The following is a 57,671-nucleotide window of genomic DNA, read 5'->3' as shown; positions in this document are numbered from 1 at the left end:
AACTTTCGGTTCGTGTGCCCATCAATCCTCCGACGACTCCATCGAACGAGAGGAACAGCGAAAAATCTTTATACCTCAACGTCGTATGAAAGCCCCATAGCCAATCCGGATCTGAATATCCCATAACGGATTGATATTTGCTTTTTTGAAGACGTCCGTTATGATAAATATAATCATTCGTTCCCGGAACTTTCATAAAATCATTGGCAACGTAGGCATCTACACGTTCTCCTTTTTTGATCCATGGTTTTTTAGTCGAATAGACTGAATCGAGTTGAGTATAAACACGCTTATAAGTAGACCAGTTGAATGCCATATCCCACTGCCATTCTTGCGTTTTTATGGGGGTAGCCGTTACGGAAACCTCCCATCCCCGACGTGAGATTCGTTCGTCAAGATTAACAAATATATTCGTCATTCCGGAAGCCGGAGAGATACTTGCATTTTTCAAAAAGTCATACATATTCTTGTCGTAATAGGAAACATCGACCGACAATCTGTTTTTAAGGAAGATACCTTGCATCCCGACTTCATACGTTTGCGACGCATTGGGACGGACAGAGGCCGGATAAATGGTATGAGGTGCCGAAGCTCCGTTCATGTTATTCCAGGTGCCCGTAGTTACGGAAAATCCCTGATTGATGGCGTAAATAGCGGCCGGAGTTTTGGATTGAGTCCAAGAGCTTCTGATTTTTAATAAATCCAACCATGTTCGGGTTGATTCGGGCAATAATTCGGAGACGACGAAACTTCCCGATACTGAAGGATAGAAATAAGACATATCGGACTTCGGTACATGAGGACCGGCCAATGTGGAACTCCAGTCGTTTCGTCCGGTTACTTCGGCATAGATCATCTTATTCCAGGCCAGTGCAAGCCGGCCAAAGAGGGAGTTTACCTGTTGTTCGTGCATGCTTTCTCCTATTTTGGGTGGCTTTACCGATGCTTTGAGTGAGAAGAAGCCCGGAGCGAAAATCCCTCCATCCGTTTGAGCATTGATGTTATCATCTCTTCTGTAGAAGATCGTTCCGCCGGCCAGATAATCGACTTCAAGTCGGTCGAAGACCGTTCGATTTCCTGTAAGCAGAAAATCATTGTTCATACTGAATCCCTGTGTTCGTCCGGTCAGATAAGCTCCCGTTTTCGTTCCGTTCCATGTATAAGGATTTCCGGGAATACCGGTATCGCCTGTCGATACGAACGACCCTCGTGATACTCGAAGTTTTCCGCGGTCGATATAAAAATCCAGTCCCGATCTTACGGTAGCCTTGAGCCATTCCGCGATTTGATAGCTTGCGGACAAATCGGCGTTGAATATATCTCTGGAGACCTCGTTTGTTTTTTCATAACTGTCGAAATACGGATTATTAACCTGACTTCTGTACGTATAATTCTGTATTTCTCCTTCTTTTAGCCAATAATTATTTTTATAATCCAGAATATTAAAATCGGCTGAAGAGTTGATGAGCAGAGAATACATCGGGTCATATCCTTTATACGAATTAAAGCCCATATTAGGCGACTCTCTTTTCGCATACGACATGTTGGAGGATAATTGAAATTTCCCGAGCTGAATATCGCCTCCTAATGTATAAGAATACTTATTCAGCCGGGAATTAGGATACAGTCCTTTATTTTGAGTCCAGTTAACAGAGCTTCGCAAAGCGATTTCTTTTCCTTTAAAAGAGACGTTTACGTTGTTATTAGTTATGTATCCTTTTTCAAGAAAATTCTTGAAGTTATTTTTTCCGACGGGAAGATATTCATAATCGCGATATTCTTTCAGGAACGGGTCCCATTGATTCTTAATCGATCCGTCCATAAACGTGCCCCATGATTCGGTCGAATTTTTATCGTATGCGTTATCTTTTCCACGTCCATATACGCTTTGTTTTTCGGGAACGGCCAAATAACCGGACGAAAATAACGTATTAGTCGTGAAATCGACTGTTACACCGATCTTCCCCGAACTTCCGTTCTTGGTTGTAATCAAAATAGCTCCGTTCGAACCTCTGAAACCATAAAGAGCCGAAGCTGTAGCTCCTTTAAGCACGTTAATGGATTCGATATCTTCGGACGAAATATCGCGTAACGTCTTATTGGCATACGCCACTCCGTCGATGACTAAGAGAGGTTCCTCGCCACGAATCGTGATGGATTGAACAACGTTGAAATCAGTCGGATTTCGTACTAAAAGTCCCGCGATTTTTCCGGTAAGCGAGGTGCTGACATCTACTCCCGATACTTTTTGCAAGCTTTCACCATCGATTTTTTGTACGGCATATCCTAAGGCTTTCTCTTCCCGTTTAATGCCTAAGGCTGTTACAACCACTTCGCCCAATGCCTTTGTATCTTCTTCCAGAACAACCTCGAATGAGGTCTTTCCTGTCGTACGAAGTATTACATCACGATATCCAAGGTACGATATTTTCAAAATAGCTCCCTGATTTACTTCCAAAGTAAACGCACCGTCCGCGTTACTGATCGTTCCGTTGCCGGATGCGCCCTCTTCTATAATATTGGCTCCGACAACAGGTTCGTTTTGCGTGTCAGTAATACGTCCACGTACAACTACTTTACTCTTTTGACTTTTAACTCCTTTTTCAATCAGAGCGATAATCAGATTATTCTTCTCGTAGGTAACATTCGTATCGGCAAGTAATTCACGCATTACGGCATCGATGCTCGCATCCGTAACTCGTAAGGAACATTTGTGATTCAATACGGTTAATGATTCGCTGTAAAAAAAACGATAATCACTGACTTTTTCTATTTCGCCAAGCGCTTGTCGCAAAGGTACATTTTGTATGTTTACAGTAATCTGCGAATAGACCGGCAAAACCAAAAACAACGGTACAAGAAAAACAAAGAGTCTTTTCAAACTCCATGTTTCGTTTTTCTTTTGTAATAGATTCTCATTCATAGACAAAAAGTTAAATTAATATGATACAAACTGCCTCAAACGTATAAACTTTGTGAAAACATGTATATAGAATACAGTTTGCTCAAAATTTTACGCTATCGAATCGTTGTCTTTAATATTCTTTAACTACCCGTCTTTATGATAGAGGATAATAACAGTATCTTTTACGTCATACCGCATCGGCGAGGTTAGCGATAATATATCAAGTGCGTTCTTAATCCCGTTACTTCCGAGTGTTCCAGTAAAACGCATCGGACGGAGTTCTTCCGAAGCTACCCGGATATTTACATTATAAATCCTCGATAACGTCGCAGCTATGTCATAATATGTCTGATTATGAAAATAAAGGCTTCCTTTTTTCCATTCGATAAAATGGGAAGCCTGCACCCGGTCCGTAACAAATCGTTGTGTTTTTTTATCGAAAAGGATACGCTGATTTACTTGCAGCGTTTTTTCCTGTCCTGAAGCCACTACTCTTATTTTTCCTTCGAGCAGAACGGCCGAAGCCTCTTGATCCGCCTCATACGAGCGCACATTAAACGATGTTCCTAAGGCTTGAATATCTATCGATGGCGTTTTTACCGTAAAAGGGCAGTCGGCATCGGGTTTAACCTCAAAATATCCTTCGCCTTCCAAATAAACGACCCGTTCATTGCGGTTGAACCGATCATCGTATCGGAGAGTAGAAGCGGAATTGATCCAAACTTTACTACCATCGGGGAGTATCGCTTCCGCTTTCTCGCCTTCTTGCGTTGTAAAAACGGTAGGAGTCGCGTGCCGACCGTCTTCCGACATGAAATAATAAACTGTTATTCCGGAAATCAAAGGCAGTAAAAGAATAGCCGCCCATTGTAATATTTTTTTGCGGTAGGACAGAAGAAAAGAACGTTTTGTTTTTTGCTCGATATCCTGTATAATCGCGCGAAATACTTTCTGTTGCAAATGAGGATGAATAGCATGTTCGGTTTCGGCAAGCCGGTTTTCAAAATAACGTTGTATATCTTTATTGATATACATAATAGCCTGTAATTCATCAATTTCTTCTTCCGATATCTCGTTACGAAGAAACTTTTCAAAAATATCTATATAATGTTGATCGATCATTTTTCGTTTTCTCTTTTTATATAGTACAGTTTAAGAACCATATTCCGCTAAGAGATTCTCTTCTTCTTATAAAAAAGACAACATCCAGAAAAAGAAGAACAGTTTATCATAATCTTTTTCGCATTGTTTTCGTACGAATTTGGTGGCTAACGTAAGTTGAGTCTCTACCGTACTGACCGAGATCTGCATCATCTCGGCAATCTGTTTGGTCGATAAATCTTTTAACCGGCTTAAAATAAAAATCTTTTTTCGCGCCGGAGGCAATTTATCCGCTACTTGATGTAAATACTCTTCAAACCATTTTCGATCGATTTCTTTTTCTATATCGTTGTCGCAGAAAGATTTTTCACGAGCTAAATTTTCCTGATAAAGAAATTCGATCGTTTGCCGTTGATATCGATTAAAAAGCATATTCTTTGCGATAGAAGACAGATAGAAAAGAATTGATTTTTGCGGATTTACCTGCGGATGTATTTCCCATAGCTTAACAAATGTGGCTTGAAGAATCTCTTCCGCCATATATTGATTACCATGCGAAAGCGTGATAATAAAATGATACAGTTTTCCCGCGTATTGTTTATAAATGGCTTCAAAGGCTTCCTTCGAACCATTTTTCAGAGCCTCAAGGATGTTGGTATCGTTAACCATTAAATTTATAATAGAATATCCCCAATAATAATATGACAACTGTTTTTCACTTGTTGGGTTTTGCGCAATTTTGCCCCCCAACCGATTTCCGGACAGTTTGCCATCGTTTTTTTTCTAAATCTGCATATCTAACAAATAATCAACTGTTTTTAATCCCAAAAATAATACATTACGGTCAAGAAAAATCACCCATGGATAACTTTTAAATATATTTAACCCTTTTGGGATCGTATCCTATCTACAGAAAAAGTGATTGTGCTTTATCCGCAAAAGAGTTTGATCGGTGCATCATGCAAATAATCGAGTCATTGGTATTCTTTTCGATCATCTGCTGTGTAAAGAATATAAAAAAAGCCATTCTCGACTAGTTTTTTCCCCAGTCTGTCAAGAAAAAAAAGCAATGTATCGATATGATCGCTCCCATGATTGGGAGGAACAAAAAAATTGTACCTTTGCGCAGGTAAAGAACATCCGGATGACTCCTTTTCTACAACAGATCGCAACCTTGTTTTACGAGACGTACGGCACCGACGTACAGCAGATGGTTTTCGTGTTTCCCAACCGTCGCGCCGGACTGTTTTTCCGCAAATACCTCTCGCAAGCAGCCGGTCGACCGATTTTTTCACCCACCATACGAACCATCAGCGAACTGTTCGCACAATTGAGCGACAAGCAACCGGCCGACCGGTTGCAAATGCTCTTCCTCCTTTATCATATCTACATCCGCCACAGCGGTGCGAAGGAGACATTCGACGATTTCGTGTTCTGGGGTGAGATGCTACTCAACGATTTCGACGATGTGGACAAATATATGGCCGACGCACGCCAGTTGTTTACGAACGTGACCGACTTGCATGAAGTAGAGAGAGATTGGAGCTACCTGCAAACGCATCAGATCGAGGCTATCCGCGCGTTCTGGTCGTCGTTCCGTCCCGGCGAAGAAGGGGCGAGTCGCCGCTACTTCCTAAGCGTCTGGCAGATGCTCTATGCCGTCTACCGCGAGCTGCGCGACACGCTGGCCGCGCAAGGCAAAGGGTACGAAGGGATGATCAGCCGTGAGGTCGTCGAACGTATCGAGCGTGAAGGCGCTTGCCGGCTGCCTTACTCGAAGGTGATTTTCGTCGGGTTAAGCGCCCTCTCGAAAACGGAACACACCCTGCTGCAACTCCTGAAGCAACAAGAGATTGCCGACTTTTACTGGGATACCGGTACGGGCGACAAGGTTCTGGACTCGGACAACCGGGCGTCGTACTTCGTGCGCGAATACGTGAAGGAGTTTCCTTCGTTGTTGAAACGTCCTCCGGAGCCGCCGCACACGCCCGACATTACGCTGATCGGCATCCCTTCACGCATCGGGCAGGCCAAACAGGTGCATGCCCTGCTCGAAGAAGCACTGGGCGGACGCGACGAGATGAGCGCCGACGAAGCCTTACGCACGGCCGTGGTACTGCCCGACGAACAACTGCTCATCCCCGTGCTTCATTCCGTGCCCGAAGCCATTCGGCACATCAACGTCACGCTGGGCTATCCGCTTTCCGGCACGCCCGTAGCCTCCTTGATGGAAGCCGTGCTCGCATTGCGAAAAAACATGCGCGTTATCGACGGAAAGCCCTGCTTTTATCATCGCGAGGTCTTGCCCGTGCTTAATCACCGGTATATTCAGGCTACGTCGCCCGCCGAGATCGTCGCCATCGTCAGGCAGATTACCGACAACAACCGCATCTACATCGCCGCGGCCGACCTGCAACAGACGCCTCTGCTCACGCTGATCTTCGACCCCGCGCCAACGACCGCCGACGTCTCATCCTACCTCATCGCCGTGCTTCAAGAGCTGAACCGCATACTCTCCGCCCAACGCATCGAGCGAGATGCCGACGACGAAGAGGAACCCACCGGCATGGACGAGCTGGAGCAGGAATTTGTTTACCATTATTTCACGACGGTCAACCGGATGAGAGACCTTATCGGAGCGTCGCGCATCGAAATGTCGGTCGATACGTACACGCGACTGCTCGAACGGCTCACCGAAACGATCACGATCCCTTTCCGCGGCGAACCGTTGTCGGGACTTCAGGTCATGGGAGTGCTCGAAACGCGCGTGCTTGATTTTGGAAGGCTGATCGTGCTCTCCGTGAACGAAGGCTTTTTCCCCGCCCGCAAAGCCGCCGCCTCCTTCATCCCCTATAACCTGAGGCGCGGCTTCGGACTGCCCACCTACGAACATCAGGACAGCATCTGGGCTTATCATTTCTACCGGATGATCGCGCGCGCCAAACATGTCACGCTGCTCTATGACACGCGTACCGACGGATTAAACACGGGTGAAGTAAGCCGCTATGTGCATCAGCTGCGTTACCATTACGAAACGCCGCTGCGTGAAAAGTTAGTCGTTTACAACATCGCCTCCTCAAGGCCCCCGGCCTTGCAAGTGGTCAAAACCGAAGAGACCCTCCGCCACCTCGACGACTTTTTGCAAAGCGGCACGCGGGCGCTCTCGGCCAGCACCATCAACATGTACTTAGACTGCCCGTTGAAATTCTACTTCTCTTCGGTCGAAAAACTCAAGGAGGAAGAAGAAGTAGTGGAGAACGTCGATAATCGTGTGTTCGGAAATATCCTGCATCAAGTTATGGAAGAATCGTACCGTCCCTACTGCGGAGCGCAAGTAACGGCCGATCTGTTGCGACTCGCGGCCGACGAAAAGGGACTCACCGAAAAAATCCGGCGTGCATTCGCCGAACTCTTTTTCCATACTGCCGAGCCGCACCCCCTGAACGGACAGAGTTACCTGACCGGCGAGATGATCCGAAAATATGTACGTAAAATCTTTGAACGCGACCGCCGTCTCACCCCCTTTCGTTACGTAGCCTCGGAGATGGAAATTCGCCATCCGTTCACTCTTACCGACGGACGAACGGTGAACCTCAAAGGCTTTATCGACCGTCTCGACGAAGTGCGCGACACCATCCGCGTAGTAGATTACAAAACCGGCATGAAGAAAGACATGCGCTTCAAAACCGTAGAAAACCTCTTTGATCGCACCGACGAGAAACGTCAATCCGCCATCATGCAGGTCTTCACCTATGCATGGATGTATGGCGATCGAAGCAACGGCATGCCCATACAACCCTCGATCTACTACGTACGCCACCTCTTTGCCCACGAATTCGACCCGTCCGTCTACCGAGGCAAAGAAAAAGAGCCGGTCACCGACTTTGCCGTCCTCCGCGATGAGTTCGAAGACAACCTGCGCCATTGCCTTGACGAGGTGTTCGATCCCTCCGTTCCCTTCGGACAAACAATCCACACCAAAAAATGTTCTTATTGCCCTTTTACCGACATCTGCGGAAGATAAATCGTTCATGATCAACCACTCTTTTTTACCTTGTGTTAATTCCTCTCACAGATGGCTTGTTCCTTGATTTTATTTCTATCTTTGCCCCAACGTATTTATTAATTAACAACATAATTAAAAGAGCTATGAGAAAGCACAATTTTTATGCTGGGCCCTCGATTTTGAGCGAGTACACGATTAAGAACACGGCTGACGCCGTATTGAATTTTGCAGGCACGGGATTGTCACTGTTGGAAGTATCCCATCGCGGGAAAGAATTTGTGGCCGTCAACGATGAAGCACGCGCATTAGTTAAAGAGCTGCTTCATGTGCCGGAGACACACGAAGTCGTCTTCCTCGGCGGTGGCGCGAGCCTCCAATTCTGCATGGTACCCTACAACCTGTTGAAGAAAAAAGCCTCCTACCTCGACACCGGTACATGGGCATCGAAAGCCATCAAAGAAGCGAAGTTCTTCGGCGAAGTAGACCTTGTAGCCTCGTCGAAAGACAAAAACTACACGTACATCCCCAAGAACTACACTCTTGCACCGGATACGGAGTATTTCCACATCACGACGAACAACACCATCTACGGAACAGAGATTCATGACATCCCACAGGTGAACGTACCTCTCGTGGCCGACATGTCGTCCGACATTTTCTCCCGTCCGGTCGATGTTTCCAAATATGACGTCATCTATGCCGGAGCACAGAAAAACCTCGCACCCGCCGGCGTGACGATCATCATCGTTCGCAAAGACGCACTCGGAAAAGTGGAACGTCCCATCCCGACCATGCTGAACTACCAGACGCATATCGATAAAGATTCGATGTTCAACACTCCGCCCGTATTGCCGATCTTCGCCGCACTGCAAACGCTGAAATGGTATAAGGAACAAGGAGGCGTCAAGGTGTTACAGAAGAAGAATCAGGAAAAAGCGGCCGTGCTGTACGACGAAATCGACCGCAACAAACTCTTCCGCGGTACGGCAGTGCCCGAAGACCGTTCGTTGATGAATGTCTGCTTCGTCATGAACGACGAATACAAAGAACTTGAAAGCTCGTTCGCCGAATTTGCTGCTGCTGCTGGAATGGTCGGTATCAAGGGACATCGTTCGGTAGGCGGCTTCCGCGCATCGCTCTACAACGCTATGCCCCTCGAGAGCGTAAAAGCATTAGTCGAAACAATGAAGGAATTTGAGAAAAAGAAAGGCTAATGGTCAATTGTTAATGGTCAATTGTCAATGAAGAAAGGCAATGTGCTGGAGAGTAAAAGCTTCGCTTTTTCGATTCGTATCGTGAAATTATACACCTATTTATGTGATGAGAAAAAGGAGTTTTGTATGTCGAAACAATTGTTACGCTCCGGGACATCGATCGGAGCCAACATTGCCGAAAGCACACAGGCCGAGTCTGATTTGGATTTTATCCATAAATTGGCAATTGCACAAAAAGAATGTTCGGAGTCTATGTATTGGCTTCGTTTACTCGAAGCAACCGATTATCTGAATTCGCGTGAATCGGGATCTTTACTGGCAGATTGTACCGAGCTGATTAAACTCTTGACAAGCATTATCAAAACAAAGAAAAAACAGATTGTTGAAAAGAATAACCATTAACAATTAACAACTGACAATTAATTATCATGAAAGTCTTAATTGCAACAGAAAAACCGTTTGCCGCTGTGGCAGTGAAAGGAATCCGTGACGCTGTAGAACAAGCCGGAATGGAATGTGTGCTGTTGGAAAAATATACCGATAAAGCCCAACTGCTCGATGCCGTGAAAGATGCGGACGCACTTATCGTCCGCAGCGATAAGGTCGACAGCGAAGTGCTGGATGCGGCCAAGCAACTGAAAATTGTCGTGCGCGCCGGCGCAGGCTATGACAACGTAGACCTCGAGGCCGCGACAGCGCACAACGTATGCGTGATGAATACGCCGGGGCAAAACTCGAACGCCGTGGCCGAGCTGGCATTAGGCTTGATGGTGTACGGCGTACGCGGCCTGTTCAACGGTTCTTCCGGCACCGAACTGTTAGGTAAGAAACTCGGAATCCATGCGTATGGAAACATCGGACGCCTCGTCGCACGCATCGCCAAAGGGTTCGGGATGGAGGTCTACGCCTACCATCACTCACGCCCCGCCAGCATCATCGAGGCTGACGGTGTGAAAGCCGTTTCATCGGCCGAAGAATTGTACAAAACGTGCCAGTTCATCTCCTTGCATGTTCCGTCCAGACCCGAAACGAAAAACCTGATCGGTTACGATCTGCTTTCCGGCATGCCCAAGGGAGCCATGCTCATCAACACGGCACGCAAGGAAGTGGTTAACGAGGCCGATCTGGTCAAGGTGATGGAAGAACGCCCCGACTTCAAGTACCTCACGGACATCATGCCGGGCAATCATGCCGAACTGACCGAGAAGTTTGCCGGACGCTACTTCAGTACTCCCAAGAAAATGGGTGCACAAACGGCCGAAGCCAACATCAACGCCGGCATCGCCGCAGCCAACCAGATTGTGGACTTCCTGAAGAACGGTAATCGAACATTTCAGGTAAACAAGTAATGAACCGGAAAGACCTCCCGCAGATCATGCACACAATCGTTATTATCGTGTTTGCGATTACGATTTCGGGAGGTCTTTTAATATGAATCCAACATGAAAATTAAACCTTTCAAAGGCATACGTCCGCCGAAGGACGTAGTGGAACAGGTACAGTCTCGCCCTTACGACGTGTTGAACTCCGAAGAAGCGCGTGCCGAAGCGCAGGGTAACGAAAAGTCGCTCTATCACATCATCAAACCCGAAATAGACTTCCCCGTCGGCACCGACGAGCATGACCCGAAAGTCTATGAGAAAGCGGCGGAGAACTTCAAAACGTTTCAAGACAAAGGGTGGCTGGTACAGGACGATAAAGAACAGTACTACATCTACGCCCAGACGATGGATGGAAAGACTCAGTATGGGCTAGTGGTTTGCGCTTATGTCGAAGACTATATGACCGGCAAAATCAAGAAGCACGAACTCACGCGCCGCGACAAGGAAGAGGACCGCATGAAACACGTGCGGGTGAACAACGCCAATATCGAGCCCGTATTCTTCGCTTATCCCGAAAACGGAGAGATCGACGCACTTGTGGCCCAATATACGGCCGGGCAGCCCGAATATGATTTTACGGCCGCGTTAGACGGTTTCCGTCATACGTTCTGGGTGATTAACGATGAGGCCGATATCCGGCGCATCACCGAACTGTTTGCAGCCATGCCGGCCATGTATATCGCCGACGGGCATCACCGTTCGGCCGCGGCCGCGCTCGTCGGCGCCGAGAAAGCGCAGCAAAACCCGAACCATCGCGGCGATGAGGAATATAACTACTTCATGGCTGTTTGTTTTCCGGCCAACCAATTGACGATTATCGATTACAACCGCGTCGTGAAAGACCTGAACGGACTGTCGGACGAAGCTTTTCTGGACAGACTCTCCAAACACTTTACCGTCGAAAAGAAAGGTCCGGAGATTTTCAAACCGACACGTCTGCACGAGTTCTCGCTCTACCTCAGCGGAAACTGGTATTCGCTCACGGCCAAACCGGGAACGTATGATGACAATGACCCGATTGGCGTGCTCGACGTAACGATCTCATCGAACCTGATTCTCGACGAAATTCTTGGAATCAAAGATTTACGTAGTGATAAACGGATCGACTTCGTCGGCGGTATCCGTGGATTAGGCGAGTTGAAAAAACGGGTCGACAGCGGCGAAATGAAAGTGGCGCTTGCGCTCTACCCCGTCTCGATGAAGCAATTGATCGACATCGCCGATACAGGCAATATCATGCCGCCCAAAACGACGTGGTTCGAACCGAAACTGCGTTCGGGACTGGTAATCCATAAACTGACTTAAAAAAAACGACGGAGCGCGGAGGATCAAGAGATACCTCGCGCTTCGTTTTTTTATGACTATGATAAAAAACATTGTATTCGATATGGGAGGCGTGCTGGTAGACCTCTCGCGTGAGCGTTCCGTCCGTCAGTTCAAGGCCTTGGGAGTCAGCGACGCGTCCGACCTCATCAATCCTTACAGCCACAACGGACTGTTCGGTTCGCTTGAAAACGGTGACATCACAACGCTCGAATTCTGCCAACTATTATCCGATCATTGCGGAAAAGAACTTCACCCCGATGCCATCCGTGAAGCATGGAAGAGCATGGTCAATCCTGCGCCCGTCTATAAGCTCGATTATATTCTGGAACTCCGTAAACAATACAAATGCTACGTGCTGAGCAATAACAACGATATGATCGTGGAATGGGCAAAAACGAGCGACTTCTCCGAGGCCCGCCGCCCGATTTCCGACTATTTCGACCGGATGTATTTCTCGTACGAACTGAAATGCATGAAACCCCATCCCGAAATTTTCCGGAAAATGATCGCCGACAGCGGCATCATCCCCTCCGAATCTTTATATATCGACGATGGCATACAGCATCTCGAAACGGCAAGGTCGTTAGGATTCGTAACCTTGCTTGCCGAAAACGGCAAAGACTGGCGAGCCGATGTCGACCGATGCCTGAAACAACTTTGATCTCGGCACTCGTTGTACCTTCTCACCGTATCTGCAGAAAGCAAAAAATCTATGCAAATCATTTGCATATTCAGGATTTTTTCACGAATATTGCATGTTTAAATCGGATGAGGTGAGATGATGAATGAAGATGCATTATGAATCTGAAAGATAGAGAATTAAATAAATGGATAGAACGATACTCCCGGCCACTTCTTGAAAGGGCGCGATATTTACTTTCAGACAAAGAGGATGCGATGGATATGGTTCAGGAAGTTTTCATCACAGCGCATTCGGCATATCATACGTTTCAGGGTAAAAGTGATCCTCTCACGTGGTTGTACAATATCCTCCGTAACAAAACAGCAGATTTTTACAGGAAGAAATACAAAGCTCCATCCACCATAAGTCTGTCTCATTTTTTTGACGAAACAGGCTTTTGGAAAGATGGAAATGTGCTCAACTATTGGAATGATGACACCGATCATCTTACAGACAATACAGAATTTAACGACACTTTGGAAAACTGCATAGATCGCCTTCCGCCCAAATGGAAGCTTCTCGTAAAATTATATTACCTCCAGGAAAAGAAAGCCATCGAGATTTGTCAGGAAATTGGACTTACAACGACTAATTTATGGAAAGTATTGCAACGGAGTCGTTTGCAATTGAGAGAATGTTTGGAACGAAACTGGTTTGAACAATAATGAATGCAACATTAAATAAATGGATACACCTTCTCATTCTGCCATGTAGCAAAGCTACTTTGCTGATTGAGAGAGAGACTGCGGGAGAACTCTCATTTGTAAAAAGAATACGGTTATCGCTTCATCTGTATTTTTGTAAATGGTGTCGTGCCTATTACCGAAAAGTAAAACAGTTAGACCGTATTTTACGAAATAAACGGAAAGAATACACAAAAGAATCTTTTCATACTGATGAAATCCAACTATTTAAGGAGAACATAAAAAAAAAGATGCATTTTTAGTCTTTTCTTTTGTCAGGATTTTAAAGAATCGGCGACTAAAGTAACGAAACAAATTTCCAATAATGGTTATTTGAACTCTTTATAAAAACTGACAAATGAATAAAAGACATATTATCTTTATTACAATTGCTGTAACACGATTTCTCAAATCCATCGCGGACTCGTTGTTCCGAAATGGGAAATTCGTTCTTATTCAAGCAAAATATATCGACTGCATGGCTGTTCGTCCGGTTTACGATACCGTCTTCTCGAAAAAAACGGAATCTATCGAAACAGCAATTTGCATTCCGATGAGGAATGCATGCTCAAGTCATGTTTTTACGGATAACTATATTCAATCATATATTAACCAAAACCCTAATTTTATTTATTAAATTCTTAGTTTATATGAAAAAAAATCAGATGAAAGCCATGATTTTGGCGGGTGGAATTGTATCCTCATGTTTGTTTGTTTCGTGCGATAAGGCTGACGACAAAATGGAAAAAGGTTCGGAAAAAAGGACCATTTCTTTTGAAAATGTCGTCGCAGTGAAAGATTTTGTAGAGAGCGGTTTTTTCAAAGGCGAAGGAGATGAAAAAGTAAAAGAACCGATCATTCTACCAGGGAGCTCCGTAAGTTTCAAATTTCATGCCGGTAAAACACAGGCTTTGATGTTTGCAACAATGTACGGTGCGTCAAAAGATTGGTTCTTTGCATCACAACAGCCAGGTATTAAGCTATATGATGAACAGGGAAAAGCAATGACCGGAGACGTATCCTCGTACGTGAAACTATGGGATAACGGCACGAAGAACGACCAAACAGGGGCCGTCGAGTCCAAGCCGGTTATGGAAGTAAACGGAGTGAATGCAGCCCAATTGATGAAACTCAGTTTGAATTACAATGAATCTTCATCCGAATTCACATTGACCATATCCAACATCTCGAAAGGTACGAAACATGAAACTCCTTTTTCCCCGGGCATTTGGGCCGTTTCTAACTATAACGGAAAAAAATTATTGGCTGAAATGCCTTTTTTTACCCCCGGAAAAGTTTCCAATCCTGAAATTACGGCTATCGCTCAAATGGGAAAGATTGATAAGATGTTGGCAAAACTGAAGGCAAACACGGGGATTATGACCGGTATATCTCCTGCTTTGGTCGTTGTCTATTCCGGAACGAAGAACCCAATATATGAATTGGGGAAAAAAGATAACGGAATGGGATTGAAAGAGCTGTCTCAATCGGGAAATATGGAAAAAATCATGAATTCACTGAAAAAGACGGCCGGAGTCAAAAGGGTTTATGTTGCAGGTAATACCCCTGTAGCACCCGGACAAAAAATAATGACCGGTTTTGAAGCAATGAAAGGTGACAAGATTGCGTATGCTACCATGTTCGGTTTTTCCAATGACTGGTTTTATGCCAATGAAAAAGAAATATCAGCCTTATATAAAGGAAATGTTACTTTACAAACGGCTTTATTGGACTCGGGCACAGGGGTCGATCAGTATCCCGGAGCAGGAAATAAACAGGCTCTTTTCGGAGGGACTCCGGAACAAGAAAGCATGCCGATATCCATCGTTGGAAAGAAATTTCCCGTACCGGAAGTAAATCAGGTGCTTAAAATTACGATTGAATAGATTTTCTTACATTTATAAAAAGAATATGGACAAGAGGGTAATCGATTGAAGTTCACCCTCTTGTTTATTTTACTTCATACCTTGTCTTTATTCAAAACACCTTATAATACATAAACGTTCCATTTGAAGCAGGGCTAAATCCTTATCGGATATTCTGACCTCAATTTTTATCCGTTCGTATATAAAAAACAGTTTTCCCACCTCTAATTCACACAAAAATTACTACAATTTATTCTAAAACCACTTTAAAAGTGATATAAAGACACGAATCGATTGATAAAAGCCAAAGCCATAACAGACTAAAAAAATACCAACTTAATCAAAAAAGGCATATTTCTTTATTTTTTTTGAAAAAAGTCGAATTTAATGATAAAAATAATAATTTTGCAAGCAGTATCAACAATCAAACAGAAAGGAGTCGATTAATATGGAAAAGAAAACAAAATACCTTTATGGAGCGGCAGTACAAGGTATCCAAGGATTTATCTTTCAGACCAACAAACTGCGTGAAATTGTTGGGGCGAGTGAGTTGGTGGAGGAGATCTGCACCACGGCTTTTGATGAATTTGGAGGGGAAAAAGGTCCTCAAAATGAAAAATCCATCTTGCGTGCTGCCGGAAATATCAAACATATTTTTGACAGTAGGAAAGCGTGTGAAGAAGCCGTGAAAGCGTTTCCTAAAAAAGTGATGGAAATGGCTCCTGGAATCACGGTTAGTCAGGCTGTCGTCACTTATGGAGATGAAGAACCGACAAAAACTTTTGAAAAGGCCGTTGAATTGTTGGAAGAACGTTTGCGCATTCAGCGTAATCGTCCCATGCGCAGTACTACCCTCGGTTTGATGGGGATAAAAAGGTCAAGAAAAACAGGATTGCCTGCTGTTGAGAAAGAGGATGATGATTTTCTTGATCTCCCGACACAAAAAAAACGAACGGTTGTTTCCGTTGCTCATTATGAATTATGTATTAAGTCATTTGGAATTGAAAATTTAAAAGATCGTATAGCTCTCGATATTAATGATATAACTAATAAAAACGATTGGATTGCTATTATCCATGCCGATGGCAATGGGTTGGGACAGATTGTTTCTAAAATTGGGAAAAAAGAAAAGGTATTCAAAGAATTTTCAGAAAAATTGGATCAGGCAACCACGAAAGCTGCGAATAGCGCTTTTGAAGCAGTGAAAAAACATTTTGACGGATTAGAATGTATTCCCATTCGTCCAATTGTCCTTGGCGGTGATGATTTGACTCTCATTTGTCGTGGAGACATTGCCATTCCGTATGTAGAAGTTTTTTTAGAGGAATTTGAAAACCAGACAGAACGGTTGCTCGGGGATATTTTGCAAGACAATCAAGTTTTTGGGAAAGACGGTGCCAGAAAACTCACAGCCTGTGCCGGCATTGCCTACATTAAATCATCTTTCCCGTTTTACTACGGTTATGCGTTGGCGGAAGCATTGTGCTCAAGGGCAAAGAAGGATGCGAAAAAAGATGAACGCAAACAGGATGGTTTGGCTCCTTCTTGTTTAATGTTTCATAAAGTACAGGATTCGTTTGTGGAAGATTTTGATGAAATTGCAAAACGCGAACTTACTCCTCAGAACTATTATTCATGGGAATTTGGGCCCTATTATCTTCATGAAATTGTTGGACGTTGGAAAATTTCCGATTTGAATAAAAAGATACAAAAGTTGGAAGGAAAAGAGGGCAACGCCATTAAAGCACATTTACGACAGTGGATGAGTATTATGCACAGAGATACTCATGCGGCGGAACAGAAAATGAAAAGGATGGTAGCGATGGCTTCGAATTTTAAATCCTATATCGAAAATGATTTACTGAAATCAAACGATAGAACTATAAGGGAAAATGATGAAGACAAGATTGTTCACACTTATCCGGTATATGATATTCTCGCTCTTCATTCCATCGTTTATCAAGACACCAAACAAACTACTAAGGAGGAGCATACAGATGAATGACATTAAATATAAAATTACATTTCTTACCGATTGGCATTGCGGATCGGGTTTAGCGGCTGGAGCAGATGTCGATGCGTTGGTCGTTAAGGACAAGGAGCGGTTACCGTATGTTCCTGGAAAAACCATGAAAGGTTTAGTCCGCGAAGCAGTTGAGTTGTTGGCACAAGTGGATAGTGAAAATAGAATTGAAGAAAAAGAGATTGTAAAAGCTTTTGGATCTTTAGATGATAAGGAAAAGAATGAACAAGGATGTATGTTTTTCGGTAATGCTGAATTGGCAAAACAAGAACGAGAGTCCATAGCTTCCCACCATGCTCAACGTTTTTTGTACCGTACGATTGCCTCGACGGCTATTCAAGAGGATGGTATTGCGCAAGAGCATAGTTTGAGAAAAATGGAAGTAACTATCCCTTGTGAAGTGATTGGAAGTATCAAGGATATTCCGGATACATTACTGACACATATTGAAAACGGTTTGAAAATGATAAAACGTCTTGGACAAAACCGTAATCGTGGGTTGGGACGATGCAATATTTCTATCATTGACAGACAAAAAAAGGAGGAATAATTATGAAGATACTTCAATATAGATGTACTTTATGTACGGATGTTATTCTGAATGTGAAATCGGCAACCGAGGGAAATAATCAGACTCTGGATTTCATACCGGGCAACAATTTCTTGGGAATCGTTGCCGGAGAGTTGTATTCCCTATTAAAACCAGAGGAGTCTCTAATTATTTTCCACAGCGGAAAAGTACGCTTTGGTGATGCACATCCCGAAATAGATGGAAAAAGGGCATTGCGGGTTCCCGCATCGATGTATTATCCCAAATTAAAAAAGCCAAGTGATGTTTGTTATATCCATCATGTTTATGATAGAGAAAAAGATACGGAAGATAGCGGTGAACCACAGCAACTCAAACAGTGTCGGGCAGGATTCTATATTTTCGAAAAGGACTGGGTAAAAGAAGTTGAAGTTAAGAAATCTTTCGCCATTAAATCAGCATATAATCGTGAACTTCGTCGTTCGAAAGATGAAGCTATGTTTGGTTATGAATCTTTAGACAAAGGGATGACGTTCCTCTTTGAAATCGCAGCCGATGAGGATGTGGATACCATATTGATGGATAAAATTCATGAGGCTATTTGTGGTGAAAAACGCATCGGACGCTCTCGTACCGCTCAATTTGGTTTGGTATTCATTGAGCCGAGTAGTTATATTGATAAAGTAAATTATCCTGTGACATCTGATTCGGTTTATATTTATGCCGATAGCCGTCTGATTTTTTTGGATAATAACGGCTTGCCGACTTTTCAGCCGACTATTAAGGATTTCGGCTTGGATGCCGGAACGATTAATTGGAAAAAATCACAAATACGTACCTTCCAGTATGCCCCTTGGAATTTCAAGCGTCGGGCATCTGATGCGGATCGTTGTGGCATAGAGAAAGGCAGTGTCATAGCGATCGAACAAATGCAAGGAGCGTTGAAACCTTATGTCGGGAGTTATCAGAATGAAGGTTTCGGGAAGATTATTGTCAATCCTGATTTCCTTGAAACCGATCCTCAAACTAATGGAGAATCCAAGTTTAAATTTGAAAAAAAAACAACTCCTGTTTTTACTAACGAGGCTGTTGAATTTGAAAATGTTCAAAATAACCCGTTATTTCTTTACCTCAACAGTCAAATCCGAAAAAACAGATTGAATCTTGAAATCTATGAGATGGTAAATACGTTTGTTAAAAACCACAAAGAGAAGTTCATTTCTGATTCTAAAGCTTTTGCTTCGCAATGGGGAACTATTCGAAACATCGCAATGACGCATAAGTCATTAGGAGATTTGAAGTGGGAATTGTTTGATAAAACGATAACCCGTAAGGTGAAGAATAATGAAGAACAAGAGAAGCAAATACCCGCTGCCTATTTGACGCATGGAGTCGCTAAAGATAAATGGGACGAGCGTGGAAGATTCAAGGTGTTTAAGGAATTTTTTGAAAAACTTACAGACGAAAATGCTCAATGGGCATTGATTAATTTATCCGCAGAAATGGCGAAAGTTTGCAGAAAGGAGGAGCGACAATGATTACAACAACCGAATACACTCATCGTTTTTTAGCAAGAATTGTGATTGAAGCCGAAACACCTTTGGCAGTAGGTTCCGGCGAGAGAGATATTTTCACCGATGCTTTGGTAGCAACCGATGTGAACGGACTGCCGTACATTCCGGGGACTGTGATAGCGGGAATTTTCAGACATGAGATGGGACTAAAGAGTTCCGATAGGGGAATCTTCGGTCATCAAGTGCCGGGAAAATCCAAGGAGGGTAAGGGATCTGAGATCATTTTTACCGAGGCCAAGATGATAGGAAAAGAGGGAAAAGTGATCGATGGCCTTCAGGTTATTAATTTTAAAGATGCGTTTTATAACCATTTTGTGACATTACCCATTCGTCAGCATGTCCGTATTTTTAACAAAGGGGTTACCGAAAAAAAAGGTAAATTCGATGAACAGGTAGTGTATCAAGGGAGTAGATTCTGTTTTGAAGTTGAGATGGTTTCTGACGGCAGAAATTTTGAGGCATTTAAACAAGTACTTCAAAAAATGACATCTAATACTTTCCGTATCGGCAGAGGCTCTCGCAGTGGATTTGGAAAAATTAAGGTCGTTTCTTGTAAAACGAAACAGTTGGATTTAACCGTCCCGGAAGATTTGAAATTCTATTTGGAAAAATCATCCTCTCTTGCAAAGGATTGGGAAGGAGATCCGATTGCGGATAACACACCGGGAGATTTGGATTGGGTAAAATACCAACTTCAACTCACTCCTGAGGACTTTTTCTTGTTTGGCTCCGGTTTTGGGGATGAGGAGGCAGATATGACACCGGTCAAGGAAGATATCGTTCAATGGAACGATGGAAAACCTGGTTTTGTTGAAAAATGTGTATTAATTCCTGCCTCTTCAATAAAGGGTGCCATTTCCCATAGAACGGCTTTTCATTATAATAGATTGTTAGAACGGTTTGCCGATAAACCGGAGACATATCCCAAAACAGGAAGAGATAATGAAGCCGTAAAAGTCTTGTTCGGCTCCGAAGGCGAAAACATCGGAGATAAAATGAAAAATCAATTGAGAGGGAATTTGATTTTTTCGGATATCATAGAAAATGTTTTATATGATAAAATTTTGAATCACGTTTCGATCGACCGCTTTACAGGTGGCACTATTGGTGGTGCTTTGTTCAGCGAAAAACCGACCTATGGTAAAGGAGAAGTATTCACAACAGAGATTCTTTTCAATGAAAAGGCTGTAAAATGTTTGGTGGAAAAAGAAAAGTCAGCAAAAGATAATGCAGAAAAGGAAAAGTTGAATTTTGAAAAAGTGCAAAAGGCTTTTGAATGTGCTTTAGAAGATATTTGCAAGAGTATGCTGCCCCTTGGCGGTGGCGTAAACCGAGGCAACGGATGCTTCACCGGCACAATAAAACGAAATAACGAAACGATTTACCCGAAGGAGGAACAATAATGGAACAAATAGAAAAATCAACCTATCAGGGCTATCTATGGTATAGTGATAAAGATCAACCGAAAGTGTTGAATAATGAAGATTTAGAGATAACATTGGATAAAAAAATAAATCCTTTTATTATCGAAGGACATCTGTTTGACGGCAAACAATCAATCAGCATCAAATATTTGGACGGAAAATACATCGTCAAAAAATACATTTTAGACGAACTTTCTGAAAAGGATTTTACCGAACAATCTTTTCTTGCCCATAGAATGGGAGATGTTAAAGCTTTAAAATTCAGGCAATATTGGGGAGAATCAGAAGGCAAATATGGACGAAAACAAAAAGACGAGTTATGTGAAGGGATGTCGGTTCTTCAACCTGCGGAATTGGTATTTGTCGGATTTAATGATAAGGAGAAATAATTATGGCAACGATAAAAGCACCGTTTAATTTTGTACCGTTATCGGATAAAATCTTTTTTCCGGAGTGGGCTGATCAAATATCTCAAGATATTCCGTTCTCTGACGGATTGAGTGGTACCATTGAATTGAAAATCACTGCTGAAACCCCCATCTTCGTTCGCAATGGGCATACTAAAGAAGATGCGGAGGCAAAGAATGATACCTATAAATCGTTCAGCAAGACACCGGATGGCAAATATTTCATTCCGGGGACATCCATTAAAGGAGCTATTCGGAATGTATTGGAGATTATAAGTTTTGGAAAAATTGGAGCGGTTGCTAACCAAAGTTTTGGTATTCGAGATTTGTCTAATGGTGTTGACGGTCAGTTTTATCGAAACAAGATAAAACCGGAAAAAGTGCATTGCGGTTGGCTATCATCTTTAGATGATAAGTTTTTTTTGGACGATTGTGGTATTCCTTGGCGTATTTCGGCTGAGGAAATTGATAGAAAACTTGGAATCAGACTTGATGACTTTGTAAAGAAAGGAGATTTTAAGAATGATTTTAATCGTGCAGCTAAAGCTAAGTATGATTTGATGGGCGATGAATCATTAACAAGTTCCTTTTCTCCTGATGAAGAGTTGAGATCAATATTGAAAGTCGGAAATCGTCTGTTTGTTCGTTTTTCCGATGAAGGAGAAAAGGGAACAATTGTTTTTACGGGACAACCCGGAAACAGGAAAATTGGTAATAAAACGGCAAAAAATGGTAAAGAAATTTGGAAAGGAAAATACTATGAATTTGTGTTTCCCTCAAAAGTTGAAAAAAGGTTTGAGATTCCTTCTGTGACATACAAGGAATTCATTTCAATTCATAAAGATTCGCCTGACTATCTGAATTTATGGAAGAAAAAATTACAAGACGGTGAAAAAATCCCGGTATTTATCGTATTAAGTTCGGATGGAAAATCAGTAGAAGCGATGGGCTTGTCTTACATGTTCAAGTATCCTGCATTTAACACCATTTACAGCGCATTGCGAAAAGAAGATTTGGACAATGATCGCATGGATTTGGCTGAATGTGTCTTTGGAAGAATGGATAAGAGAAATTCTCTTAAAGGCAGAGTACAATTCGGGCATGCAATATGTACAACAGACAATCCAAAAATACTTGATGAACGTTTGTTGGTATTGTCAAATCCTCATCCATCGTATTATCCATTATATTTAGGCAATGGACAAACTTGGAATAGCGAACATGTACGAATTGCGGGAATTAAAAGATATCCGGTTCGCAATAATCTTAGTGATACTACAAAAGGGACATCCGATATGGAGACTCTTCTTGTGCCATTAGATACTAATACTTCTTTCAAGGAAAAGATTCGGTTTCATAATCTACGGAGGGTCGAACTTGGCGCTCTATTATCTTCCATTACTTTTGGCAATGATGATAGTTGCAGGCATAGTTTCGGCTCGGGGAAGCCTTATGGCTATGGTAAGTCAAAGGTTGAAATAACAAATCTAAATTTGGTAGATAAAAATGATACGGTCGAAGAGCTTATCAGTTATTTCGATGGTGAAATGGAGAAGTTTCAAGATAATAAAGCTATTTCCGAATTAAAATCAATGGCTAAAGGAATTTCCCAAGAGCGAGAACAAGAATTTACTTATATGCAAATGAGTACCAAGAGAGAAGATAATGAGTTCATTAAAGGCAAGGAGCAGTATTCCAAGGGGGAACAATTAGGAACTTTTTCACAGATTGTAAAGAGAAATGTTCCCAATGCAAAATTTATCGGGAATGTTGCTGCAGGTAAACAGAGAGAAAACATTGAGGCGATTCTTGAAAGACAAAAAGAGAAAAAAGAGAGATACGATGAATGTATGGTAGAGGCTAATTTACATTGGACGGATAATAACTTGGAAGCAGCAAAGCAGTCTCTTGAGAAAGCACGACAATATACGGTTTCTACCAATGAAATTGACGATCTATATGAAAAAATTAGACAGAAAGAAAGTGAAGTAATGGAACAAGACAAGCAAGAGCAGCAAAAGCGTCAGGCAGAAGAAGCCGCACGGCACCGCCAAGCTCAAATTGAAGGAGGACTCATTTTTCTTGAAGAAAAAAATCTTAAAGGCGAATATAAGGTTGTTGATTTCAAAGGAGCTAAAAATCGAATAGAGCAATGGCTTAAAAAATCCGATAGCAGTTCGATATCTGAAGGACAAGATGATATTCTGGCAGAGACACTACGTCGTGTTTATATGTCTATAAAGAAAGATAGAGAAAGGCAACTTTGGACAACTTGTAATGAAGGCGTTTGGAAATATATTGTCAAATGGACGAGCGAATCTCGTGCCAAGCAAATTTATGATCAAATTATTGAATGATTCCGATATCTATAGTTCCTATGAAAAAGTGTGGGATTTATTGTAAAGTTCATACGAAAAAGTGTAATTTTTTTTGTTATTAAATTAATTTACAGCAAATTGATAAAAACACCGTATAGACCTGATTGGCTTTACTGTTGCAGTCGGAGCATAGATGAATAATAAAGAAGTTAGATCATGGCAAAAATACACATTACATTGGTTGGTGGGCAACCGGCTCCGGTTTATAACGGGATAGTCGCAACAAATCCCGATAAGGTTGTTTATATCTATTCTCAGGGAAGTTCGCGGGCTGTTGAAACCTTAAGAAAGGAAATAGATTTGCCAGAAGACGAACAAAAGCCTTTAGACACTACGAATCCTCAAATAATCATGGAGCGTGTCAACACATTAAAAGCAAAATATGCCAATGATGAGATCACATTAAATATTTCGAGCGGACTAAAGTCATGGTCGCATTTATTTGGCAGAGAGTTTGAGAAGATGCCCAATGCTGCCGTTGTCTACATGGATCAGAACAATGTGCTTTGGAATTACAAAACCATGCAAGGCTGTAGTGATTTCAACTTTGATATGTTTACGCTTTTCAGGCTGTATGGTAATCCGATAGACGACCACTATACTAATTTTTATGATTATACCGAAGCGGATAAAGAATGTTGCCAAAAAATAGAACAAATTCGAAAAGGCGGATTTCACACAGAGTTTACCAACATGCTCTCTCTTTTGAACAAGACCGATCAAAATGTTTTGAAAAACCAACCGTTTGGGACTTTTGAGAGTAAGAGAGGGACAACTTCTTTTGTTTCTTGGGAAAAGCCGACCGAAGGAGAAGATGGGTTTGTCTGCATTTATCTCCAAGGAAAAAAGAGAAATGAGGAAATCGTCCTTAAATCTCCTCATGCCATAGACTTAGCGTTCAATTCCGGATGGTTTGAATACAAAGTTGCTCGATTGTTAAGCCATTGGAAGAAAGCGAAAAACATATACATGAATTGTCGTTTTCCATTTAAATCCAATGTCGACAAAAATGAGGTCGATATTATCGTAAATGCAGGCAACAAGTTGCTCTTTGTAGAATGCAAAACGCAAATTAATAAAACGACGGACATTGACAAGTTTAATTCTGTTGTCAGAGCGTATGGAGGAACGGCCAGCAAGGCGCTGTTTGTTACTGACGCCATAATGACTGATGTTGCGAAGAAAAAATGCGAAGAGTATGGCATCATGACCTTTTCTTTGCAAGAATCGCATTTTTTGGAAACGAAGAAAGCGCTATTTTTAACGATTGATAACGAGCTATTTAATATTAATACCAAATAAAATATGGTACGAAAAGTATTTATATCGTTTTTAGGAACGAACAATTATGTTGAAACTCATTATGAACTCAACGGAAAAGTGTCAAAACCCGTAAGATTTATTCAGGAGGCATTAATCTCTTCAATATGTAAAAAATGGGAAGAGAAAGATAAGATATTTATTTTTTGCACCGAAGGAGCCTGTCAAATGAATTGGGTGGATAATGGTCAAAAAAATACACAAACCGATATTGAAAAAATTGGATTAGATCAGCGATTAAAGGACTTGAATTTGCAAGTAAAACACGAAAAAGTTAATATAAAAGAAGGTTTTTCGCTTGAAGAAATTTGGGATATTTTCGATACAGTGTATAATAAATTAGAAGCAAAAGATGAAATTTATTTTGATGTAACACATGCTTTTCGGTCCATACCCATGTTTTCGACAATATTGTTTAATTATTCCAGAAGCATGCTTGATACGGAAGTTAAGTCGATATATTATGGTGCTTTCGAGAAACTAGGATTTGCTTCTGAAGTTAAAAAAATGCCTTTGGAGAAAAGAATTGCACCCATAATAGATTTAACCGGCTTTACAAACTTACAACAAACTATTCAGGCGGCAAATGACTTTAAGAATTTCGGCAAAGTAAGTTCAATTTCAACTTTAATAAAAACATCTGATAACAATAGAATCAACGATGCTATACAAAAATTAAAAACAGAACTGCAAAATCTTGACGGCTATATTGCCACTTGCAGGATGGCAGATATTAAATCCGGAGCTTTTGCAAAAAAAATCCTTGAAGTGTTTCAAAAAGCTTTAAGAAGCAAATCTATCACATTAAGTGAAAAAGAATTGTTGAACAGGATAAACGACAAAATCTCATCTTTTAAACCTGAGCCTTCAGATGAGAATATAAAAGTTGCCATTTCGTGGGCTTTTGAATATGGAATGATACAGCAGGCCTACACCTTAGGACAAGAATATATTATTTCTTGTGTAGCTAAAAAATTTAATGACAAAAACCCTTTTGAAAAAGAAAAGGATTTTAGAATGTTTATCTCGGGAGTTTTGAATATAGAAGATAAAAATATTGAAGAAGACAATTTTAAATATAGTTTAGCGGAAAACAAAAAACTGACAAAAGAAATTCTATCATTAGACTGGATAAAAGAATTACGTAAAGAATACAAGCATTTTGCGGATAACAGAAATAATGTAAATCATGCAAAGGGGAAGAAAACAGAGAATGAATTTAAAACACAGTTTAAATCTTTCCATAAATGCTTAGATATCCTTGGAAACTCCAATTAATTATCTTCATATCATGCTAATCAACCTCACCAACCATCCTTCAGCTTTGTGGGACAAGGCACAACAGCAAGCCGCTTCACAATATGGTGCGTGTATGGATATGCCGTTCCCCGCCATTGATTCGGAGGGCGATGAAAACTATATCGATCGACTTACGGATGAATACCTGCAGAAAATCCTCACACTGGCCGATGGGCAAAAAAACAAAGTTGCTGTACACATCATGGGTGAGATGACTTTTTCATTCGCATTGGTAGAGAAATTAAAAAATGCCGGAATCCGTTGTGTAGCCTCAACATCTGTACGTGATAGCATAGATTTAGGCAATGGACAAAAAGAGATAACTTTCAAATTCGTAAAGTTTAGAAATTATCTATAACAATGAAAAATTTCTTAAAACCATCGAGTTCGGGTATAAAAAACATTATTTGCCTTAACTACTTATTCGATCCTTAAAAACATCCTATTAATACTTGATATTGAGCAAATTAGTTTGCGAAAACCTTTGATAAATCTGCAAGTTTTCTTATCTTTATAGCAAGAAACTTGCAGATTTTCATGATTAATCACCTTTCCTACTGAAGCCAAGTTGCATAAAAAAATTGTACGCAAGGTCCCGGACATCGTCCATAAGCCGGAGCTACCTCTTCCCCAAAGCTATACCTTTGTTTTGAAACGCATTTATCGCGACCAACGTTTTCGCAATCATCCCAAGAATCACCAAAAGGCACTCAGGGCGGATAAGAAATTGCGGACAATAGCCGGCAGATTAGTTCGAGAACTCAAGCGCAATCTTGGAGAGCATTCTGTTTACACTGAGTTGATTGAGAGATTTGAGGCCATTCTTTCACAAAGACGTCATAGCCGGCAAAAGATTTATTCTATTCACAAACCTGAGGTACAATGTATTAACAAAGGTAAAGAGCATAAGAAGTACGAATTTGGCAATAAGGTATCCATCGTCCGCTCGGCTACGGGTATTATCCTTGGAGCCCGGTCTTTTCGTAATGAGTATGACGGGCACACGATAGAAGCTTCGTTAGCACAAGTTGAGAGTCTCACACAAAGAAAGATCAAAATGCTTGTGGGTGACAGAGGCTATCGAGGTAAGAAAGAGGTTAACGGAACCCGGATTTTAATCCCGGATATTCCCAAGCAATCAGATAGCAGACATCAGAGGTGCAAGAAACACAAATTATTCTGCAAGCGAGCAGGCATAGAACCCACCATCGGACACTTGAAATCAGATCATCGTTTAGGCCGCAACTTTTACAAAGGATTGGCCGGGGATGCTATAAACATACTGTTGGCAGCAGCTGCTTATAACTTCAAATGTCTTAAACAACTTTGATCTCGGCATCCATCGTACCATCTCGCCATATCCGCAAGAAACAAAGAGAAAGACACCGTTCGCCGGTTACGATCTCTGGTTCAACCGTTTCGTCAAAAATTCCTGCAAGATCAGCGCATGATTGCTAGTTGCGTTTTTCGAAGCATAAAGTAATGTGACCGTTTGTTGCCCACGAAGCCGATCGATAAACTCTTCGACTGCAGGATTTTCACTCAACTCCTGCCGATATTTCTGCACAAACTCCGCCCAATGTCCTGTTTCGTCCTGATGAAACCATTGTCGTAAGGGCGGGCTCGGTGTGATATCCTTCGCCCATGCGTCGTAAAGTAACTGCTCTTTTCTGATGCCTCGTGGCCATAATCGGTCTACCAAGACTCTAAACCCGTCCGACGCTTCTTCCGGATCAAAAACCCTTTTTATTCGAACCTGTATCATATCTTCATCCTATATGGTTATGACTTTATTTGATCGTTTTTGACACTAAGATACCATATCCCAAGTAGCAGAATCTTGAACACGAACCGTGCCGGATAGGACAAATGTTCCACGGCATGCTGCGTTTGGGTGTACTTGCAATTCAGGTTACGTGTTGATCGGCCGCACCTCGATGAGCTTCTCGATTGGGAGGAGAAACTTGTTTCCGCTCTTGACGTAGCGGAGATCGGTCGTAAAGTCGCAGTAATTCGGTCTTTGTTCTATCTGTGCCATAATGGAATTTGTTTTACACCCCAAAGATAGCACATATTTCGTTGATATGCAATAAAAAAATAATTTTCACTATGTAAAAAAGTCACTGATGCGCATTTCAAAGATGATAATGACAGATAGCGGACAGGTTGGAGCAAATCCGCTCAAATACCGTTTCTGTTTATCGGTTCATCGAGTATAAGTCCTTTATATTTCGTTCTCTTTTTCCGAAAAACTCTTGAGCATTTTTCCGCGGAAAGCCCTCGTCCAACAGGGTGTCGTGCTGGGCGAGTGCGACGAGATAGGTCTGCGGAAAGATGTGCGCGTGGACATCAATGACGTTCTGTGACATGATGTTTTGAGCTGTAACGGTCATGAGTCAGGAAAGCCGACATAAATGACATCACAGTCCGCAATATTCACTAAAAGCTTTTTGATGGCCGGAGGTGATTTCTTGTCTTTCATCTCAACGCTTGAGCGTGATTGATGGTCAGTCCAGTCAAGGTCCGCAACAGTGTCCGGATATTCCCGATTTGATTTTTATCCGTTCGTGTATAAAAATCTCGGCTTTTTTATCTATGTTTGCAACTTGGTATCGTTTACGGAGTTCATGAACGGGATAGAAAATAAAATAAAATCGTTAAGGGAAGAGCTGGAGCAGCACAACTACAGGTATTACGTGCTTTCCATGCCGACGATTTCCGACAAGCAGTACGATGAAATGATGAAGGAGTTGCAGTTTCTCGAAGAGCAACATCCCGCGTTTTTCGATCCCCATTCGCCCACCCAACGTGTAGGAAGCGATTTATCGAAAGAATTTGAACAGGTCACCCATCGCTATCCGATGCTCTCGTTGGGAAACACATACTCGAGAGAAGAAGTCCGGGATTTTTATGAACGGACAGCCAGAGCGCTCAACGAACCTTTCGAGATCGTCGCCGAACTGAAATACGACGGTACTTCCATCTCACTGATTTACGAAGACGGCCGGTTGATGCAGGCCGTTACCCGTGGCGACGGAATACGTGGTGACGATGTGACGGCCAATGTGAGAACGATCCGGTCGATCCCGCTGAAACTGCATGGAAAAGATTATCCCCAACGGTTCGAGATACGCGGAGAGATTGTTCTTCCGTGGACGGAATTCGAGCGACTGAACAAAGAGCGCGAGGCGCAGGAAGAGCCGTTGTTTGCCAATCCGCGCAATGCGGCGTCCGGCACGTTGAAACAGCAAAACCCTCAGATCGTAGCGGCCCGACGGCTTGATGCGTATCTCTATTATATGCTGGGCGAGGAATTACCCGCCGACGAGCATTATGGGAATTTGCAAAAGGCACGTACGTGGGGATTCAAAGTATCCGAGGAACTTCGTGTCTGCCGTAATCTGCAGGACATAAACGATTATATTGCCTATTGGGACGTGGGACGAAAAAACTTGCCGGTTGCGACGGACGGTATCGTACTAAAAGTCAATTCACTGAAACAGCAGCGTTTCCTCGGGCATACGGCCAAGAGTCCTCGCTGGGCCATCTCGTATAAATTTCAAGCTGAGCGCGCCGAAACACGTCTGACGTCCGTCTCCTATCAGGTGGGACGGACAGGCGTTGTCACCCCAGTTGCCAACTTGGACCCCGTTCAACTGGCCGGAACAGTCGTCAAACGCGCATCGCTGCATAATGCCGATATCATTGCCGGACTCGATTTGCATATCGGCGACCGCGTATATGTCGAGAAGGGCGGAGAAATTATTCCGAAAATCGTTGGGGTAAATACGGAAGCACGTCCGATGCTGATGGGCGATAAGGTCACCTTCATACACCATTGTCCGGAATGCAGGACGGCCTTGATACGCCCCGAAGGAGAGGCGGCGCATTATTGCCCGAACGAGCGAACGTGTCCGCCTCAGGTGAAAGGAAAGATCGAGCATTTCGTGACACGCAAAGCGATGAACATCAATATGGGGCCTGAGACGGTCGAAGATCTGTATCATGCCGGTTACGTGCGTAACGTGGCCGATCTGTACACCCTCCGCACCGTCGATCTGTTACGTCTCGAACGTTGGGCGGAGAAGAGTGCAAAAAACCTGATGGACAGTCTTGAAGCCTCGAAACAGGTACCTTTTGAGCGGGTGCTGTACGGTCTGGGGATTCGGTATGTGGGAGAAACCGTTGCCAAACGATTAGCGTATGCATACGGTAACATGGAACATCTGGAGCAGGCTTCGCTCGAATCGCTCATACAGACGGACGAGATCGGCGAACGGATTGCACAAAGCGTGATCGATTTTTTCGCCGACGAACGCAATCGAAACATGATCGACCGACTGAAGGAATACGGTTTGCAGATGGCTTTGCAGGAAGATGCACCGGCTACACGCTCAGAGAAATTGAATGGACTGGCATTTGTCATCAGTGGTACGTTTACACGCCATTCGCGCGATGAATACAAAGCCATGATCGAGCAAAACGGTGGAAAAAATACGGGTTCTATTTCCGGGAAAACCGACTACCTCCTTGCCGGAGCCAACATGGGGCCGGCCAAATTGGCCAAAGCCGAAAAAATGGGAATTAAAATTATCAATGAAGAGGAATTCTTAAACATATTAGCGGAATGATTCTGACAAGACACTTTTTATACAAGAAAATCAAATCACTGGCGCAAAAAGCTCTGATACGGGCACATTGTTACCGTTCGCTCGACGATGTGCGGTATATCCTTTTAATGTGTGAAGCAAGAGACTGGAAAGCGGTAGAGCCTTGTGTCGAAACGCTCAAGGCCATGAAGAAAACCGTGCACGTCTGCGTTTATACGCGGAAAGACGAGGAGACGCCGATATGGGATTACGCTTACCTGCTCGTAGAAGAAGGGAAAGACATCAATATCTGGAGTTTCCCCGACAAGAATTTATGCAAACAGTTGAACGGTCTGTCGGTGGATATGTTGGTCGACCTGACGAGCCATGAGGCGCCGATCATGCGCTATCTGATGCTGCAACATCCCTCGTCTTTCAAAGTAGGAGCCAAGCGATCTTCCGAAGTCAATATGTACGATATGTCTATCGTCATGAAAGACGGCGTGTACGATATTCCTTTTCTGTTCGGGCAGATACTGATCTATCTACAATCCATTCGTTCGAGATAAACAGGAAGAACCGGATATTACTTATGGCTACAACCGACTTAAGCGGGATGGGCGTTGCCCTGATCACACCTTTCAGACAAGACGGAAGCATCGACTACGAGGCTTTGCTCAGATTAGTCGAGTTTCAGATACAGAACGGTACGGATTATTTGGTCGTGCTGGGAACGACGGCAGAGACTCCGACACTGACGGAAGAAGAAAAAGGGCTAATCGTACGGAAAGTCGTGACACAAGTGCGGCGTCGCATACCGATTGTGTTGGGTGTCGGCGGGAACTGCACGCAAGTGTTAGTCGACACGTTAAAGCACGGCGACTTTCAGGGTATCGACGCTATCTTGTCCGTAGTTCCCTACTACAATAAACCTTCGCAAGAAGGACTTTTTCGGCACTACGAGGCTGTGGCCGAAGCGACCCCGCTGCCGGTAGTGCTGTATAACGTACCCGGACGCACAGGAGCGAATATGACGGCGGAAACGACCCTCCGGCTCGCTTCTACTTTTAAGAATATCATAGCCATCAAGGAGGCTTCGGGAAACATCAAACAAATGGATGATATCATCAAGCATAAACCAGCTGATTTCCAAGTTATCTCAGGAGATGATGGTATCACATTTCCCCTCATCGCTTTAGGAGCAATTGGAGTTATTTCGGTAATCGGAAACGCTTTCCCCAAAGAATTCGGTCGTATGGTACGGCTTGCGCTCGAAGGCGACTATACGAATGCCCGTGTCATCCACTCGCGTTTTATGGAACTGTTCGAGCTGCTCTTCGTCGACGGCAATCCGGCCGGCGTAAAGAGCATGCTGAACATGATGGGCTTTATTGAGAACAAACTGCGTTTACCGCTCGTGCCGACACGCATCACGACGTATGAGAAGATACGTGACGTGCTGCATCGGCTGCATATCCAATGCTGAAACGGCACGCCAGCTGCGGAATAATCACGAAGGTGTGTCAAAACGCAATAACACATCGCGCCGGATGATTCACACGGATCGTAGAAGAAACGCTCATTTGGGCAAATGAAACGCGCGTGTCATCTCAGCCATTTGCTCGTCACTCATTCCCTCCGGTTCATATCCCATGCACTTGCTGTTGATGTAAATCTGTGCCGACTTGCTGAGCGTATCGACCATATCGAAGGCCTCCATAATGTCGGTACTTACCGACACGACACCGTGCTTTTCCCACATCACCACGTCATAGTCGTCTAATTCTTTGAGTGTCGCCTCCGCCAAGTCGATAGACGACGGCATCTCGTAAGGGATGATGCCCAGTCCGCGCGGACAGAAAGCTTTTGTTTCCGGAATCATTGACCACAAAAGGCGACTGAGCACATCTTTCTGAAGGAACTTTTTGCTGTGCGACATCGCAATCAACTCAATCGGATGGGTATGCAACACAGCCTTGTACCCATTTCCCGAAGCAATAAATTTATTGTGCATGGAGAGATGTGACGGCAACTCCGACGTCGGTCTCACCGGACGGTCGGCAATGATCACATACCCCGAACAATCGTCCGTAATCCGAATGACAGAACCGTTCTCCATCGGCCATCGTGCCAGATCACGCATGCGTTTGTTCGTCCCTTTGCAGTAGAAATAACTGCCTTTGAGGTGAGGCAAAGTCAGTCCGATAGGAATCGTCTCGCTCAAAGCCGGCAGTTGACGGATCTCGTCGTCCACCCATTCGGTGATGTTGAGGGTCATATTTCCTCCGTTCCGTTCGGCCCAGCCTTTTTGCCAAAGGTATCCGGCCACTTCGGCCACTTGGCTAACGTCCCGTGCCAGAACAGGCCGATTGTCTAGAATCGATTTCATCTTTATGATGTTTTAATTTGTTTTTATTTCAATAGTTCAGGCAAGAAAGAAGAGAAAACAAGCAGCAGCAGTCCGGCAATCAGCACGGCAATCGTTTGTTTCGAACAACCCTTCCATTCCTTCAGGAGGATGCCCCATACGTTCGAAAAGGTCACGTTGAGCGCCATCAGGATACACCATGAAAAGGTGAGTAATACCGGCGACGCAGACAAAAAGCCTTTGCCAAGACTCAGTCCGAAGAATTGGCTATACCACAGGACACCTGCCAAGGCACAAAAAAAGAGGTTGTTAACGTAAAGACCTGTTTGACCGTAATCGCTCCAGGTACGGTTCTTTGCATGCTGATAAAAGCAATAGGTCGCATTCGTCACGAAGCCGCCTAAGGTAACCATCAGGGCGGCCGGTAAGGTCTTGTAAATATCGGCGGTCTGCGTAAAGCACAACGATTCGCCAAAACCAAGGCCGATACTGAAACAGGCGCTCATAAAACCTGCCGACAACGCCACCATGATACCACGTGTGAAATGAAAATCCTTCACTGATTCCTTCTTCTCTTCTTCGCTGAGGGTCGCCGACTTGAGACTGCCGGCATAACCGATGACCGCTATGCCGGCCAGTGTCACAGCCACACCCGCGATGACCGGCATTGTCAAGTCCCCCGGTCGACCGGTGAAGAGAGGAGTAAGAATGGTACCGAGACCGGCACACGTACCTAAGGCGATCGACTGCCCGAGGGCTATGCCCAGATAACGCATCGACAAGCCGAACGTCAATCCTCCGATGCCCCAGAGTATCCCGAAGAAGATGGTCCACAGTGTGGCTCCCGGATTCGCTGCATAGACCTCAACGAGGCGATGTCCTTCGGGTACGGCCAACAAGGCACCAAGTAACGGAAAGATAAGCCAGGCAAAAAGTCCCTGTACGAGCCAGAACGACTCCCACGACCATGCTTTCACTTTCCTGATCGGGACGTACGAGCTCGATTGCCCAAAACTCCCTGCGGCGATAATCAGTAGTCCGGTAAGTATTTCCATCTTTTTGATTGCTGCCTCCGAAAATTATTTTCGTTTACTCGTTACTGTTTTCTCGTATTGTTCCACTTCGGTGATGTAATCTTCGCCTGCGGGCACTTCCTGTTGGAGGCAAAACATATCCCATACTGCGTTCCACGGCATGCTTTTCAGTTCTTCCTGCAAAGCCAGCCGTTGAAACAGCAGGTCTTTCTCTTCATACTGCCGGAGCTTTTTCTGCGGCTCGAGCAGAGCTAACAGGAACGCTTTCTGTGTGGCGCGCGTCCCGATAACATAAGCACCGATACGATTCATCGTAGCATCGAAATAGTCGAGACCGACATGTACCCGTTTTAAAGCGTCGCAACGGACAATCTCACGGGCAAGGTCTTGCAGATCATCGTTAAGGATAACGACATGATCGCTGTCCCAACGTACCGGGCGACTGACATGCAACATAATTTCCGGCGTAAACAGCAGCATCGACGATATTTTGTCGGCAATGCTTTCGGTAAGATGAAAATGACCGGTATCCAGCGTCACGATCTTTTTGTTTTTTACGCCGTAACCAAGGTAAAAATCATATGAACCTACCGTATAACTCTCTAACCCTATACCGAACAACTTTGCTTCGATACAGTCTTTCATGTGTTTATATTTCACCGCGAAAATCTCATCCAGCGACTGTTCGAGCAGTTTCCTGTATTTGAGCCGGTTAACGGGCACTTCCTTGCTACCGTCGTGTATCCAGAGGTTCATGATGCAGGGGTCGCCCTGATATTTTCCCATCGCTTCGCTGATCTGACGGCATCGTTTCGTATGTTCGATCCAGAAATCGCGAATGCCTTTGTCGGGGTTGGCGAGAGTCAGATTTCCGCTTTTGGGATGCGAAAATGACGTCGAGTTGAAATCGAGTTTCAGATGATTCTCCTGGGCCCATTCCATCCAGCTTTGGAAATGCCTCGGTTCTACCTGATCACGATCTGTAACCTCGCCACCGAAGTCTCCGTAAATCTCGTGCAGGTTCAGCCGGTGTCTTCCGGGAATGAGCGACATCGCTTTGACCAGATCGGCACGCAGTTCGTCAATGTTGCGCGCCCGACCGGGATAATTACCCGTGACCTGAATTCCTCCCGTAAGGCTGCTTCCCAGATTCTCGAATCCATGCACATCGTCGGCTTGCCAGCAGTGCAACGAAATCGACAGTTGTCCTATTTGCGACAAGGCTTTATCCGTATCGACACCGATCGCCGCATAACGTTCTTTTGCGATCTCATACGATTTCTTGATTATCTTTTCTTCCATAATATTATGATATGTTTGTTCGTTGTACAATATAGCATTTTTTATCGTGTTGTTCCTTCGGGATGATACGTTTTTACGGCAAACGCTTGTGCGATGATCCGGCGCATCTCCCAGCGGTCGCTTACGAGTCCGGCCGCTTTGGCTTGCATCATGCAGTTACCGATGGCTGTCGCTTCGGACGGGCCGGCTACGACGGGGATGCCCAGCGTGCGAGCCGTCAACCGGTTCATCAGGTCGTTCTGCGATCCTCCCCCGATGATATGTAGTTTTTCGATCGGGAACGGAGCCATTTCCGAAAGTTTCTCCGTTACTTCGGCATAACGATGCGCGAGACTTTCGAAGATACAACGGATATATTCGGCATCGGTCGAAGGAGACGCCATCCCTTTTTCGCTGCAAAGAGCTGCGATGGCTTGAGGCATGCTCGACGGGTTGGCCAGACGCGGATCGTCGGGAGAAATGATGGCTTGCACCTCTCCGACACGTTCCGCCATATCCACCATTTGCGGATACGTGTAGGTACGCCCCTCCTTCTCCCATTCCTTGCGGCATTGTTCGAGCAGCCACATACCGGTGATGTTCTTCAGAAAACAAGTCGTTCCCTCGACGCCTCCCTCATTCGTGAAGTTCTGTTCGAACGATTCTTTCGTCACGATCGGCGCCAAAGTCTCGATGCCCATCAGGCTCCAGGTACCACTGCTCAGATACGCAAAATGCGGGTTCTCCGCCGGGACGGCAAGAATGGCCGATGCCGTATCATGTCCGGCAACCGTTACGACCGGCACTTTCCCGATCCCTGTCTCCTTAGCGAGTGCCTCGGTGAGCGTGCCGATCGTCGTACCGGGATCGACAAGCGGATGGAGCAACGAAGGCGAAAGGCCCATAGCTGTCAGCAGTGACGGTTCGAAACGCCGTGTCGCAGGATTCAGCAGTTGCGATGTCGATGCTTCGGTATATTCGCAGACTTGTTTTCCGGTCAGCATGTAGATCAACAGATCGGGAATAAACAGAATTTTATCGGCCTGCGCAAGAGGAGAGAATGCTTCGGCTTTGGCACGAAACAGTTGGAAGAGGCTGTTGAAATTCATCACCTGAATTCCTGTCATGCCATACACTTTATCGCGCGGAATACGTTGAAAAAACTCATCCGGCGCCCCGTTGGTATAAGGATCGCGATAGGCGCGCGGCAACCCGAGGATCGTACCGTCACGACCGACATAACCGAAGTCCACGCCCCACGTATCGATACCGATCGACGTGAGCCGGATTCCCTGACGGGCGCACTCGCGCAGTCCGTCCTTCAACGACTCGTACAGGCTGAAAATATTCCAGTAATATCTGCCATGAAGCTCCATGATGGCGTTTGGGAAACGTGTCAGCTCCCGGACCTCAAACTTGTCGCCTTCCAATATGCCGAGCATTGATCGCCCGCTGGTAGCACCCAAATCAAATGCCAGAAAATAATGTTTATTCATGTTCATGATCTCCGAATTTTCCGGACAAAAATAGGTATATTTTTCCAATGATAAACAATTTCGTTCTTTGAGCAGGTATTTTATCTACGCTCTATGCGGCAATGGTCAAATACCGAGCAGCGCGAGCCAGGCGGGGAAATAATCTTTAAGGGCTTGGCGGAGGATCTTAAGAGTTTTCGTGATATGATACTCGATACTTTTGACGGAAAGTCCCAAGTCATCGGCAATTTCACGGTGACTCAGGCGCTCGTATTTGCTGCGGATAAAGATGTGGCGCGACTGTTCCGGAAGGGAGTCGAGTGTTCTTTGTATGATGGTTTGTATCTCCTCGGAGAAGAGCTGCTCCGGGTTACAGGCTTCGAGGGTAGAGATACGCACGTTCAACTCCCAGTCTTTATGCTCCGAGAGCATTCGCTTTACTTCTTGATGCTTTTGTTCTCGTCGCAAGTGATTGATACATCTGTTCTTTACGATGGTCAGCACATAAGCCGGAATATTCATTTGATGTGGCAGAGCGGAGCGGTTTTCCCAATAGTACATCAGACTGTCCATTACGATATCTTCCGCTGTGGCCGTGTCGCGCACATAGGTACGCGCAAAACGGATGTATCGTTGACGGTAGTCGTGATACAATCGGTCGAAGTCATTTATATCCGTTCTATTTTCCACAGTTCAGGTCAAAGATTCAAACATCCGTACGGGAGAAGAAAGAAGTTGTTTTTCACTTATTTCTCCCTTACGAATACCTGTTTGCCGATCTCATTGTACGAAAAGAAATGGGCGTATTACATCGGAGAGGAGCGCTTCCTGCCTCCTCTCTCTCGGCCGTTCAGAACGGCAGATCGTCTGCCGGATCGGAAGGGGGTATTTCCGGTGGCGGAAGCGGTTGATCGATCGGTTGCATTCCTCCCGATTCGTTGTCCGGCTCCACTCGCCACGCGCGTATATCGTTATACCATCGTCCGTTGTATTCACGACAGTCGATATCGAACGAAATTTTCAGATCCTGTCCTTCCTGAATGTTAAACTGGTCGATCCGGTCTCCCCACAGGTTGAACATCATTTTACGCGGATACTGGGCATTCCGGTCGTATTCGATCACATACTCTTGTTTTTTCCATGTTCCGTTCTTTCCTTCGCCCGTCTGAACCGGTTGAACGACGATTATTTTTCCTCTTACTTCCATATCTCTTTCACTTTATGATATTTCTGATTATAACATTTATCGGTATGAGTCTATCAATACGCTCGTGCGAAAAGAACGCGTTGAGCAGACGGTTTGCCGGTTACCATACATTGTCCGGGCGTTGCGTCGTCGAAAGGAATGCAGCGGATAGTCGCTTTCGTTTCGTTTTTGATGCGCTCTTCCGTTTCGGGTGTGCCGTCCCAGTGAGCCAAGATGAAGTTGCCTTCTTCGAGCTTTTCCTTAAACTGGTCGTACGTATCGACTTTGACCGTGTGCTTCTCACGATGCTCCAACGCTTTCCGGAAAATATTCCTCTGAATTTCTTCAAGCAGATTCTTTACGTATGCTTCGATTCCTTCGCAGGTAACCGTTTCTTTTTCGAGCGTATCGCGACGCATGACCTCGATCGTGTTGTTTTCGAGATCGCGTCCTCCCATGGCCAGGCGTACCGGTACTCCTTTCAGTTCGTATTCGGCGAATTTCCAACCGGGTTTCTTCGTGTCACGATCGTCATATATCACGCTGATGCCTGACGCTTTCAGACCGGTGATGATTTTATCGACCTTCTCACTGATTTGCGCCAGTTGCCCGGCAGAGCGGTAAATCGGTACGATCACGACCTGTATCGGCGCCAGATGCGGTGGCAGCACCAGCCCGTTGTTGTCGGAGTGCGACATGATCAGCGCCCCGATGAGCCGTGTGGAAACGCCCCACGAAGTAGCCCACGCATAGTCGGTCTTTCCTTCTTTATCGATGAACGTCACATCGAAAGCCTTCCCGAAATTCTGTCCGAGGAAGTGCGACGTACCGGCTTGTAAAGCCTTCCCGTCTTGCATCATGGCCTCGATGGTGTACGTGTCGACGGCGCCGGCAAACCGTTCGCTTTCGGTCTTCACGCCTTTGATTACGGGCATAGCCATATAGTTTTCGGCAAAATCGGCATAGACATTCTGCATCTTCCGCGCTTCGACTTCGGCCTCTTCGCGTGTGGCATGTGCCGTATGACCTTCCTGCCAAAGGAACTCGGCCGTACGCAGAAACAGGCGTGTACGCATTTCCCAGCGCATTACGTTCGCCCACTGGTTGATGAGCAGCGGCAGATCGCGGTACGACTGAATCCAGTTTTTATACGTGTTCCAGATGATAGTCTCGGAAGTGGGGCGAATGATGAGTTCTTCCTCGAGGCGGGCGGCCGGATCGACGATCACGCCGCTACCTTCCGGATCGTTCTTCAGACGGTAGTGCGTCACAACGGCGCACTCTTTGGCAAACCCTTCGACGTGGTCGGCTTCGCGGCTCAGAAACGATTTCGGGATCAACAGAGGAAAATAAGCGTTGTGATGTCCCGTTTCCTTAAATTTATCGTCGAGAATACGCTGCATCTTTTCCCAGATTGCATATCCGTAGGGCTTGATGACCATACAGCCGCGCACAGCCGAATTTTCGGCCAGATCGGCTTTTACAACCAAGTCCTGATACCATTGCGAATAATTTTCGTCTTGTGAAGTGAGTTCCTTTAGTTCTTTTGCCATTGTCATTTATTTTCGTTTCTTTTTTTTCAATATTGTTCGTTTTCGTTCGGGAAATCGCCTGCTTTAACATCTTCGATGTAGGCGTGAAGCGCTTTCGTCATTTCTTCGTGAAGATTGGCGTAGCGACGCAGGAAGCGAGGCGAAAAGTTTTGATTGATCCCGAGCATGTCGTGCATCACCAGTACCTGCCCGTCTACACCGCCACCGGCACCGATGCCGATCACGGGGATTTTCAGCTCGGAAGCTACCTGTGAAGCCAGTGCTGCCGGAATTTTTTCAAGTACCAGCGCGAAGCATCCCCATTCTTCGAGCAGATGGGCGTCTTCGAGCAGTTTGCGGGCTTCTTCTTCTTCACGGGCACGGACGGCATAAGTGCCAAACTTGTTGATCGACTGCGGAGTCAGTCCCAAATGTCCCATGATCGGGATGCCGGCGCACAAGATGCGCTGTATGGATTCTTTGATTTCCGATCCGCCTTCCATCTTGATGCAGTCGGCATGTGTCTCTTTCATCACGCGGATGGCTGAGGCGAGCGCCTCTTTCGAATTGCCCTGATACGTCCCGAAAGGCAGATCGACCACGACAAGCGCCCGTTTGACGGCTTTCATCACCGATTTGCCGTGATAAATCATCTGATCGAGGGTAATGGGAAGGGTCGTTACATTGCCTGCCATCACATTCGAGGCCGAATCGCCGACGAGGATCACATCCATGCCTGCCTGGTCGATGATTTGCGCCATCGAATAATCGTAGGCGGTAAGCATCGAAATCTTTTCGCCCCGCTGTTTCATTTCAAAAAGGCGGTGTGTCGTTACTTTACGGTTGTCTTCTGATACTGCTACTGACATCTCCTGAACTTAAAACGTGGCAAAGGTAGTTATTTTTTATTGTAGGAAAAAACGCGATGGACTCTGTTGTAACAAGGTTTTATCTGCGTCCGAAAATCTCCTGCAGTTTCTCTTCCAACCCACGTCCGTTGATATCGGCATACGCCACCCGCCCATCGGGATCGATCAGATAGACGGTCGGGATCCATGCTTTAAATACGTTTCACTGATTCTTTAAAATCTTTATGCCTTCCTTTTTAAGCTCTTCTTTATCCTTGGTTTTCTTCACTGTGTGATCAGGTTCAATTCCGTAACCGACAAACTCCTTGCCGTTGGTTAAATAGTCTCTTTTCGAACATATCTGAAGCCAGCCCTTCCCGGGAAGTTCGAAGCCGATAGGATTACCTGTTGTTCCAGCTGTTGTTCTCCCGATTAAAACACCTCTTTTTGCATTCAGAAATAAAGATGCAAAGTCTTCTGCAGCAGAATACGTTTTTTCACTGATCAAAACAACGATTGGTTTTGTAAAACGCAGTGATTCACGTACCGGCTGAATCATACTTCCGCTATTGTCCTGCCATTGTGTATTCCATCCCCACGAGGCATAAGCAGGCATATACATCAGTGTTTTCCATCTCGACGACAAAACAGGTTTTTCAATCAGATGGCTGATAACATAATTGGAATATCCGCTGTTGCCCCCCTCGTTTTCCGATATGTCGATAATCAGTTTCGAGGTCTTTCTTATTTCATGATAAAGACTGTCGAATTCGCTTTTGAAGCGATCACCCCAAAATCGGTTAATTTTCAGGTAACCCATATTATCATCCAATACCTTAAATTCAAATATTTGTACCGGTTTGTCCAGTTTCTTCAATCTTCTGCTCACTGAAAATTCTTTATTGTCTTTTGTGTTGATCTTCAATGGTTTGTCGATATGTCCTTTCAGTAGGTTGTGTTCGTAAACCTGTACTTCCATATCCTGCTTTGTGGAATAAAACACGAATGGCTGAATGTACTTCATCGCATATTCATGTACCTCCGTCCCATCTATTGCTACAATTTCCATTCCGACCGAGAGGCCTTGCTGCTCAAGTGTATCGTTCAAGATGCGGCCAATGATCACTTTGCCATCGACCAGTTCCGTAAGAATGGGGGGAGCGACTTCGAAAACTTCTCTAAGTTCCCACGGGATAACGACCCGTGTATGTCCGTCGTTTAGCAATGAACAAAACTCCTGCAATATGCGATAGTATTCGTACGTCGTTTGGGTTTTCAAGACTTTCGGAATAAATGTTTGATATGTCTTGTTCCAATCCAGATCGGGCACCTGATCGAAGAATACAAAATTTTTGTCGGCCTCTTTCCAGACTGTCGATAGACCGTATATCTTCTCTTCGTCCGATAAGCGATCGGTGTTTTCTTGAATTCCCGTTCCTGCAGATGTTAGCATTGTTCCTGCAATCATCAAGCTAAAAGATAAAATGATTTTTTTCATGATGTCAAGTTTATTTTCTATGATTAATACTGAAATTCAGATTTGAGTTTATCTTTTTTACTCTTACATACTGTCATTATTCCAGCCGACAAATATAGGGTAGAAATGCAAAACATCGAAATTTTACCTGATCGTTTTAAAGCCGCGTGGAAATTCAATCTTCATTCGTTATTCATCGGATATGGTTTGTTACGTAAGGTGAATGGAGGGGCGGAGATAACGAGGCTTTTTCTACCGGAAAAATACGTATCTTTGTCGCATGTTCAATTTTTTATTCAAATAGAGAAATGAGTACAGGATTAATTATTACGATTGTTATCGTCGTTGTTTTGTTGCTTTTTTTCATGTCGGTGTACAACCGGCTGGTACGTTTCCGCAACAATCGCGAGAATGCGTTTGCCGATATCGATGTGCAGTTGAAACAGCGACATGACCTGATACCGCAGCTGGTCGAAGCTGTTAAAGGTTATATGAAGCATGAAAGTGAAACGTTGACGAAGATCACGCAGGCCCGTACCGCTGCCATGTCGGCACAAAGCATTGATCAGAAGATTGCCGCTGAAAATCAGCTGTCTGCCGCGCTGCGGGGGCTGACTGTGTCGGTTGAAGCTTATCCCGACTTGAAAGCCAACTCCAACTTTATGCAGTTGCAGGAAGAGATGGCGGATATCGAAAATAAACTGGCGGCCGTACGCCGTTACTTCAATTCGGCGACGAAGGAATACAACAATGCCGTCGAAACATTCCCCGCCAATCTTGTGGCCGGCATGTTCGGTTTCCGTCGCGAGACGATGTTCGATCTCGGAAGTCAACGGGCGCAATTGGAAGAAGCGCCGAAAATAAACTTCTGATCCGGTGAGGTATCTCGGTATACAGACGCAGCAACGGAGAAACAACATCCGCTCGATGATGATGTTATTGCTTTTCCCTTGCGTCATCCTTTTTTTGACGTGGGTTTTCTTCGTGATTATCCATGTCTTTTTCGTTTCGGATGATGCGGCAGCCGTCTATTCATGGGAAGATTCCTGGCAAATCGCGAACGAATCGTTTATTAACGCCGCACCGTGGGTGGTGGGAGTTTGTTTAGTCTGGTTTCTGATCGCTTACTATTCGAATACATCGATCATCCATGCCGCGACCGGGTCGTATACGCTGGAACGACGGGATAATAAGCGCGTGTATAATTTAGTCGAGAACCTTTGTATGGCTAACGGACTGCCGATGCCGAAAATCAACGTGATCGAAGACTTGTCGATGAATGCCTTTGCCAGCGGATTGAATAAAAAAACGTATACCGTTTCACTTTCGCGCGGAATTATCAACCGCCTGAGCGATGCCGAGCTGGAAGCCGTTATTGCGCACGAGCTGACGCATATTCGCAATCGCGATGTACACGTACTGATCGTTTCCATTGTCTTTGTTGGCATTTTTTCGTTTCTCTCCCGGATGGCTTCGCGTCGCCTGCTGCACGGAAGCCTGCGGAACGGCAAAAACGGAGGAGGACTGGCTATCCTGTTAGTCGTTCTGGTACTGGCTGTCATCGGCTACCTTATTACGATGCTGATGCGTTTTGCCATCTCCCGCAACCGGGAATACATGGCCGACGCCGGAAGCGCCGAGATGACGAAGAATCCGCTGGCGCTGGCCTCGGCCTTACGTAAAATATCGACCGATCCGCTGATCGAAGCCGTCGAACAAAACGATGTGGCGCAACTTTTTATCGAGAACCCGATGAAGAAAGGCGCGTCGTTCGTCAACGAATTATTCGCGACCCATCCGCCCATCGAAAAAAGAATCCGGGTGCTCGAACAGTTCTGATCGTCCCCGAACAATGCACATTAATAGTAATAATATGGAAAAAGAAAGCCCGTTATTAAACGTACATAATAAGACGGAATACCCTCCGATGCACACGGCTGAACATATCCTGAACCGAACCATGGTGAACAGGTTCGGTTGTCCGCGCTCCCGGAATACGCATATCGAACGCAAAAAATCGAAATGCGACTATCAGCTCTCCTCTGCCCCGACAGACGAACAGATCGCAGAGATCGAACATAGCGTGAATGCCGTGATCGACCGGCATCTGCCTGTCACGAGTGAGTATATGTCGCACGAAGAAGCGGCGGCGCTTGTCGACCTGAGCAAGCTGCCCGAAGGCGTCTCCGAAACATTGCGCATTGTCCGCATCGGCGACTACGACGCCTGCGCCTGTATCGGACAACACGTATCGAACACCTCCGAAGTCGGCCATTTTAAAATCATTTCGCACGATTACGAAAACGGACGGCTTCGCATCCGGTTTAAATTGACATGACGCAGCTTGCAACAGCTGTCCGCCGCCCGTATCTCCTCCGTTCGCAGGCGTAAAAATATCGGCTGCCGGTTGTCGGTTGGTAATTATTTTATACCTTTGCACATCGCTTGGAAAAACAGGCGGATAAACATTCGCAACATTTAATATTCGATAAATTCAATCATTATGCAGACGATCGATTCCTTTAATTTTGCCGGAAAAAAGGCATTTGTACGGGTAGATTTCAATGTACCCTTAGACGAACAGTTCAACATTACGGACGATACGCGTATCCGTGCAGCGTTGCCTACCCTGAAGAAAATACTGAACGATGGCGGCAGCGTCATCATCGGATCACACTTGGGACGTCCCAAAGGCGTTACCGATAAATATTCGCTGAAACATATTCTGAAGCACGTATCCGACTTGCTCGGCGTTGATGTACAGTTTGCCAACGACTGCGTCGGTGAAGAAGCTAAAATCAAAGCTTCCGCCCTGCAACCGGGCGAAGCGCTGTTGCTTGAGAATCTGCGTTTCTATGCCGAAGAAGAAGGCAAGCCTCGCGGACTGGCCGATGATGCTTCCGAACAGGAGAAGGCGGCCGCCAAGAAGGCCGTGAAAGAAAGTCAGAAGAAATTTACCGAAACGCTGGCGTCTTATGCCGACGTATATGTGAACGACGCCTTCGGTACGGCCCATCGCGCGCATGCTTCAACGGCTTTGATGGCCGCTTATTTCGATGCCGATCATAAGTTGTTCGGCTATCTGATGGAAAAGGAAGTGGCTGCCGTAGAGAAAGTGCTTAACGACATCAACAGACCTTTTACCGCTATCATGGGAGGATCGAAAGTGTCGTCCAAGATCGAGGTGATCGAGAATTTGCTCAATAAAGTCGACAACCTGATTATCACCGGCGGAATGACCTATACGTTTATGAAAGCGCTGGGTGGGAAAATCGGAAAATCGATCTGCGAAGACGATAAGTTAGACCTCGCCCTCGAGCTGCTGGCCAAAGCCAAAGAGAAAGGCGTCAACCTCGTACTGGCCGAAGACTCGAAAATTGCCGACGATTTCAGCAATGACGCGAAAACAGCGTATGCCGCGAGCAATGAAATCCCCGACGGATGGGAAGGCATGGATATCGGACCTGAGACAGAGAAGAGATATGCGGAGGTGATCCGCGCTTCCAAAACGATCCTTTGGAACGGTCCGACCGGGGTGTTCGAATTTGAAAACTTTACGCACGGATCGCGCTCGGTAGCCGAAGCGATTGTCGAAGCCACGAAAAACGGCGCTTACTCGCTTATCGGAGGAGGCGACTCGGTGGCATGTATCAATAAATTCGGATTGGCCGACGGAGTGTCGTACGTATCGACCGGAGGCGGTGCACTGCTCGAAGCCATCGAAGGAAAAACCCTTCCTGGAATCGAAGCGATCCGCGGGTATTAAAAGGAGATTGACAGCACGGAGGTCGGCCATAACTGTGCACGGCGATGTGTCCTAACGGCCGACTCTCTTCGTTGCTTGCACGGAATCTTCCCTGCTTTTACGACATGAAACGGCAACACGATTTAACGCAGGGAGCGGTCTGGAAAGTTATCTTGACGTTTGCTTTTCCTCTGCTTGTCGGCAATCTTATTCAGCAAGTTTATAACCTTACCGACAGTGTGATCGTCGGGAGTTTTTTGGGCAAAGAGGCGCTGGCAGCCGTTTCGGCTTCGTTTTTCATTTACTATTTCATTATCTCCTTCGTGATCGGTATAGGAAGCGGTATCACAGTCATCGTTTCGCAATATTTCGGGGCGCGTCAGTACGACAAGGTACAGCGTGCTTTTTCATCGTTTTGCGGCTTCACGCTGATTGCCGGTATTTTTCTGTCGGTGTCCGGCATCGTGTTTACCGAAGATTTTTTTCGGCTGACCCGCACGCCTGAAGAGGTCATTCCGCAGGCCGTCCGCTATTTCCGCATCTATGCGGGCGGGACGGTGCTGTTTATTACGTTTCATAGCATGTCGTCCGTTTTGCGGAGTATGGGCGACTCGGCGCGTCCGATGATCTTCGTCCTCATCACCGCTGTGCTGAACATCCTGTTCGATTTGCTTTTTATTATCGGGTTCGGGTGGGAGATTGAAGGAGCTGCTCTTGCGACCGTCGCGGCACAAGGGGTTGGAGTGTGTATTGTATTAGCATACATACACCGGCGTCATCCGTTGCTCTCAATTCGTCGGAAAGATTGGGTCTTCGACGGGAAACTCTTTATGCAGGGGTTGCGTATCGGCATCCCGACGAGCATACAGCAAGTCTCCATCGCCATCGGGTTAGTGGCGCTTCTGGGCATTGTCAACAAGTTCGGTACGGATACGTTGACGGCCTACGGTGCGGCCGGAAAAGTAGATTCGTTCATCACGCAGGCGCTCCTGACCGTTTCCAGCGCTCTGGCTGCGTTTTGCGGACAGAACATCGGTGCGCAGCGATGGGACCGTGTGCGATCAGGTGTGCGCTTTGCCTTAACATTTAATTTGCTGTTTTGCGGTACCGTATTCGTCGCCGTGTATTTCTTCGGAAAAGAGATGATGCGCGCTTTTACACACGATGCCGACGTGATTGCCATCGGTTACGAATATCTCCTGATTCTCGGGAGTTTTCTGGCTGTTCACGGCGCGTTGGGGATCTTCAACGGCGCGATGCGTGGAGCTGGGGATACGCTCTTTGCCATGGTGACGGGTATCGTTACCTTCTGGCTGATCCGTATTCCGTTGGCTTACGGTTTGAGCCATGCGTGGGGACGTGTGGGAATCTGGTGGGCGATTGTATTGAGTATCTCACTCGGATTCGCCGCCACATATATATATTATCATACGGGGCGATGGAAAAAGAGGAGGGTCATTTCCTGACTCCCTCTCTCTCTTCTTATTGAAATGTCATCAGTTTGCTGAGATATTTCCCGATGATGTCGAACTCGAGGTTGACGACCGTTCCCTGCTCGATCTGCCCGAAGTTCGTATAATCGTGCGTATAGGGAATGATGGCTACCTCGAAACGGTTGGTCTGTGAGTTGCAGACGGTCAGACTGACGCCGTTCACGCAGACGGAGCCTTTCTCGACCGTCATGTATCCCTGTTTGGCCATGGCCGGATCAATTTCATATTCAAAGGCGTAGTACCAGCTTCCGTCGGCTTCCGTTACTTGTGTGCAGACTGCCGTCTGATCGACGTGCCCCTGCACGATGTGTCCGTCCAGCCGGCCGTTCATCAGCATGCTGCGCTCCAGATTCACCTTGTCGCCCACCTTGAGCAGCCCGAGGTTCGAACGTTCGAGCGTCTCTTTGATCGCCGTCACGGTGTAGCTTTCCGGCGTTTTCTTCACTACGGTCAGGCACACCCCGTTGTGCGAGATGCTCTGATCGATCTTCAACTCGTCGACAAACGAGCAATGCAGTGTCAGATGCAGGTTGCCCCTGTCCTGCTCCAGCGCAACAACGGTTGCGGCCTCTTCTACGATTCCTGAAAACATAAGGTATGGGATGATTATTTTTGTTGTTCCAACTGCAACGTTTTCGTCGGCTCATCGCATACGCTCGACGGACCGAAGTATTGTATCGGGCCCGGGTAGACATAGTCCGTGCTCAAAGCCCACTCTTCGCGATGTGCGGCATACGCCTTGAACGGAGCGCCTTCGAGTTTGACGAGCGCTTTCTGGATCACCGGTTTCATTTCGCCGTGACGGCGTTCCATGTTCATCATCATCGTCACCGGAATACCGCCGGCAATCCATTTGTCGGCCGGTGCGGTCGTATTGCGTACCGACGACATATAGCCCGTTTTACCCGCATGAATCAGGCAGGCGGCCGCGTATCCGAGCGAGTAGCAATAGTCGGCGTCGTAGTTCGACGGGGCGGCGCAACGCCCTTCGTAACCGAAGAAGTGCATCTGGGTGGCGAACTTGCCGGTATATTTGCCTTCCGCTTTCCATTCGGCCAGACGGTTGCCTACCATCTCAGCCAGCAGCTTCTCGGTTTCGATGAGCGATACCTGTACGTTGCCGTGCGGGTCGCGCTCGAGGGTGAGCTGGCGGGCTACGCCTTCGGGCAGGCTGGCGTACAGCTCGGAGTTCTCTTTCGTCAGCTTCGCGATGATATAGCTGCGCTGCTCGCTCTTCTTGATCATCTTGAACTCCGTTTCATGCTTGGCAAGGAAGTCGTTCAGTTCGGCGATCAGCCGTTTCATGGCCGGAATAAATTCGACCAGTCCTTCGGGGATCAGCACCGTCCCGAAGTTGTTGCCGGCCTCCGAGCGTTTGAGCACAACGGTTGCGATCTGGTTCACGATATCGTCGAGCGTCTGGTTTCTGGCTTCCACTTCTTCCGAGATGATGCAAACGTTCGGGTGCGTTTGCAGGGCGCATTCCAAAGCGATATGCGAAGCCGAGCGTCCCATCAGTTTGATGAAGTGCCAGTATTTGCGCGCCGAATTGCAGTCGCGCTGGATATTTCCGATTACTTCCGAATAGACCTTGCATGCCGTATCGAAGCCGAACGACGTTTCTACCTGCTCGTTTTTCAAATCGCCGTCGATCGTTTTCGGGCAGCCGATCACCTGCACGCCGGCTCCGATCGATTTGTAATATTCCGCCAGTACGCAGGCATTCGTATTCGAGTCGTCGCCGCCGATAATCACGAGCGCCTTAATGTTGAGCTTTTTCAGAATCTCCAGCCCTTTGTCGAACTGTTCTTTCTGTTCCAGCTTCGTACGTCCTGATCCGATCATGTCGAATCCTCCCGTATTACGGTAATCGTCGATGATACCGGCTGTCAGTTCCATATATTTATGCTCGATCAGACCGCCCGGACCCAAGATGAATCCGTACAGGCGGGAATCTTTATTCCCCGATTTCAGTCCGTCAAACAGTCCGGCAATCACGTTGTGACCGCCCGGCGCCTGTCCTCCCGACAATATCACGCCGACGTTGATCGGCGGCATCGCTTTCTTTTCGTTGCTTTTCTCAAAAGTCACAACCGGCATGCCGTACGTATTCGGGAACAGTTTCTTGATCTCTTCCTGATTGGCTACCGATTCGGTGTACTCGCCGTCTACGGCCTTTACGGCTCCTCGCAGGGCGGTGGGCATCTTGGGAACATAGTGTGCCCGCTCAATTTGTAATGCGCTCTTTGTCATGATGTATTGTTTTTTTATAAATCTTTTTGTCTCTTGTTTTTGCGTCCGCAAAGATAATATTTTTCCGCAAACCTCATACCGCAACGCCCGGCCTTTTTCGCACCGTTTATTTGTGTATGTCCTCATTTTTAATGGGGTTAAAACTGCTTTCTTTAGTTATATTTAACTATAAAAATTAGTTTTGAAACTAAATTATCTCGTTATTTGTAGTCGTAATTTGAACAGGAGGATAGACGTATGCATAAGTTAACAGCAAAAGAAGAAGAATTAATGCTCTTTTTTTGGGAAAGAGGAGCGTTGTTTGTCAGGGAGATACTCAATTTTTATCCGGATCCGAAGCCCCATTTTAATACCCTTTCGACCATTGTCCGGGGGTTGGAAGAAAAAGGGTTTCTGGCGCATAAGACGTTCGGGAATACCTATCAGTACTACGCCGTCATCAGTAAGGAGGAGCACCGGCGCGGTACGTTACGGGGTGTCATCCGTAAATATTTCGATAATTCGTATTTGCACGCCGTTTCGTCGCTTGTGCAGAGCGAAAATATCTCTGTCGAAGAATTGAAGGCTTTGATCCGCGAAGTGGAAAAAAACTCACCGCCCGCAGGCGATAAATCTTGATGTGTCATGGGAGCATTCTTTTCTTATTCGTTGCAATCGGCGTTATGTCTGGCGGTATTCTATTTGTTTTACACAGTGGTGCTAAGCCGTGAAACGTTTCATCGGCTCAATCGCTGCATGCTGCTTTTCATCATGGCGCTGTCGTGGATAATACCGTTATTCGCCGGAGCGTTGTCGTTCCGTACAGGCGCGGAGGTCGTGCCGGAAATGCTCGTTGAGCAACCGCTCGCAACTCTTACCGCGGGAGGCGCCGCGGCATCGTTATATCTGTCTGTCTGGCAGTCTGTCTTTGTGCCGGTCTTTACGTTATATCTCGTCGGCATCGCCTTTTGCGTACTTTATCAGGCTTTGTCTTACTTACGGTTATGGCGATTGCTCTCTAAAGGGAAACACGCGGCGTTGGATAATGATATCCGGCTGATTTTGCATACCGACACGAGCATGGCTCCGTTCAGTTGGATGAAGTATATTGTGCTTTCCGAAGATGATTATACCGAAGACGGCGCCGCGATCATCGCGCACGAAACAGCGCATATCCGCCTCCACCACTCGTGGGATCTGATGGCTGCACATGTTTTCGTTATCCTGCAATGGTTCAACCCCTTCGCATGGCTGCTGTACCGCGACTTGCGGAATACGCACGAATATGAGGCCGACAAATCCGTCCTCGACGAAGGGTTCGAAGCGCAACATTATCAATTATTGCTTATAAAAAAAGCCGTCGGCACACGACTCTACTCTATGGCCAACGGCTATAATCACAGTAATAACCTCAAAAAACGTATCACTATGATGTTACAAAAAAAATCGAATGCATGGGCACGGTTGAAGTACGCGCTTGTACTCCCGTTGGCAGCTACGACGGTTGTTGCCTTCGCCCGCCCGGAAATCTCACGTCCGTTCGACGAGATTTCGAGTGTCAAAGTTAGCTATTTTGCTCCGACCGCCCAACCCGTCGAAGCAAAAAGTGTAGAAAAAGTCGTTGTTCCGCCTCGACAGGAAGTGGCCGTACCCGTTGAAACGGTAGCGGAAACACCGCCCGCTCCTCGTGAAACGAAAGCGCCTGCCGCTAAACCTAAGCCTGCGCCGACAACACCCGAAGATACCGTGGTGTTTATGGTAGTGGAACAAATGCCTGAATTTCCGGGTGGACAGGGTGAACTGATGAAATATATTGCTCAGAATATCAAGTATCCGGTCAAAGCCATTGAGAAAAAAATGGAAGGACGGGTTGTCGTCTCGTTTGTTGTAAGCTGCGATGGAAGCCTTCGGGATTTTCAGGTTGTAAGAAGTGTTGATCCGGATTTGGATGCGGAAGCGATCAGGGTGCTTAAATTGATGCCGAATTGGAAACCCGGGAAGCAGAGAGGAAAAAATGTGTCAGTAAAATATACTCTTCCGATTAATTTCAGTCTTTCGGCGAAAAAAGACTCGCTTCAAACGAAATAAGGTTTCGTTTGTTTCAAGAAGTGATAGGAGCCGCCTCGCAACGTTGGGATTGCGGGGCGGCTTTTTCTTTGCGGATACTGCCAATATCATTCGTTTGGTTGATGATCACCTGGATCGGAGTGAACTACCTGCCTGCGGCGCAAGGAAGCATTCACGTGTATTAAATAAGATAGATTATTTTTTAATTTTCAAAAATAAGTAATAAATTTGCCCCCGGATAATAAATAAAATAAAACGAAAGAACGTGTGAGAGTTTCGATGAAATCAAGCATATCGGTCGTGCAATGCTACATGCTTGTACGCCGTTTCGGTGTGCGGATAGGTGAAAGTAATCTTACCGTAACGGAACTCAATTATAAAGATAATACGCGTACGGAAAAACAGCAAGCCGGATATTCCGTATATCTTGTGAATAATACTATTACCGATAGAAATGAACTATAAAATAAAGTCAAACAATTAAATTTTTAGCTTATGAAAAGAAAAGTAACAAGTAGTGTATCAAAACTTATGCTCGCAGCTTTTCTCCTTGCTGCAAGTAGCGGAGGGATAGCGTGGGGGCAGGCGTATATTAGTGGCCCTGCTGGAGTGCAAAATACTTTCGGAGCAGGCGAGAGTGCCAGGCTAAATAACGGTGCAGTCATTTTTCCCGGAGGAGGAACGTGGACTGGAAGCGAAATAGAGATCGCTACCGGTAGTGGTAATATTGTCATAAATTCATATAACGCAGGAGGACGTTATACGGATTATACGAATAAGTGGACTGGAAACTGGAGCGGTAGTGGAAATGGCCGATGTAATTCTCCTTGGCCTGATTGGACAGGAGGTGTTAACTGGAACGGGCCGACAGCTCAGATAACTCCTGATTATACGGACCCGTGTAATTCAAGTCATACACATTCTCATCCGAGTGATGGAACGAGTGATCCATATACTTCCAATCAGAGGGGAGCAACAGATGATGGCGTTGCTTTGGTACAGACAAACGGATCACAGATTATTGACGATGGTACATATAACTCAAGAGGAAATGCCAAAACGTCTGGAGGAGGGCTTACTGACTATCAGAGACCTACCACGATTGCCATTGAGGGAAATACGACGATCGATAAAATCACTATCGGAGACTTGAGGTGGTATTATAAGACGATCGAAGTAACAACGCAACAAGTAGAACCACTTACCGGCTGTAGGCTTAGTCAAAATTGTAGTGATCAATGGCATTCTGGTCATCCTGATCATTATACTTGGGATGCTTCTGCTACCTATCACAAGCATCAACATAAGTCACATTCCTGGAACAGGGTACAAACTCTAATAGGTACCACCTTCCTTGACGCCGGCGTGTTGATATTAAATGGTGCAGAGGTTTGTGTAAACCATAATATCAGCGACAACACAAACAATGGAATTGGTGCACAATCAAGTTTTGCAACGAGTAGTACAGAAGGAGTCTTAATCTGGCCCGAGTCCGGACGTTTTACTTTGCGGGTAGGAGAAAATTTTGGCAAAATATCATTGGCTCATAAAGATAACCCTGGAAACTTGGATCATGGAAACCCCTATTTTACACAGTCACAATTCAACAATTTACCTGTGCAGAACAAAACGAATGGAAATATGTATCTTGACAAAGGTTCCGGTACAGAATACTCTTTCTTAAATACAGCGAATTTACCATTGTCTTATTACACCAATATACATGCTTTGTATGATAAAACCCCTGTCAGCCTGTTAGGGGTAAAAGGGAACTATGATGAAGATAATGCAATCATACATACATCCTCGACCGGAACTGATAATCACAAAGGGGTGATTGAAGTAGGTAGTAGAACTACCGGACAGCAGCGTTTCAAGGTTTATTCCGGCGGTGTTATCAAGAACTATTCCACAACGGCATGCAACGGTGAAGCGTGCGCAGGGGTCTTTTTCAAATCGGGCAATGTCCCCGAGTTTATAATCAAAGGGACGGAGCCTTTGTATATCCTGAACGACGGAAACTGTTGCGAGGCAGCTATTACTTTTTTTAATGGGGGAACTGCAGCTCTCGTTTCGGCTGTGCAGGGAGCAAACGCAACGGGAGACTTGTTGATCCGTGCACATGGAGAAGTAAGGATTCAAGATAATGCAGACTTCGATGCAACGGCCAAGAACAATAACGTTTCTATTCTCTCCGATCAATCACATATCTCGACAAAGGCTTTCGGCTACACAGCCGCAGGCGCAAGCGACTTAGGGCATCTTACATTGTGGGCAAAAGGAGATACATTTATCATCAACACACCGAATAATTGCGGAGGTTATGTGTCCATTGAAGGGAACTTAACTACAACCAGTACTTCCACTGGTAGCACATGGCAGACGCTTACAGATGCCGTACAACGAAACAGTGGAAAGCTTGCACGCCGGACAAACTGCAGTTCTTTCGGAGAAGAAATGGCAGCACGTGCACCAAGTGCCTTGGAGACCGGAGTGCAGACCCGTATCCAGTCTGACCGAGATTATGTAAAGGTTACTGGAGATTTCAAGCATATCGGTCAAAATGGCGGTTTGTTTGTTCAAGGTGCAGGAAAGGTAACTGTAAATGGAAAAACGGAAATTGATTTTAAAACAAAAGATGGAATTGGCGATGCCGTGATCCAGTCTAAGAATTCGTCGGTGTGGTTCAACAATGAATTTTCTTACACAGGCAATGTCACCACCGATCTTTTCATCGATGGCGAGAAGGGCGTAACCTTCAACAGCGTCAGCGGCCCTTCGACAATCGACTATACGCAAGGTACTGATCCATCAGCGCACATTGGTATCCAATCTAATGCCGGAACGATCGCGTTTAAAAACAAAGCGTTCACCTTTAAGAGCAAATCTACCGGAGAAACGCAGCTTTGGGCAGGTGCTAATATCACAAGCACGGACAATGCTCCGTTGCTGTTTGAGTATACGGTGAGAAATGATGGTCAAAACATCGACTGGTATGCCGGACGAGACATCGATTTGTCAGGCACACTCACCTTCAAGCATGATGACGCCAAGGATCACACCGGCTTTATCAAGCTGCGTGCCAATGCGAACGAAGCGGAGCTTTGGAATCACAATTCCACAGATCCTACCGGCCGGCCGGGAGCCGGTATCTGCCCGGAGATATGCGATCATAGTGATAATGGAATACATGGCAACATCTATCTCCGGAACGATGTGAAGGTTAATTATTGGGGTAAAGAAAACGTATGGATGGCCGCTAACCACGATATACATATTCAGCGGAATTACACCCACGTGGCCGGAGGAGCCGGACAGGATCCTCAGGGCTTTACGCGCTTCGTGGCCGGAAATGACATTGTAACGGGTAAAATCGGTGATCCGAACAGCACTTTCAGCTATTTACATGTGGGAGAAAAAGGCGAAAGAATCAGACACTTTGATATGAAGGCAGGTCATGATATTATCACGCATAACCATGTAAAGATCGGTTACAACGCAGCGACAGATGATGCGTTTAATACCACCTTGTTTGCCTGCAATGACATTGATATCCGCAACTCATTCTGGTATGCCGATAGCTCTACTACGAACAAGGGCAAATGGACGCGCTTGTATGCGAATCGAGACATCCTGTCAAACCAAACCTGTTTGAACTATGGCGCTCCGATTAACTTCTACACGCCGGATAACACGAAGACCGAATGGAATGTCGGTCGGAACATTATTACCGGTGATACGGTGAACTTCCGTTATGGAAATACGCAGAAAAAAGTCAGCAACCTGTCACTTGTAGCACAAGGCGGTAATATCGAGATGAGGCGCTGGACAAATATCAATTACGATAGCGACAGCTTGATTTTAATTTCGGCCGAAAGGAATAAGGATTACAGTGTAGCTAAAGCAGCAGGTTTGACTGCTAACGGCCATAAGTCGAATGGCGGATCGCCTGATAATGCTCGCTTCATACACGACGGTCATATCTATTCCAACGATTCACTGAAGATCACGCGAACAAATGACGAAGATGGAAAGACAGGAATCTACGCCGATTACCATATCCGTACGGCGATGGTGAACATTCTGGATAGTTCGGCAATGAATAAGAACAATACGGCTATAGAATCTCACCTCGGCGATATCTGGTTGGGATACAGCGTGTCGCCTTATCCATGCCCTACGCCGGGACAAACAACGCTCGGATACGATATCAACCGGTTTATATATAAGAATTTAGGTAGTACCAATAATCAATCGTTATTAATCCGCGCCGGTTATCAGGATCAGAGCAATACCACTCGTTATGGCGGCGGTAATATCTACGTGGCACAAATGAAGAATGAACTGACGACGGGAGGTACCACAGATACGGAAATATCCATCCCGTTCTCGAACGAATACTTATGTGGTAGCACGTGGAGTCCCGACTTCCTGTATAACCGCAAGGATAGCTCGATGATGATGTATGAACACGCAGGTATTATCTTCGGATTGGGACGCTGCGGTGAAGACAAAAACATCGACAAGTATGCTCCGGCTCAGAATCTGGCTTCAGGAAATAAAGTAACGAAGACCAGCCTGATTTATCGTGGTAACAAGGGCAATCTGAAGGTCGATGCCGGTACGCGCGGGAATATTATCTTGAACAAAGGCGGCTTGATCAATTTCCAGGATCCGCAGAATACGGGTAACGTGACGTTCCGTACGCGCTTCGGCGATATCGATATGCGCGATCCGTTCAATGCGGACTCGATTGCGGGTAGCCTGCTGTTCCTGGCTCAAACCGAAAATCTCAGCGACCTCTCGAAAGTAGGTTACTGCGGATGCGAAGAAGAACGTAATAATGTATACCTGCAAGACTTCCAGTATAAAGCACACGGCGCCAGCGGTAGCATCTTTGTAGGCGCCGACAATAACATCAAGCTGAACTACGGTGGTCTGCAGAATAAAGGCACGCGATACGATCCGTTCCTGAGCACCGACTATCTGGCTTGTCCGGACAGCAGCGTGGCTAAAATCGGCTCCGGATATCAGAGAGGCGGCGGGTGCGGCCCCATGTATCACTGCGATATGCACGACTCGGTGAACCAGGCGCGCAACCTGATCCTGAACTTCTATCAAGACAGTACGAATACGGATATTACGAGCGGCGGTTTTGCAGCTGTGGCATCAGACTATATCGATGTATATAAGAGTTTGATTTACAAGGGTGGTAACGGATCAGGAATGAGTGCGGTGCCCGGTGCGGGTACACTGCATGGCGAAAGTGTGGCAGGCTACGGCCTCTATATGAAGACCCAGGCGAACAAAAACAACTGGAATACGAATATCTTCAAAAACTATCCGAAGTGCCCCATGGGGTGTTCCGGCTTTGAATGTAACGGCGGCTTCCTGCATATGATATCGCGCATGACATTCCATGCCGACGCACGTATCTATGCACATAACCAGAGAGTATATCTCGGTTCTCCGGTAATCGAATCTTTCGGCCCGATGGTGCTCAACACCGATTCGATGTCTGGCGGCCGTACGGAGATCGTTATCCAGACAGACAGCCTGATCCTGCACGACAGCTTGGTCGTGAAAGGAAAGAAATTAAGATACCGTTCGTGGAGCGGGCTGAAGAACGACCGCCCGATCATAAAATTCGGATATATGCGCCGTACACCTCCGTTCACGGAATATACGAAGAACGTTTGTGGGGCAGACCTTGACGTTTGCGAGCCGTGCCACGATTATATTCGCGGCAGCAAAGATCCGGTGCATATGCTTGATACCATTACGATCAAATTTGAAGAGGGTGCCTACCTGGAACGCCTCAATTCGGTAGTCTTCGATCATACCGTGCTGACCTTCCTTACCGACTCGTTCGATCATGTACAGGGTCCTCCGGTGGAACATGCGAGAATTTATGTCGATACGCTCAGAGTACGTAATCAGGTGGATTTGTATGCCGATGCAAAACACGAGCGCGACGCACATTTCGAGCTGATTTCGGAAGAGCAGATGTCGTCGAAGAAGTATGCCGGAGTGTATACCCGCCATTACCATATGGAGCCGGTCGGCGCCTGCGGACGCAATTACAGCGAGCTCTGGCTCTCGGACGACCTGGCGCTCGACGTGATCACGACCTCTACCTTCGGAGGATTCGGATACCAGCATTCCGATGTGCATGTAGAGAACATGGCTCATCTGAATCCGGGCTTTACCTCATTGCGTCTGCGCG

The 57,671-nt window shown here is 45.7% G+C and carries 46 protein-coding genes and 3 pseudogenes (1 of these 49 running past the window's edge); 31 read left to right on the top strand and 18 right to left on the bottom strand.

Translation table 11 applies throughout. The annotated features are described in order from the left end of the window. From Tanf_RS09160 to Tanf_RS09150, 3 genes are all read right to left on the bottom strand, one after another. Positions 1-2,881: the 5' portion of a SusC/RagA family TonB-linked outer membrane protein gene (locus Tanf_RS09160; protein WP_161794958.1), read on the bottom strand. The gene continues 485 nt to the left of window position 1, outside the view; only the first 2,881 of its 3,366 coding nucleotides appear in the window; its start codon is at positions 2,879-2,881; its stop codon lies beyond the left edge, outside the window. Positions 2,882-3,049: 168 nt separating this feature from the next. After that, positions 3,050-4,027, bottom strand: a complete 978-nt coding sequence (locus Tanf_RS09155; protein ID WP_046825654.1) for a FecR family protein — start codon at positions 4,025-4,027, stop codon at positions 3,050-3,052. A 66-nt stretch (positions 4,028-4,093) separates the two neighbouring features. Further along, positions 4,094-4,675: an RNA polymerase sigma-70 factor gene (locus Tanf_RS09150; protein WP_046825653.1), complete on the bottom strand. Its 582-nt coding sequence runs from the start codon at positions 4,673-4,675 to the stop codon at positions 4,094-4,096. A 475-nt stretch (positions 4,676-5,150) separates the two neighbouring features. Here Tanf_RS09150 and Tanf_RS09145 point away from each other — a divergent pair, with 475 nt between their 5' ends. The 18 genes and pseudogenes from Tanf_RS09145 to Tanf_RS09050 all read left to right on the top strand — a co-directional run. Next, positions 5,151-8,030 (top strand): PD-(D/E)XK nuclease family protein, encoded by a 2,880-nt coding sequence (locus Tanf_RS09145; protein WP_046825672.1) that lies wholly within the window; start codon positions 5,151-5,153, stop codon positions 8,028-8,030. A 125-nt stretch (positions 8,031-8,155) separates the two neighbouring features. Continuing rightward, positions 8,156-9,226 carry a 3-phosphoserine/phosphohydroxythreonine transaminase gene (gene serC / locus Tanf_RS09140; RefSeq protein ID WP_041590523.1) on the top strand — a complete coding sequence of 357 codons (1,071 nt, stop codon included), beginning with the start codon at positions 8,156-8,158 and terminating at the stop codon, positions 9,224-9,226. Positions 9,227-9,253: 27 nt separating this feature from the next. Continuing rightward, positions 9,254-9,628: a four helix bundle protein gene (locus Tanf_RS09135; protein WP_014223665.1), complete on the top strand. Its 375-nt coding sequence runs from the start codon at positions 9,254-9,256 to the stop codon at positions 9,626-9,628. A 26-nt stretch (positions 9,629-9,654) separates the two neighbouring features. Beyond that, entirely contained in the window at positions 9,655-10,575 is a 921-nt protein-coding gene (locus Tanf_RS09130; RefSeq protein WP_014223666.1) for a 3-phosphoglycerate dehydrogenase, read from the top strand. Positions 10,576-10,668: 93 nt separating this feature from the next. Then, a complete protein-coding gene (locus tag Tanf_RS09125; RefSeq protein WP_046825652.1) occupies positions 10,669-11,913 on the top strand; it encodes a DUF1015 domain-containing protein in 1,245 nt (414 codons plus the stop codon). 58 nt (positions 11,914-11,971) lie between these two features. Continuing rightward, positions 11,972-12,595 carry an HAD family hydrolase gene (locus Tanf_RS09120; RefSeq protein ID WP_236684419.1) on the top strand — a complete coding sequence of 208 codons (624 nt, stop codon included), beginning with the start codon at positions 11,972-11,974 and terminating at the stop codon, positions 12,593-12,595. 137 nt (positions 12,596-12,732) lie between these two features. Next, positions 12,733-13,281, top strand: a complete 549-nt coding sequence (locus tag Tanf_RS09115) for an RNA polymerase sigma factor (RefSeq protein ID WP_014223670.1) — start codon at positions 12,733-12,735, stop codon at positions 13,279-13,281. Between the two features lie 683 nt (positions 13,282-13,964). Further along, a complete protein-coding gene (locus Tanf_RS09100; RefSeq protein WP_236684418.1) occupies positions 13,965-15,185 on the top strand; it encodes a spondin domain-containing protein in 1,221 nt (406 codons plus the stop codon). A 427-nt stretch (positions 15,186-15,612) separates the two neighbouring features. Then, a complete protein-coding gene (locus tag Tanf_RS09095) occupies positions 15,613-17,169 on the top strand; it encodes a Cas10/Cmr2 second palm domain-containing protein (protein WP_046825648.1) in 1,557 nt (518 codons plus the stop codon). Then, positions 17,162-17,737 (top strand): RAMP superfamily CRISPR-associated protein, encoded by a 576-nt coding sequence (locus Tanf_RS09090; protein WP_046825647.1) that lies wholly within the window; start codon positions 17,162-17,164, stop codon positions 17,735-17,737. Before Tanf_RS09095 ends, Tanf_RS09090 begins: the two co-directional genes overlap by 8 nt. 2 nt (positions 17,738-17,739) lie before the next feature. Then, the gene (locus Tanf_RS09085; RefSeq protein WP_046825646.1) at positions 17,740-19,254 is read left to right on the top strand and encodes a hypothetical protein; all 1,515 of its coding nucleotides are present in this window, start codon (positions 17,740-17,742) and stop codon (positions 19,252-19,254) included. Beyond that, positions 19,251-20,693, top strand: a complete 1,443-nt coding sequence (locus tag Tanf_RS09080; protein WP_046825645.1) for an RAMP superfamily CRISPR-associated protein — start codon at positions 19,251-19,253, stop codon at positions 20,691-20,693. The genes Tanf_RS09085 and Tanf_RS09080 overlap by 4 nt, the downstream gene beginning before the upstream one ends. Then, a complete protein-coding gene (locus Tanf_RS09075; protein WP_046825644.1) occupies positions 20,693-21,103 on the top strand; it encodes a TIGR04423 family type III CRISPR-associated protein in 411 nt (136 codons plus the stop codon). Before Tanf_RS09080 ends, Tanf_RS09075 begins: the two co-directional genes overlap by 1 nt. A gap of 2 nt (positions 21,104-21,105) precedes the next feature. Next, positions 21,106-23,478 (top strand): TIGR03986 family type III CRISPR-associated RAMP protein, encoded by a 2,373-nt coding sequence (locus tag Tanf_RS09070; RefSeq protein ID WP_046825643.1) that lies wholly within the window; start codon positions 21,106-21,108, stop codon positions 23,476-23,478. A 177-nt stretch (positions 23,479-23,655) separates the two neighbouring features. Next, the gene (locus Tanf_RS09065) at positions 23,656-24,801 is read left to right on the top strand and encodes a Card1-like endonuclease domain-containing protein (RefSeq protein ID WP_140230592.1); all 1,146 of its coding nucleotides are present in this window, start codon (positions 23,656-23,658) and stop codon (positions 24,799-24,801) included. Positions 24,802-24,804: 3 nt separating this feature from the next. Continuing rightward, entirely contained in the window at positions 24,805-26,097 is a 1,293-nt protein-coding gene (gene csx2, locus Tanf_RS13890; RefSeq protein WP_052449066.1) for a TIGR02221 family CRISPR-associated protein, read from the top strand. Then, on the top strand, positions 26,081-26,476 hold the full coding sequence (locus Tanf_RS09055; protein ID WP_201774588.1) for a CRISPR-associated protein: 396 nt from the start codon (positions 26,081-26,083) through the stop codon (positions 26,474-26,476). The genes csx2 and Tanf_RS09055 overlap by 17 nt, the downstream gene beginning before the upstream one ends. Before the next feature lie 186 nt (positions 26,477-26,662). Beyond that, positions 26,663-27,430, top strand: a pseudogene (locus Tanf_RS09050) (transposase); the annotation flags it as partial. A gap of 84 nt (positions 27,431-27,514) precedes the next feature. Here Tanf_RS09050 and Tanf_RS09045 read toward each other — a convergent pair. The 4 genes and pseudogenes from Tanf_RS09045 to Tanf_RS14375 form a co-directional block, all read right to left on the bottom strand. Next, entirely contained in the window at positions 27,515-27,883 is a 369-nt protein-coding gene (locus Tanf_RS09045) for a DUF488 domain-containing protein (RefSeq protein ID WP_046825640.1), read from the bottom strand. A 147-nt stretch (positions 27,884-28,030) separates the two neighbouring features. Further along, positions 28,031-28,156, bottom strand: coding sequence for a hypothetical protein (locus Tanf_RS15820; RefSeq protein WP_014223679.1), 126 nt, complete (start codon positions 28,154-28,156; stop codon positions 28,031-28,033). 160 nt (positions 28,157-28,316) lie between these two features. Then, a complete protein-coding gene (locus tag Tanf_RS15125) occupies positions 28,317-28,487 on the bottom strand; it encodes a hypothetical protein (RefSeq protein ID WP_155642384.1) in 171 nt (56 codons plus the stop codon). 20 nt (positions 28,488-28,507) lie between these two features. Further along, a pseudogene (locus tag Tanf_RS14375) lies at positions 28,508-28,651 on the bottom strand (flavodoxin); the annotation flags it as partial. A 94-nt stretch (positions 28,652-28,745) separates the two neighbouring features. On the opposite strand from Tanf_RS14375, the gene ligA reads away from it, so the two are divergent. The 3 genes from ligA to dapA are packed head-to-tail and all read left to right on the top strand — an operon-like array spanning position 28,746 to position 32,193. Continuing rightward, complete coding sequence (ligA, locus tag Tanf_RS09035; RefSeq protein ID WP_046825669.1) at positions 28,746-30,749, top strand: NAD-dependent DNA ligase LigA; 2,004 nt, start codon at positions 28,746-28,748, stop codon at positions 30,747-30,749. Continuing rightward, complete coding sequence (locus tag Tanf_RS09030; protein ID WP_014223681.1) at positions 30,746-31,276, top strand: DUF6913 domain-containing protein; 531 nt, start codon at positions 30,746-30,748, stop codon at positions 31,274-31,276. The genes ligA and Tanf_RS09030 overlap by 4 nt, the downstream gene beginning before the upstream one ends. 23 nt (positions 31,277-31,299) lie before the next feature. Continuing rightward, positions 31,300-32,193, top strand: a complete 894-nt coding sequence (gene dapA / locus Tanf_RS09025) for a 4-hydroxy-tetrahydrodipicolinate synthase (RefSeq protein WP_014223682.1) — start codon at positions 31,300-31,302, stop codon at positions 32,191-32,193. A gap of 93 nt (positions 32,194-32,286) precedes the next feature. Here the strand turns inward: dapA and rhaD are convergent, their stop codons facing one another. The 9 genes from rhaD to Tanf_RS08980 all read right to left on the bottom strand — a co-directional run bounded on the left by rhaD (position 32,287) and on the right by Tanf_RS08980 (position 41,929). After that, positions 32,287-33,096 carry a rhamnulose-1-phosphate aldolase gene (gene rhaD / locus Tanf_RS09020; protein ID WP_046825639.1) on the bottom strand — a complete coding sequence of 270 codons (810 nt, stop codon included), beginning with the start codon at positions 33,094-33,096 and terminating at the stop codon, positions 32,287-32,289. 23 nt (positions 33,097-33,119) lie between these two features. Further along, positions 33,120-34,130 carry an L-rhamnose/proton symporter RhaT gene (locus Tanf_RS09015; protein ID WP_046825638.1) on the bottom strand — a complete coding sequence of 337 codons (1,011 nt, stop codon included), beginning with the start codon at positions 34,128-34,130 and terminating at the stop codon, positions 33,120-33,122. Between the two features lie 24 nt (positions 34,131-34,154). Then, complete coding sequence (locus tag Tanf_RS09010) at positions 34,155-35,411, bottom strand: L-rhamnose isomerase (RefSeq protein WP_041590530.1); 1,257 nt, start codon at positions 35,409-35,411, stop codon at positions 34,155-34,157. Positions 35,412-35,452: 41 nt separating this feature from the next. Then, positions 35,453-36,886: a rhamnulokinase gene (locus Tanf_RS09005; RefSeq protein ID WP_041591012.1), complete on the bottom strand. Its 1,434-nt coding sequence runs from the start codon at positions 36,884-36,886 to the stop codon at positions 35,453-35,455. 105 nt (positions 36,887-36,991) lie between these two features. Beyond that, a complete protein-coding gene (locus Tanf_RS09000; protein ID WP_014223687.1) occupies positions 36,992-37,555 on the bottom strand; it encodes an RNA polymerase sigma-70 factor in 564 nt (187 codons plus the stop codon). Between the two features lie 160 nt (positions 37,556-37,715). After that, positions 37,716-38,072, bottom strand: a complete 357-nt coding sequence (locus Tanf_RS08995) for a DUF3127 domain-containing protein (RefSeq protein WP_046825637.1) — start codon at positions 38,070-38,072, stop codon at positions 37,716-37,718. Positions 38,073-38,125: 53 nt separating this feature from the next. After that, a complete protein-coding gene (gene proS / locus Tanf_RS08990; RefSeq protein WP_046825636.1) occupies positions 38,126-39,604 on the bottom strand; it encodes a proline--tRNA ligase in 1,479 nt (492 codons plus the stop codon). Between the two features lie 26 nt (positions 39,605-39,630). Beyond that, a complete protein-coding gene (gene panB / locus Tanf_RS08985) occupies positions 39,631-40,452 on the bottom strand; it encodes a 3-methyl-2-oxobutanoate hydroxymethyltransferase (protein WP_046825635.1) in 822 nt (273 codons plus the stop codon). Between the two features lie 202 nt (positions 40,453-40,654). Further along, positions 40,655-41,929 (bottom strand): S41 family peptidase, encoded by a 1,275-nt coding sequence (locus tag Tanf_RS08980; RefSeq protein WP_080948606.1) that lies wholly within the window; start codon positions 41,927-41,929, stop codon positions 40,655-40,657. A 287-nt stretch (positions 41,930-42,216) separates the two neighbouring features. Here Tanf_RS08980 and Tanf_RS08970 point away from each other — a divergent pair, with 287 nt between their 5' ends. The 5 genes from Tanf_RS08970 to Tanf_RS08950 all read left to right on the top strand — a co-directional run bounded on the left by Tanf_RS08970 (position 42,217) and on the right by Tanf_RS08950 (position 47,119). Beyond that, positions 42,217-42,780 carry a LemA family protein gene (locus Tanf_RS08970; protein WP_041591013.1) on the top strand — a complete coding sequence of 188 codons (564 nt, stop codon included), beginning with the start codon at positions 42,217-42,219 and terminating at the stop codon, positions 42,778-42,780. 4 nt (positions 42,781-42,784) lie between these two features. Beyond that, positions 42,785-43,747, top strand: a complete 963-nt coding sequence (locus Tanf_RS08965; RefSeq protein WP_046825632.1) for a M48 family metallopeptidase — start codon at positions 42,785-42,787, stop codon at positions 43,745-43,747. A 34-nt stretch (positions 43,748-43,781) separates the two neighbouring features. Beyond that, complete coding sequence (locus Tanf_RS08960) at positions 43,782-44,246, top strand: alanyl-tRNA editing protein (protein WP_046825631.1); 465 nt, start codon at positions 43,782-43,784, stop codon at positions 44,244-44,246. 165 nt (positions 44,247-44,411) lie between these two features. Beyond that, positions 44,412-45,674, top strand: a complete 1,263-nt coding sequence (locus tag Tanf_RS08955) for a phosphoglycerate kinase (protein WP_014223696.1) — start codon at positions 44,412-44,414, stop codon at positions 45,672-45,674. Positions 45,675-45,778: 104 nt separating this feature from the next. Next, entirely contained in the window at positions 45,779-47,119 is a 1,341-nt protein-coding gene (locus Tanf_RS08950) for an MATE family efflux transporter (protein WP_046825630.1), read from the top strand. Positions 47,120-47,135: 16 nt separating this feature from the next. Here Tanf_RS08950 and Tanf_RS08945 read toward each other — a convergent pair whose 3' ends face one another. Both Tanf_RS08945 and Tanf_RS08940 read right to left on the bottom strand, forming a co-directional pair. Beyond that, positions 47,136-47,738, bottom strand: coding sequence for a riboflavin synthase (locus tag Tanf_RS08945; RefSeq protein ID WP_014223698.1), 603 nt, complete (start codon positions 47,736-47,738; stop codon positions 47,136-47,138). Between the two features lie 14 nt (positions 47,739-47,752). Beyond that, positions 47,753-49,399, bottom strand: coding sequence for a diphosphate--fructose-6-phosphate 1-phosphotransferase (locus Tanf_RS08940; RefSeq protein ID WP_046825668.1), 1,647 nt, complete (start codon positions 49,397-49,399; stop codon positions 47,753-47,755). 237 nt (positions 49,400-49,636) lie between these two features. On the opposite strand from Tanf_RS08940, the gene Tanf_RS08935 reads away from it, so the two are divergent. The 5 genes and pseudogenes from Tanf_RS08935 to Tanf_RS08920 form a co-directional block, all read left to right on the top strand. Further along, the gene (locus tag Tanf_RS08935; protein ID WP_046825629.1) at positions 49,637-50,017 is read left to right on the top strand and encodes a BlaI/MecI/CopY family transcriptional regulator; all 381 of its coding nucleotides are present in this window, start codon (positions 49,637-49,639) and stop codon (positions 50,015-50,017) included. A gap of 6 nt (positions 50,018-50,023) precedes the next feature. After that, positions 50,024-51,466, top strand: a complete 1,443-nt coding sequence (locus Tanf_RS08930; RefSeq protein ID WP_052449065.1) for a M56 family metallopeptidase — start codon at positions 50,024-50,026, stop codon at positions 51,464-51,466. Between the two features lie 65 nt (positions 51,467-51,531). Then, positions 51,532-51,630 (top strand): annotated as a pseudogene (locus tag Tanf_RS16465) (cytochrome C assembly protein); the annotation flags it as partial. 82 nt (positions 51,631-51,712) lie between these two features. Then, positions 51,713-51,910 carry a hypothetical protein gene (locus Tanf_RS08925; RefSeq protein WP_060827150.1) on the top strand — a complete coding sequence of 66 codons (198 nt, stop codon included), beginning with the start codon at positions 51,713-51,715 and terminating at the stop codon, positions 51,908-51,910. A gap of 30 nt (positions 51,911-51,940) precedes the next feature. Beyond that, positions 51,941-57,671, top strand: a 5,731-nt coding sequence (locus tag Tanf_RS08920; RefSeq protein ID WP_152652242.1) for a hypothetical protein, incomplete at its 3' end; no start/stop codon positions are given.

Origin of the sequence: Tannerella forsythia, from assembly GCF_001006485.1 — a bacterium.
Taxonomy (GTDB): Bacteria; Bacteroidota; Bacteroidia; order Bacteroidales; family Tannerellaceae; genus Tannerella; species Tannerella forsythia.
This window is presented reverse-complemented; position numbering and strand designations above follow the sequence as displayed.

Coding starts and splice junctions, on each gene's coding strand:
- Tanf_RS09155 (WP_046825654.1), bottom strand. CDS start 4,027: ATGATCGATCAACATTATATAGATATTTTTGAAAAGTTTCTTCGTAAC.
- Tanf_RS09150 (WP_046825653.1), bottom strand. CDS start 4,675: ATGGTTAACGATACCAACATCCTTGAGGCTCTGAAAAATGGTTCGAAG.
- Tanf_RS09145 (WP_046825672.1), top strand. CDS start 5,151: ATGACTCCTTTTCTACAACAGATCGCAACCTTGTTTTACGAGACGTAC.
- serC (WP_041590523.1), top strand. CDS start 8,156: ATGAGAAAGCACAATTTTTATGCTGGGCCCTCGATTTTGAGCGAGTAC.
- Tanf_RS09135 (WP_014223665.1), top strand. CDS start 9,254: ATGAAGAAAGGCAATGTGCTGGAGAGTAAAAGCTTCGCTTTTTCGATT.
- Tanf_RS09130 (WP_014223666.1), top strand. CDS start 9,655: ATGAAAGTCTTAATTGCAACAGAAAAACCGTTTGCCGCTGTGGCAGTG.
- Tanf_RS09125 (WP_046825652.1), top strand. CDS start 10,669: ATGAAAATTAAACCTTTCAAAGGCATACGTCCGCCGAAGGACGTAGTG.
- Tanf_RS09120 (WP_236684419.1), top strand. CDS start 11,972: ATGATAAAAAACATTGTATTCGATATGGGAGGCGTGCTGGTAGACCTC.
- Tanf_RS09115 (WP_014223670.1), top strand. CDS start 12,733: ATGAATCTGAAAGATAGAGAATTAAATAAATGGATAGAACGATACTCC.
- Tanf_RS09100 (WP_236684418.1), top strand. CDS start 13,965: ATGAAAGCCATGATTTTGGCGGGTGGAATTGTATCCTCATGTTTGTTT.
- Tanf_RS09095 (WP_046825648.1), top strand. CDS start 15,613: ATGGAAAAGAAAACAAAATACCTTTATGGAGCGGCAGTACAAGGTATC.
- Tanf_RS09090 (WP_046825647.1), top strand. CDS start 17,162: ATGAATGACATTAAATATAAAATTACATTTCTTACCGATTGGCATTGC.
- Tanf_RS09085 (WP_046825646.1), top strand. CDS start 17,740: ATGAAGATACTTCAATATAGATGTACTTTATGTACGGATGTTATTCTG.
- Tanf_RS09080 (WP_046825645.1), top strand. CDS start 19,251: ATGATTACAACAACCGAATACACTCATCGTTTTTTAGCAAGAATTGTG.
- Tanf_RS09075 (WP_046825644.1), top strand. CDS start 20,693: ATGGAACAAATAGAAAAATCAACCTATCAGGGCTATCTATGGTATAGT.
- Tanf_RS09070 (WP_046825643.1), top strand. CDS start 21,106: ATGGCAACGATAAAAGCACCGTTTAATTTTGTACCGTTATCGGATAAA.
- Tanf_RS09065 (WP_140230592.1), top strand. CDS start 23,656: ATGGCAAAAATACACATTACATTGGTTGGTGGGCAACCGGCTCCGGTT.
- csx2 (WP_052449066.1), top strand. CDS start 24,805: ATGGTACGAAAAGTATTTATATCGTTTTTAGGAACGAACAATTATGTT.
- Tanf_RS09045 (WP_046825640.1), bottom strand. CDS start 27,883: ATGATACAGGTTCGAATAAAAAGGGTTTTTGATCCGGAAGAAGCGTCG.
- Tanf_RS15820 (WP_014223679.1), bottom strand. CDS start 28,156: ATGGCACAGATAGAACAAAGACCGAATTACTGCGACTTTACGACCGAT.
- Tanf_RS15125 (WP_155642384.1), bottom strand. CDS start 28,487: ATGTCACAGAACGTCATTGATGTCCACGCGCACATCTTTCCGCAGACC.
- ligA (WP_046825669.1), top strand. CDS start 28,746: ATGAACGGGATAGAAAATAAAATAAAATCGTTAAGGGAAGAGCTGGAG.
- Tanf_RS09030 (WP_014223681.1), top strand. CDS start 30,746: ATGATTCTGACAAGACACTTTTTATACAAGAAAATCAAATCACTGGCG.
- dapA (WP_014223682.1), top strand. CDS start 31,300: ATGGCTACAACCGACTTAAGCGGGATGGGCGTTGCCCTGATCACACCT.
- rhaD (WP_046825639.1), bottom strand. CDS start 33,096: ATGAAATCGATTCTAGACAATCGGCCTGTTCTGGCACGGGACGTTAGC.
- Tanf_RS09015 (WP_046825638.1), bottom strand. CDS start 34,130: ATGGAAATACTTACCGGACTACTGATTATCGCCGCAGGGAGTTTTGGG.
- Tanf_RS09010 (WP_041590530.1), bottom strand. CDS start 35,411: ATGGAAGAAAAGATAATCAAGAAATCGTATGAGATCGCAAAAGAACGT.
- Tanf_RS09005 (WP_041591012.1), bottom strand. CDS start 36,886: ATGAATAAACATTATTTTCTGGCATTTGATTTGGGTGCTACCAGCGGG.
- Tanf_RS08995 (WP_046825637.1), bottom strand. CDS start 38,072: ATGGAAGTAAGAGGAAAAATAATCGTCGTTCAACCGGTTCAGACGGGC.
- proS (WP_046825636.1), bottom strand. CDS start 39,604: ATGGCAAAAGAACTAAAGGAACTCACTTCACAAGACGAAAATTATTCG.
- panB (WP_046825635.1), bottom strand. CDS start 40,452: ATGTCAGTAGCAGTATCAGAAGACAACCGTAAAGTAACGACACACCGC.
- Tanf_RS08980 (WP_080948606.1), bottom strand. CDS start 41,929: ATGAAAAAAATCATTTTATCTTTTAGCTTGATGATTGCAGGAACAATG.
- Tanf_RS08970 (WP_041591013.1), top strand. CDS start 42,217: ATGAGTACAGGATTAATTATTACGATTGTTATCGTCGTTGTTTTGTTG.
- Tanf_RS08960 (WP_046825631.1), top strand. CDS start 43,782: ATGGAAAAAGAAAGCCCGTTATTAAACGTACATAATAAGACGGAATAC.
- Tanf_RS08955 (WP_014223696.1), top strand. CDS start 44,412: ATGCAGACGATCGATTCCTTTAATTTTGCCGGAAAAAAGGCATTTGTA.
- Tanf_RS08950 (WP_046825630.1), top strand. CDS start 45,779: ATGAAACGGCAACACGATTTAACGCAGGGAGCGGTCTGGAAAGTTATC.
- Tanf_RS08945 (WP_014223698.1), bottom strand. CDS start 47,738: ATGTTTTCAGGAATCGTAGAAGAGGCCGCAACCGTTGTTGCGCTGGAG.
- Tanf_RS08940 (WP_046825668.1), bottom strand. CDS start 49,399: ATGACAAAGAGCGCATTACAAATTGAGCGGGCACACTATGTTCCCAAG.
- Tanf_RS08935 (WP_046825629.1), top strand. CDS start 49,637: ATGCATAAGTTAACAGCAAAAGAAGAAGAATTAATGCTCTTTTTTTGG.
- Tanf_RS08930 (WP_052449065.1), top strand. CDS start 50,024: ATGGGAGCATTCTTTTCTTATTCGTTGCAATCGGCGTTATGTCTGGCG.